This is a genomic window from Paractinoplanes globisporus DSM 43857 (assembly GCF_000379645.1).
GTDB lineage: Bacteria > Actinomycetota > Actinomycetes > Mycobacteriales > Micromonosporaceae > Actinoplanes > Actinoplanes globisporus.
On sequence record NZ_KB903294.1, the window covers coordinates 286,932 to 343,624 of the forward strand.

The 56,693-nt window shown below is 70.5% G+C and carries 48 protein-coding genes, 1 pseudogene and 1 riboswitch (2 of these 50 cut by a window edge); of the genes and pseudogenes, 22 read left to right on the forward strand and 27 right to left on the reverse strand.

Translation table 11 applies throughout. The features are described from left to right. Positions 1–1,214 carry the 5' portion of an O-antigen ligase family protein gene (locus A3CQ_RS0101225; RefSeq protein WP_026205177.1) on the reverse strand. Its footprint begins 178 nt before the window's first position, so only the first 1,214 of its 1,392 coding nucleotides appear in the window; its start codon is at positions 1,212–1,214; its stop codon lies off the left edge, out of view. A 323-nt stretch (positions 1,215–1,537) separates the two neighbouring features. On the opposite strand from A3CQ_RS0101225, the gene A3CQ_RS0101230 reads away from it, so the two are divergent. From A3CQ_RS0101230 to A3CQ_RS0101250, 5 genes are read left to right on the forward strand one after another with little or no spacing between them, the layout of a single operon-like run. Next, positions 1,538–2,212, forward strand: a complete 675-nt coding sequence (locus A3CQ_RS0101230) for a polysaccharide deacetylase family protein (protein WP_157295143.1) — start codon at positions 1,538–1,540, stop codon at positions 2,210–2,212. Positions 2,213–2,251: 39 nt separating this feature from the next. Further along, positions 2,252–3,211: a glycosyltransferase family 2 protein gene (locus tag A3CQ_RS0101235; protein WP_040431481.1), complete on the forward strand. Its 960-nt coding sequence runs from the start codon at positions 2,252–2,254 to the stop codon at positions 3,209–3,211. Beyond that, complete coding sequence (locus A3CQ_RS0101240) at positions 3,208–4,272, forward strand: GNAT family N-acetyltransferase (protein ID WP_245576966.1); 1,065 nt, start codon at positions 3,208–3,210, stop codon at positions 4,270–4,272. Before A3CQ_RS0101235 ends, A3CQ_RS0101240 begins: the two co-directional genes overlap by 4 nt. A gap of 12 nt (positions 4,273–4,284) precedes the next feature. After that, positions 4,285–5,601 carry a nucleotide sugar dehydrogenase gene (locus A3CQ_RS0101245; RefSeq protein WP_020509091.1) on the forward strand — a complete coding sequence of 439 codons (1,317 nt, stop codon included), beginning with the start codon at positions 4,285–4,287 and terminating at the stop codon, positions 5,599–5,601. Continuing rightward, positions 5,591–6,949, forward strand: coding sequence for a glycosyltransferase family 4 protein (locus A3CQ_RS0101250; protein ID WP_020509092.1), 1,359 nt, complete (start codon positions 5,591–5,593; stop codon positions 6,947–6,949). The genes A3CQ_RS0101245 and A3CQ_RS0101250 overlap by 11 nt, the downstream gene beginning before the upstream one ends. A gap of 354 nt (positions 6,950–7,303) precedes the next feature. Here the strand turns inward: A3CQ_RS0101250 and A3CQ_RS62470 are convergent. Further along, a pseudogene (locus tag A3CQ_RS62470) lies at positions 7,304–7,654 on the reverse strand (glycosyltransferase family 2 protein); the annotation flags it as partial. A gap of 62 nt (positions 7,655–7,716) precedes the next feature. On the opposite strand from A3CQ_RS62470, the gene A3CQ_RS0101260 reads away from it, so the two are divergent. After that, complete coding sequence (locus A3CQ_RS0101260; RefSeq protein WP_020509094.1) at positions 7,717–8,925, forward strand: acyltransferase family protein; 1,209 nt, start codon at positions 7,717–7,719, stop codon at positions 8,923–8,925. On the opposite strand, the gene A3CQ_RS0101265 is transcribed toward A3CQ_RS0101260, so the two are convergent. The 5 genes from A3CQ_RS0101265 to A3CQ_RS56950 form a co-directional block, all read right to left on the reverse strand. After that, positions 8,885–10,027, reverse strand: a complete 1,143-nt coding sequence (locus A3CQ_RS0101265) for an RNA polymerase sigma factor (protein ID WP_020509095.1) — start codon at positions 10,025–10,027, stop codon at positions 8,885–8,887. The genes A3CQ_RS0101260 and A3CQ_RS0101265 overlap by 41 nt on opposite strands. Next, positions 10,024–10,431 carry a YciI family protein gene (locus tag A3CQ_RS0101270; RefSeq protein ID WP_020509096.1) on the reverse strand — a complete coding sequence of 136 codons (408 nt, stop codon included), beginning with the start codon at positions 10,429–10,431 and terminating at the stop codon, positions 10,024–10,026. The genes A3CQ_RS0101265 and A3CQ_RS0101270 overlap by 4 nt, the downstream gene beginning before the upstream one ends. 92 nt (positions 10,432–10,523) lie before the next feature. Beyond that, entirely contained in the window at positions 10,524–11,648 is a 1,125-nt protein-coding gene (locus A3CQ_RS51010; RefSeq protein WP_020509097.1) for a hypothetical protein, read from the reverse strand. Between the two features lie 65 nt (positions 11,649–11,713). Further along, positions 11,714–13,474, reverse strand: coding sequence for an asparagine synthetase B family protein (locus tag A3CQ_RS0101280; protein ID WP_020509098.1), 1,761 nt, complete (start codon positions 13,472–13,474; stop codon positions 11,714–11,716). Between the two features lie 75 nt (positions 13,475–13,549). Beyond that, positions 13,550–14,422 carry a glycosyltransferase family 2 protein gene (locus tag A3CQ_RS56950; RefSeq protein ID WP_051115115.1) on the reverse strand — a complete coding sequence of 291 codons (873 nt, stop codon included), beginning with the start codon at positions 14,420–14,422 and terminating at the stop codon, positions 13,550–13,552. Positions 14,423–14,711: 289 nt separating this feature from the next. On the opposite strand from A3CQ_RS56950, the gene A3CQ_RS0101290 reads away from it, so the two are divergent. The 3 genes from A3CQ_RS0101290 to A3CQ_RS0101300 all read left to right on the forward strand — a co-directional run bounded on the left by A3CQ_RS0101290 (position 14,712) and on the right by A3CQ_RS0101300 (position 18,577). Further along, the gene (locus A3CQ_RS0101290; RefSeq protein ID WP_020509099.1) at positions 14,712–16,211 is read left to right on the forward strand and encodes an oligosaccharide flippase family protein; all 1,500 of its coding nucleotides are present in this window, start codon (positions 14,712–14,714) and stop codon (positions 16,209–16,211) included. Between the two features lie 212 nt (positions 16,212–16,423). Beyond that, entirely contained in the window at positions 16,424–17,374 is a 951-nt protein-coding gene (locus A3CQ_RS0101295) for a TIGR03621 family F420-dependent LLM class oxidoreductase (protein ID WP_020509100.1), read from the forward strand. 36 nt (positions 17,375–17,410) lie between these two features. After that, the gene (locus tag A3CQ_RS0101300; protein WP_020509101.1) at positions 17,411–18,577 is read left to right on the forward strand and encodes a class I SAM-dependent methyltransferase; all 1,167 of its coding nucleotides are present in this window, start codon (positions 17,411–17,413) and stop codon (positions 18,575–18,577) included. 56 nt (positions 18,578–18,633) lie between these two features. On the opposite strand, the gene A3CQ_RS0101305 is transcribed toward A3CQ_RS0101300, so the two are convergent. The 5 genes from A3CQ_RS0101305 to A3CQ_RS0101325 form a co-directional block, all read right to left on the reverse strand. Beyond that, positions 18,634–19,518 (reverse strand): phytanoyl-CoA dioxygenase family protein, encoded by an 885-nt coding sequence (locus A3CQ_RS0101305; RefSeq protein WP_020509102.1) that lies wholly within the window; start codon positions 19,516–19,518, stop codon positions 18,634–18,636. A 6-nt stretch (positions 19,519–19,524) separates the two neighbouring features. Further along, complete coding sequence (locus A3CQ_RS0101310) at positions 19,525–20,169, reverse strand: PIG-L deacetylase family protein (RefSeq protein ID WP_020509103.1); 645 nt, start codon at positions 20,167–20,169, stop codon at positions 19,525–19,527. Between the two features lie 4 nt (positions 20,170–20,173). Next, a complete protein-coding gene (locus tag A3CQ_RS0101315; RefSeq protein WP_026205178.1) occupies positions 20,174–21,022 on the reverse strand; it encodes a glycosyltransferase family protein in 849 nt (282 codons plus the stop codon). A gap of 2 nt (positions 21,023–21,024) precedes the next feature. Continuing rightward, complete coding sequence (locus A3CQ_RS0101320) at positions 21,025–22,254, reverse strand: class I SAM-dependent methyltransferase (protein ID WP_020509105.1); 1,230 nt, start codon at positions 22,252–22,254, stop codon at positions 21,025–21,027. Between the two features lie 205 nt (positions 22,255–22,459). Continuing rightward, complete coding sequence (locus tag A3CQ_RS0101325) at positions 22,460–23,485, reverse strand: hypothetical protein (RefSeq protein WP_020509106.1); 1,026 nt, start codon at positions 23,483–23,485, stop codon at positions 22,460–22,462. Positions 23,486–23,952: 467 nt separating this feature from the next. Here A3CQ_RS0101325 and A3CQ_RS0101330 point away from each other — a divergent pair, with 467 nt between their 5' ends. Both A3CQ_RS0101330 and A3CQ_RS0101335 read left to right on the forward strand, forming a co-directional pair. After that, on the forward strand, positions 23,953–24,654 hold the full coding sequence (locus tag A3CQ_RS0101330) for a hypothetical protein (RefSeq protein WP_020509107.1): 702 nt from the start codon (positions 23,953–23,955) through the stop codon (positions 24,652–24,654). A 5-nt stretch (positions 24,655–24,659) separates the two neighbouring features. Then, positions 24,660–25,061: a hypothetical protein gene (locus A3CQ_RS0101335; RefSeq protein ID WP_020509108.1), complete on the forward strand. Its 402-nt coding sequence runs from the start codon at positions 24,660–24,662 to the stop codon at positions 25,059–25,061. Here A3CQ_RS0101335 and A3CQ_RS0101340 read toward each other — a convergent pair. The 4 genes from A3CQ_RS0101340 to A3CQ_RS0101355 all read right to left on the reverse strand — a co-directional run bounded on the left by A3CQ_RS0101340 (position 25,050) and on the right by A3CQ_RS0101355 (position 32,925). Then, positions 25,050–27,569, reverse strand: a complete 2,520-nt coding sequence (locus A3CQ_RS0101340; RefSeq protein WP_020509109.1) for a tetratricopeptide repeat protein — start codon at positions 27,567–27,569, stop codon at positions 25,050–25,052. The genes A3CQ_RS0101335 and A3CQ_RS0101340 overlap by 12 nt on opposite strands. Before the next feature lie 216 nt (positions 27,570–27,785). Next, positions 27,786–31,295, reverse strand: coding sequence for a choice-of-anchor D domain-containing protein (locus A3CQ_RS0101345; protein WP_020509110.1), 3,510 nt, complete (start codon positions 31,293–31,295; stop codon positions 27,786–27,788). Positions 31,296–31,577: 282 nt separating this feature from the next. Next, positions 31,578–32,255, reverse strand: coding sequence for a VOC family protein (locus A3CQ_RS0101350; RefSeq protein ID WP_020509111.1), 678 nt, complete (start codon positions 32,253–32,255; stop codon positions 31,578–31,580). 34 nt (positions 32,256–32,289) lie between these two features. After that, positions 32,290–32,925, reverse strand: coding sequence for a TMEM175 family protein (locus A3CQ_RS0101355; RefSeq protein WP_020509112.1), 636 nt, complete (start codon positions 32,923–32,925; stop codon positions 32,290–32,292). A 52-nt stretch (positions 32,926–32,977) separates the two neighbouring features. On the opposite strand from A3CQ_RS0101355, the gene A3CQ_RS0101360 reads away from it, so the two are divergent. From A3CQ_RS0101360 to A3CQ_RS0101370, 3 genes are all read left to right on the forward strand, one after another. Beyond that, positions 32,978–33,874 carry an alpha/beta fold hydrolase gene (locus tag A3CQ_RS0101360; RefSeq protein ID WP_020509113.1) on the forward strand — a complete coding sequence of 299 codons (897 nt, stop codon included), beginning with the start codon at positions 32,978–32,980 and terminating at the stop codon, positions 33,872–33,874. Continuing rightward, entirely contained in the window at positions 33,871–35,334 is a 1,464-nt protein-coding gene (locus tag A3CQ_RS0101365; protein ID WP_020509114.1) for an MFS transporter, read from the forward strand. The genes A3CQ_RS0101360 and A3CQ_RS0101365 overlap by 4 nt, the downstream gene beginning before the upstream one ends. A gap of 81 nt (positions 35,335–35,415) precedes the next feature. Then, entirely contained in the window at positions 35,416–36,474 is a 1,059-nt protein-coding gene (locus A3CQ_RS0101370) for a Gfo/Idh/MocA family oxidoreductase (protein ID WP_040431227.1), read from the forward strand. Here A3CQ_RS0101370 and A3CQ_RS0101375 read toward each other — a convergent pair. Continuing rightward, complete coding sequence (locus tag A3CQ_RS0101375; protein WP_157295148.1) at positions 36,455–39,328, reverse strand: MGH1-like glycoside hydrolase domain-containing protein; 2,874 nt, start codon at positions 39,326–39,328, stop codon at positions 36,455–36,457. The two genes, A3CQ_RS0101370 and A3CQ_RS0101375, sit on opposite strands and share 20 nt — an antisense overlap. A 119-nt stretch (positions 39,329–39,447) precedes the next feature. Further along, positions 39,448–39,882, reverse strand: coding sequence for a MarR family winged helix-turn-helix transcriptional regulator (locus A3CQ_RS0101380; RefSeq protein WP_020509117.1), 435 nt, complete (start codon positions 39,880–39,882; stop codon positions 39,448–39,450). A 48-nt stretch (positions 39,883–39,930) separates the two neighbouring features. Between A3CQ_RS0101380 and A3CQ_RS0101385 the strand changes: the two genes are divergently transcribed. From A3CQ_RS0101385 to A3CQ_RS0101395, 3 genes are read left to right on the forward strand one after another with little or no spacing between them, the layout of a single operon-like run. Next, complete coding sequence (locus A3CQ_RS0101385; RefSeq protein ID WP_020509118.1) at positions 39,931–41,034, forward strand: substrate-binding domain-containing protein; 1,104 nt, start codon at positions 39,931–39,933, stop codon at positions 41,032–41,034. A gap of 53 nt (positions 41,035–41,087) precedes the next feature. Continuing rightward, positions 41,088–42,470: an APC family permease gene (locus A3CQ_RS0101390; RefSeq protein ID WP_020509119.1), complete on the forward strand. Its 1,383-nt coding sequence runs from the start codon at positions 41,088–41,090 to the stop codon at positions 42,468–42,470. After that, positions 42,467–43,453: an acetamidase/formamidase family protein gene (locus tag A3CQ_RS0101395; RefSeq protein WP_020509120.1), complete on the forward strand. Its 987-nt coding sequence runs from the start codon at positions 42,467–42,469 to the stop codon at positions 43,451–43,453. Before A3CQ_RS0101390 ends, A3CQ_RS0101395 begins: the two co-directional genes overlap by 4 nt. Here A3CQ_RS0101395 and A3CQ_RS0101400 read toward each other — a convergent pair. After that, entirely contained in the window at positions 43,450–44,574 is a 1,125-nt protein-coding gene (locus tag A3CQ_RS0101400) for an McrC family protein (protein WP_169516238.1), read from the reverse strand. The two genes, A3CQ_RS0101395 and A3CQ_RS0101400, sit on opposite strands and share 4 nt — an antisense overlap. A gap of 11 nt (positions 44,575–44,585) precedes the next feature. After that, a complete protein-coding gene (locus tag A3CQ_RS56955; RefSeq protein WP_020509122.1) occupies positions 44,586–46,064 on the reverse strand; it encodes an McrB family protein in 1,479 nt (492 codons plus the stop codon). 114 nt (positions 46,065–46,178) lie between these two features. Beyond that, positions 46,179–46,382: riboswitch (cobalamin riboswitch) on the forward strand. A 106-nt stretch (positions 46,383–46,488) separates the two neighbouring features. Here A3CQ_RS56955 and A3CQ_RS0101410 point away from each other — a divergent pair. The 4 genes from A3CQ_RS0101410 to A3CQ_RS0101425 all read left to right on the forward strand — a co-directional run bounded on the left by A3CQ_RS0101410 (position 46,489) and on the right by A3CQ_RS0101425 (position 50,991). Continuing rightward, the gene (locus tag A3CQ_RS0101410) at positions 46,489–48,798 is read left to right on the forward strand and encodes a ribonucleoside-diphosphate reductase subunit alpha (protein ID WP_020509123.1); all 2,310 of its coding nucleotides are present in this window, start codon (positions 46,489–46,491) and stop codon (positions 48,796–48,798) included. Then, the gene (locus A3CQ_RS0101415) at positions 48,798–49,793 is read left to right on the forward strand and encodes a ribonucleotide-diphosphate reductase subunit beta (RefSeq protein ID WP_020509124.1); all 996 of its coding nucleotides are present in this window, start codon (positions 48,798–48,800) and stop codon (positions 49,791–49,793) included. The genes A3CQ_RS0101410 and A3CQ_RS0101415 overlap by 1 nt, the downstream gene beginning before the upstream one ends. 186 nt (positions 49,794–49,979) lie before the next feature. Further along, a complete protein-coding gene (locus tag A3CQ_RS0101420; RefSeq protein WP_020509125.1) occupies positions 49,980–50,186 on the forward strand; it encodes a CbtB domain-containing protein in 207 nt (68 codons plus the stop codon). Between the two features lie 4 nt (positions 50,187–50,190). After that, entirely contained in the window at positions 50,191–50,991 is an 801-nt protein-coding gene (locus tag A3CQ_RS0101425) for a CbtA family protein (RefSeq protein WP_020509126.1), read from the forward strand. Here A3CQ_RS0101425 and A3CQ_RS0101430 read toward each other — a convergent pair. Genes A3CQ_RS0101430 through A3CQ_RS0101450 form a run of 5 tightly spaced genes read right to left on the reverse strand, consistent with a single transcriptional unit; the run spans position 50,981 to position 54,797 of the window. Further along, positions 50,981–51,739, reverse strand: a complete 759-nt coding sequence (locus A3CQ_RS0101430; RefSeq protein WP_020509127.1) for a (2Fe-2S)-binding protein — start codon at positions 51,737–51,739, stop codon at positions 50,981–50,983. The genes A3CQ_RS0101425 and A3CQ_RS0101430 overlap by 11 nt on opposite strands. 21 nt (positions 51,740–51,760) lie before the next feature. Further along, positions 51,761–52,666: an ABC-2 membrane transporter-related protein gene (locus A3CQ_RS0101435; protein WP_020509128.1), complete on the reverse strand. Its 906-nt coding sequence runs from the start codon at positions 52,664–52,666 to the stop codon at positions 51,761–51,763. Next, a complete protein-coding gene (locus A3CQ_RS0101440; RefSeq protein WP_026205182.1) occupies positions 52,663–53,541 on the reverse strand; it encodes an ABC transporter ATP-binding protein in 879 nt (292 codons plus the stop codon). Before A3CQ_RS0101440 ends, A3CQ_RS0101435 begins: the two co-directional genes overlap by 4 nt. Beyond that, positions 53,519–53,941, reverse strand: a complete 423-nt coding sequence (locus A3CQ_RS0101445) for a GntR family transcriptional regulator (RefSeq protein WP_051115152.1) — start codon at positions 53,939–53,941, stop codon at positions 53,519–53,521. The genes A3CQ_RS0101440 and A3CQ_RS0101445 overlap by 23 nt, the downstream gene beginning before the upstream one ends. Before the next feature lie 34 nt (positions 53,942–53,975). Then, the gene (locus A3CQ_RS0101450) at positions 53,976–54,797 is read right to left on the reverse strand and encodes a class I SAM-dependent methyltransferase (protein ID WP_020509131.1); all 822 of its coding nucleotides are present in this window, start codon (positions 54,795–54,797) and stop codon (positions 53,976–53,978) included. Between the two features lie 92 nt (positions 54,798–54,889). Between A3CQ_RS0101450 and A3CQ_RS0101455 the strand changes: the two genes are divergently transcribed. After that, complete coding sequence (locus tag A3CQ_RS0101455) at positions 54,890–55,312, forward strand: TIGR03618 family F420-dependent PPOX class oxidoreductase (RefSeq protein ID WP_020509132.1); 423 nt, start codon at positions 54,890–54,892, stop codon at positions 55,310–55,312. Here the strand turns inward: A3CQ_RS0101455 and A3CQ_RS0101460 are convergent. After that, entirely contained in the window at positions 55,300–56,058 is a 759-nt protein-coding gene (locus A3CQ_RS0101460) for an SDR family oxidoreductase (RefSeq protein ID WP_020509133.1), read from the reverse strand. The two genes, A3CQ_RS0101455 and A3CQ_RS0101460, sit on opposite strands and share 13 nt — an antisense overlap. Positions 56,059–56,122: 64 nt before the next feature. Then, positions 56,123–56,693: the 3' portion of a LacI family DNA-binding transcriptional regulator gene (locus A3CQ_RS0101465; RefSeq protein WP_020509134.1), read on the reverse strand. 419 nt of this gene lie beyond the right edge of the window; the window shows 571 of its 990 coding nt (coding positions 420–990); its start codon lies off the right edge, out of view; its stop codon occupies positions 56,123–56,125.

Sequence of the window (56,693 nt, forward strand, 5' to 3'; positions counted from 1 at the left end):
ATCAGCGCGGCGCACAGGTGCTTGACCTCGCGGTCGGGCGAGCGCCGCATCGCCAGCCAGGCGACGCTGATGGCGGTGACGTGCAGCGCCAGGTAGGCCGCCGCGCCCACGAAGCCGTTGCTCAGCAACGTCTCCAGCCACTGGTTGTCCATGATCTGGTACTGCGGTGACACCCAGGTGCCGGTGCCGCGGCCCAGCCACGGTCTCTCGCCGATGTAGCGGAAGGCCAGCGGATATCGCTCGTAGCGGGCCGAGATCGACGAGTTGTTGGTCGGATTGTCGAAAAGGTGCAGCAGCGTGTGCGTGAGGCCGCCGTTGCCGGCCGCGGCGCCGGCGATCAGGATCGCGATTCCGACGCCGATGTTGTAGCGCATCCGCCAGGTCCAGAGCGGGATCAGCGCGAGGAACATGATGACCTCGGCGATGATGCCGGTACGGGAGATCGTCGAGGCGATGCCGGCGGCGATGATGACCGCGGCCGCGATCGCCATCCAGCGGCGCTTCGGTTTCCGGCTGAAGATCGCGAAGTGGATGGCGAACGGCAGGACCAGCGCGAGGTACGCCGCCATCTCGATGTAGTGCGACGTCGTGCTGGCGACCCGGACCCCGCTGCCGCGGTCCTCCAGGACCGGCACCCAGCCCTTCTCCTGCAGGCCGGGCAGCAGGAGGTAGTTGCTGAGGTCGCGCTGCAGCACGTATTCCACGAGACCGAAGGCGGCGACGAAGGTGGCCGAGACGACCAGTACCTTGAGCAGGGTCCGTAGCTTCAGCCAGTTGGGCAGCCCGTCGGCCGCGGTGAGCACGGCCCCGCCGAAGGTGCAGAAATACAACATGGTACGGTCGGCGGCATTTGCTTCCATCGATGTCAGACCGCGGAGGAATCCGACCGCGTAACCGATCAGCAGAACGCCGAAGAACGCGAAGAACGCCCATCGGATCGGCTGCGGGCCCAGCATCACCACACCGGGGTGGAATCGTGTGACCACCCACCACAGGAACAGCAGGAAACCGACGACCAGCGCGGGACGGCCGACATCGGTGGCGCCGGGCAGCACCTCGCGGGCCGGGATGAACGCCAGCAACAGGAACATGAAGCTCAGCAGCACGGCGGCATCGATGTACGTCGGCCGCCTGCGTGTGGCGTACGTCCGCTCGTACAGCAGCGATGGTTCCAGGTCGGCCGGGTCAGCCAGCCCGATCGTGCTCGTCGTCACGCTCACTCACACCCTGTCACGGAACCCACGCGCCGGGCACGGGCGCCGGACTCCTCTTGAAGCACCGAAGCATTGGACCACGCGGAAGTCGGCCCGGACCACCGTAACCGCAGCCATGACCGAGCGACGAATGCGTCCTAGATATGACCGGTCGGCTGAGTCGGAATGCCGACACGCGGCTAAACCACGGCCGACCAGCGTAGCGACGAAGAGGCACTTGGTTCGGCCGATCTACCGATATGCCGGTCTACGGCAGCGCCTGAGGATTGCTGGGCCAGCGACCCGAATCGAACGAAACGACTTGAACGGCGGGAACTCTGTTGGTGAACAATCCACCATCGACCGTCACTCTCACCGTGCACGGCATCGGCACGCCGATCCGGGCCCTTGAGCCGGGTGAGGATGATGTCTGGATCTCGGTCCGGCAGCTCGAGGACGTCCTCGACGCCGTGTCCGGCCGCACCGACGTGCGCATCACGTTCGACGACGCCAACGCGTCGGACCTCGAGATCGGCCTGCCGCACCTGCTCAAGCGCGGCCTGACCGCCCAGTTCTTCCTGCCCGCGGGCCTGCTCGGGCAGCCGGGACGGCTCACCGACGACGGTGTGCGCGAGCTGCTCGCCGCCGGCATGACCCTCGGCTCGCACGGCTGGGCGCACTGCGACTGGCGGCAACTCACGCCCGAGCAGGTGCCCGACGAGATGACCAAGGCGAGCCGGGTGCTCGCCGACTTCGCCGGGCGGCCCGTCACCGAGGTCTCGGCCCCCTTCGGGTCGTACGACCGGCATGTTCTGCGGCGGCTGCGCGAGGCCGGCGCCACCCGGGTCTACACCAGCGACACCGGTCGCGCCCCGTCCGAGGCGTGGCTGCACGCGCGGACGAGCCTGCGCAGCACCATCGACATCGCCTGGATCGACCAGGTGCTCGACGGCAGGCCGTCCCTGCCCCGCCGCGCCCGCAACGTCGCGGCCCGTACCGTCAAGCGTTTCCGTGGCTGAGCAACGCCCAGGGCTGATCTACGAGGAGCTCACGTGACCATGCCCGAACCCGGTGACCGTCCGGACGACGGGGTCGCCCGCGTCGCGGCCATCGTCGTCACCTTCAACAGCGGCGAGGTGCTGGACGGCTGCCTGCGCTCGCTGGCCGCGCAGACCGGGGTCGACCTGACCACGGTCGTCGTCGCCGACAACGCGTCGCGGGACGACTCCGTCGCGATCGCCGAGGCCGCGCAGGACGTTCCGGTCCGCGTGGTGGAGCTCGGCCGCAACGCCGGCTACGCCGCCGCGATCAACGCCGCCGTCGCCACGCTGGAACTGCGCAAGCTCGACGCCGTGCTGGTGCTGAACCCGGACTGCCGGCTGCGGCCGGACGCCCTGCGGGTGCTCGCGGCCGCGCTGCGGCAGCCCGGCCGGGCCTTCTCGGCGCCGAAACTGCTCAACCCCGACGGCTCGCTGCAGCCGACGCTGCGCCGCACCCCGACGGTCGGCCGCGCGCTGGCCGAGGCGATCATCGGCGGCGACCGGGCGGGCCGGATAGGCAACCTGGGCGAGCTGATCTACGACCCGCAGTCGCACGACACCCCCGGCCCGGTGGCCTGGGTGACCGGCGCGGCCCTGCTGATGTCCTCGGCCGCGATGCGCGAGCTGGGCTCGTGGGACGAGTCGTTCATGCTGTACAGCGAGGAGACCGAGTACTGCCAGCGGGCCACCGACCGCGGCTGGACGGTCTGGTACGAGCCGGCCGCGGTCGTCGAGCACATCGGCGGCGAGTCCGCGGTCAACCCGGCGCTCTACACGCTGATGATGGTCAACAAGGTGGTGCTGTTCCGGCGGCGCCGGGGCGCCGTGGCCGGGTCGGCCTACCACGGCGCCGTGCTGCTCGGCGAGGGCATCCGCGCCGCCGCCGGCCGCCGGGTGTCCCGGGCGGCCTTCCCCACCCTGATGCGCCCGTCGCGCCGGGAGGCCTTGATCGCCTCACTCACCGGGGAGCGCCCGTGACCCGCATAGCCTCTTTGCGTACCGTCGCCTTCGACGCGCTCACCGGCGCCGAGCTCGACGCCTGGCACCGGCTGCGGGCGTCCAACCCCGCGCTGGACAGCCCGTACTTCCATCCCGGCTTCGCCGAGGCCGTGCACGCCGGCAAGCCGGTCGAGGTCGCCGTCGGCCGCGACGAGCGGGACGAGGTCGCCGCGCTGCTGCCGATGCACCGCGAGGGCGGGGTGCTGCGCCCGGTCGGCTGGCCCGGCGCCGACTTCCAGGGCCCGATCCTCGCCCCGGGCACGTCCTTCCCCGCGGCGCGACTGCTCACCGGCGGGGCGAAACGGTTCGCGTTCGACCACCTGCTCGAGCCGAACGACGACTTCGCGCCCTGGTTCGAGTCGAGCCGGCCGTCGCCGTACGTGGACACCACCGGCGGGCTCGAGGGATACCTGGCCCGCGCGTCGAAGAGCGGCAAGGACAACATGGGCCAGGCCCGCCGCCGCACGAACAAGGCGGAGAAACAGCTGGGCCCGATCCGCTTCGCCGCCGACGTCGTGGACGAGAAGTCGCTCGCGGCCGTGGTGGAGCTCAAACGCGGGCAGTACGCCGCGACCGGCGCCGTCGACTACTTCGCCCGGCCCGAGCGGGTCGAGCTGCTGACCCGCCTGCTGCACACTCGCGGCACCGAGTTCGCCGGCATTCTGTCCACAGTGCACGCCGGCGACAACCTGCTGGCCGCGCACTTCGGCATGCGGTCGGGCGGGGTGCTGCACTGGTGGTTCCCGGTCTACGATCCGCAGTTCTCGGCGCTCGCGCCGGGCTGGATCCTGCTGCGGGAACTGGTCGGCGCCGCGCCCGAGCTGGGGATCGAACGGATCGACTTCGGCCGCGGCGACGACGAGTACAAGAGGCGGGCCAAGACCGGCGAGGTCATGGTCGCCCAGGGTGTGGTCACCCGCAACAGCGCGTACCGGGTGGTGCGACGCGCACGCAATTCCATGATGACCGCGGCGAAGCAGTCGGCGCTCGCGCCTCAGCTCCGTCGTCTGGCGCGCCGCCTGCGCGCGTACAACCGCTAGGGGGATAAGTCCATGAGGATCAGCGTTTTCGGGCTGGGTTACGTCGGCAGCGTCTCCGCCGCGTGCCTGGCCGAGCGTGGGCACGAGGTGGTCGGGGTCGACGTGAACCCGACCAAGGTCGAGCTGCTGTCACGCGGCCAGGCGCCGGTCGTCGAGGAACGCATCGGCGAGCTCACCGCCGAGGTGGTTGCCTCCGGCGCTCTGCGCGCGACCACCGACGTCGCCGAGGCGATCCGGGCCACGGAGATCTCGCTGATCTGCGTGGGCACGCCGAGCGCGGCCAACGGCAGCCTCTCCACCGCGTACCTCGAGCGGGTCGCCGAGGAGATCGGCGCCGTGCTGGCCGGCCTCGACCGGTGGCACACGGTCGTGTTCCGCAGCACGATGCTGCCGGGCACCTGCACCGACCTGCTCATCCCGATCCTCGAGAAGGAGTCCGGCAAGACGGCCGGCGTCGAGTTCGGCGTCGCCGTCAACCCGGAGTTCCTGCGCGAGGGCTCGAGCGTCAAGGACTTCTTCGACCCGCCCAAGACGGTCATCGGCGAGCTCGACTCGCGCAGCGCCGACGCGGTGGCCGCGATGTACGTGGGCCTGCCCGGCGACGTGTTCCGGGTGCCGATCGCGGTGGCCGAGATGGCCAAGTACGCGGACAACTGCTTCCACGGCCTGAAGATCGCCTTTGCCAACGAGCTCGGCGCGATCTCCCGGGCGCTCGGCGTCGACTCGCACAAGATGATCGAGGTCTTCCTCGCCGACACGAAGCTGAACATCAGTCCCGCGTACCTCAAGCCCGGTTTTGCCTTTGGTGGTTCCTGCCTGCCGAAGGACCTTCGCGGACTGGTGTACGCCGCGCGGCGGGCCGACGTCGCCGTCCCGCTGCTGTCGCACGTGCTTCCCTCGAACGAGGAGCACCTCAAGCGCGCGATCGAGCTGGTCACGGCGACCGGCAAGCGCAAGATCGGCCTGTTCGGGCTCTCGTTCAAGCCGGGCACCGACGACCTGCGCGAGAGCCCGCTGGTCGAGCTGGCCGAGCGGCTGCTCGGCAAGGGCTACGACCTGAAGATCTACGACTCCAACGTCGCGCTGTCGCGCCTCGTGGGCGCCAACCGTGAGCACATCGAGGGCCGGCTGCCGCACCTGAGCGACCTGCTCACCAACGACGTCGCCGAGGTCTTCGCGCACGCCGAGGTGTGCGTCGTGGGCAGCACCGAGCCAGCCGTGCTCGAGGCGCTGGCCGAGCCGGGCGACCGGGACGTCGTCGACCTCGTCCGCCTCCCCGACGCCGAGGCGCGCCGGGCCACGCAGGGATACCAGGGCCTTGGCTGGTAACGGCAAGCACGCGCTGATCCTGGTCGAGAACCTCTCGGTCCCGTTCGACCGCCGCGTCTGGCAGGAGAGCCTGGCGCTGCGGGAGGCGGGCTGGGAGGTGAGCGTCATCTGCCCGCGCGGCACCAAGCGCGACACGGAGGCGTACGCGGAGATCCAGGGTGTTCGGATCTACCGCTACCCGCTGAAGGCCGCGGTCGGCGGACCGCTGGGCTACCTGCAGGAGTACGGCACCGCGCTGTGGCACAGCTACCGCCTGGCCCGCAAGGTGGGCAAGGTCGACGTGGTGCACGCCTGCAACCCGCCGGACCTGTTCTTCCTGCTGGGCAAGCGGTTCAAGCGGCGCGGCGCGCGGTTCATCTTCGACCAGCACGACCTGGTCCCCGAGCTGTACCTCTCCCGGTTCGAGCGGGGCAAGGACGCGCTGTACCGCGCGGTGTGCTGGCTGGAGCGGCAGACGTACCGCACGGCCGACGTCGTCATCGCCACCAACGAGAGCTACCGCGCGGCCGCGCTCAGCCGCGGCGGCAAGCGGCCCGAGGAGGTGTTCGTCGTGCGCAGCGCGCCCGCGGTCGAGCGCTTCCGCGAGGTTCCGGTCGACCCGACCATCCGCCGGGACAAGCCGTACGTGCTGTGCTACCTGGGCGTGATGGGCCCGCAGGACGGCGTCGACTACGCGCTGCGCTCGCTGGCGAAACTCCGGGACGAGCAGGGCCGTACCGACTGGCACGCGGTCTTCGTGGGCGGCGGCGACACGTTCGACCAGATGGTCGCGCTCGCCGGCGAGCTGGGCCTCGCCGACCAGGTCGAGTTCACCGGCCGGGTGTCGGACGAGGACCTCGTGCGCTACCTGTCGGCGGCGGACGTGTGCCTCTCCCCCGACCCGCTCAACCCGCTCAACGACGTGTCGACCATGAACAAGGTCATGGAGTACATGGCGATGGGCAAACCGATCGTCTCCTTCGAGCTGAGGGAGGCGCGGGTGTCGGCGGGCGAGGCCGCGGTGTACGCGCCGGCCAACGACGAGTCGCAGTTCGCCAAGCTGATCGTGGCGCTGCTCGACGACCCCGAGGCACGCCGCCGGATGGGCGAGATCGGCCGAGAGCGGGTCTTCGGGCCGCTGTCGTGGGAGCACTCGGCCCGATCGCTCGTGGCGGCGTACGCGGCCGCCGTCGGCGGCGCCTCAGTTCCCCGGCAGCGTGACGCGGGTGCTGGAGTCGCTCGCCCAGACGTCACCGCGGCGGTTCCGCAGCCGCGTCAGAGCCCGGTCGAGGACAAGCACGGTCAGGTAGCAGCCGGAGTCGACGACGCCGACGCGGCGGTCGCGGACCAGCCGGCCGAGGGCGCCTAGCGTGAGCCGGCTCTCCGAGCCGGTGTGGCCGAGCTCGACGAGCTGCCGGTTGCCGCGCCGGACCCGCACCCGCCGGTTGAGGTACGACCGGACGGTGCGGGCCGGCCGGACCACCGATTGGGCGGTACGCACGACGACCCGCTCGTGGGGGGCGAAGCTGGCATGAACCAGACCGTCGTCGGAGATGATGTCCGGCATCGGGAACACCCGGTCGTGACCGGCCTCGGTGAGCACGTAGACGCCGACGCCGGCCAGGGCGCGATGCGGCCCGATGAGCTCGTTGTGCACCTTGTGCACCCGGGAGACCACCGGCCCGGCGCCGGTGAGGTCGAGCCGGGGCACGGGGGCGCAGGCCAGCACGCCCGGCTGGTCGCACGCGGCCACCAGCTCGCGCACCGAGGCCGCGTCCAGCTGGACGTCCGCGTCGAGGTACACGCGGGGGAACGTGGCGCACTCGGCGTCGCCCAGGCGCAGCGCGTTCGGTTTGCCGCCCACCTCGGTGTCGAGCACCTTGACGCCGGGCACGGTGCCCGCCGCGGCGGCGGTGCCGTCGTGGCAGGCGTTCGCCACCACGATGACGTCGAACTCGCCCGGCGCGCTGCCCTCGAGCAGCCGGCGCAGGTTGCCCGCGATGACTGCTTCCTCGTTGTGGGCCGGGATGACGATGCTGACTGCTGGCTCGCTCACGCCGGTCAGGATAGCCACACCTCGCGTACCTTCCCGCTGGCCAATCGGTCAGTGCTGACGCATGAACACCGGAGGGACCGATGAGCGTCGAGTCAACCGCGCAGCGGCGCGTCACCGGGCTGGACGGCATCCGCGGCCTCGCCGCGCTGTTCGTGGTCGTGCACCACACGTACCTCGAGTCGTTCCCGGGCTACCCGGTCAACACCGGCCCGTCGTGGCTCGCCTGGCTGCTGTACGGGCATCTGGCCGTCGTCGTGTTCATCGCCCTCTCCGGCTTCTCGCTGGCGGTCGCGCCCGCCCGCCGGAACTGGCAGCTCGGCGGCAAGGCCCGTTTCGCGCACCGCCGGGCCTGGCGGATCCTCCCGCCGTACTGGGCCGCCCTGGTCTTCAGCTGCATCATCGCCTGGACCATCGTGCCGCAGCCGGGCTCGCCCGCGCCGGACGGCAAGGCGGTCGTCGTCTACGGCCTGCTGGTACAGGACATCTTCGGCTCTTCGGTGCCGAACGGCGCGTTCTGGTCGATCGCCGTCGAGGCCCAGCTGTATCTGGTCTTCCCGCTCATGCTGCTGTTGGTGCGCCGGATCAGCGGCGCGTTCATGGTGGCCGCGGTGACCGCCGTGGTCGTCGGCGTCGGGCTGCTCGCGCCCCACCTGCACCCGGTCGACATGCTGATGCGGCTCAACCCGCAGATGGCGGTCCTGTTCGCGCTGGGCCTGGCCACCGCCGGGGTGCTACGGGCGAGCGACCGGGTGCACCGGCTGCCCTGGCAGTGGTTCACGGTGGCCGCCACGGTGCCGGTGGTGATCCTCTGCATCGCCGAGGGCACCGGCTGGTGGGAACGCGAGCACTTCTGGGCCGACCTGGCCTGGGCCCCGGCCATCGGGCTGCTGCTGGCGGCCGTGGCGACCGGGCGGGCGCGCTCGCTCAAGTGGGTGCTGGACACGGCTCCGGTCCGCAAGCTGGGCTCGTTCTCGTACAGCCTCTACCTGATCCACGCGCCGATCGTCGTGGCGATCAGCGAGAAGGTCGTGGGCCCGCGGATGGACCCGGGGCTGCCGCGGTTCCTGGTGACCCTGGTGATCGCCGTTCCGCTGTCGGTGTTCACGGCCCGCTGGTTCGCGGCGCTCTTCGAGATCCCGTTCCAGCGGTACCGCAGCTGGTCGGCGCTGCGTGCGGCGGCCCGTGCCCGGTTCCGGCCCGCGGATGCGGTTGCGCCGACGTCGCCGGCGCCGTCGCCGGCGCCAGTCATCAATGCGCCAACTGCCGCACCCGTGCTGCCTCGCGAGTGAGGTGGTCGCGCTCCGGCACGCTAGTGGCGGCGCGCGACGCCTCGGCGTACAGGCCGGCGGCCTGCTCCAGGTCGCCGGCCCTTTCATGGAGGTACGCCGACACCGCGGCATAGCGGGGAATGTCGGGGCTCACCTCGGCCAGCGCCTTCAGGCCGGCCCGCGCGCCGTCGGCCTCACCGACGGCCACGGCCCGGTTGAGCCGCACCACGGGACTGCCGGTCAGCGTCAGCAGCTCGTCATACCATTCGACGATCTGCACCCAGTCGGTCTCGGCGGCGCTGAGCGCGTCGGCGTGCAGGGCGGCGATCGCGGCCTGCGCTTGATACTCCCCGAGCCGGTCGCGGGCCAGCGCGGCCTGCAGGATCGCCACCCCCTCGGCGATCAGGCCCGTGTCCCACCGTGACCGATCCTGATCGGCGAGCGGCACGAGGCGGCCGCCCGGTCCGGTCCGGGACGCGCGGCGGGCGTGGTGCAGCAGCATGAGCGCGAGCAGCCCGGCGACCTCGGGCTCGTCGGTGAGGGCGGCGAGCTGGCGGGTGATCCGGATCGCCTCGGCCGCCAGGTCGACATCCCCGCCGTACCCCTCGTTGAAGACCAGGTAGAGCACCCGCAGCACGGTCCCGAGATCGCCCGGCTGGTCGAGTGACTGGCCCTCGATCCGCTTCTTGGCCCGGCTGATGCGCTGGGCCATGGTCGCCTCGGGGACGAGGTACGCCGTGGCGATCTGCCGCGTGGTGAGGCCGCCGACGGCGCGCAGCGTGAGGGCGGCGGCCGAGGCCGGCGGCAGGGTGGGGTGCGCGCAGAGGAAGTACAGCCGCAGCGTGTCGTCGGTGGCGGGCACCGGACCGGCGGGCGGTTGAATCTCCACCGCCAGTTCCCGTCCGCGGCGCGAGGCCTCGGACCGGGCGGCGTCGAGGAACCGGCGCCACGCGACCGCGACGAGCCACGCCTTCGGGTCGCGGGGCGGGTCGTCCGGCCAGGCCTCCAGCGCGCGGATCAGCGCCTCCTGCACGGCGTCCTCGGCCGACGCGAAATCCGCTCCGCGCCGGACGAGGACGGCGATCACCGCGGGCACGACCTCCCGCAGCAGTGGTTCGTTCACTCGGTCACCGTGGGCGGCATGGCGAGGAACGGGCGCACCTCGAGCCACTCGTGGATCGGTTCCCCGCCGGGCCCGGGCGCGGCCGACAGCTCCCCCGCGAGCTCGAGGGCCCGGTCCCACGACTCCACGTCGATGACCATCCAGCCGGCGATGAGGTCCTTGGTCTCGGCGAACGGGCCGTCGGTCACCGGCGGCCGGCCCTCGCCGTCGTACCGGACGAAGGTGCCCTCGGGCGACACGGCCTGACCGTCGACGTACTCCCCGGTCTTCTCGAGGCGGGCCGCGAAGTCGACCATGAACTGGATGTGCGCGTCGACCTCGGCCGGCGTCCACTCGTCGATCGGCGCCAGGTCGGCGACCGGGGCCGGACCGCCGCGGTAGTGCTTCAGCAGCAGGTATTTCATGGTGGTTCTCCCTCGTCGTCGCGCGGGCCGTGGTGGCCGCTCGTACCCCAGGGACGGAGCGGCCAGCCCGTTCTCGACAAACCTCCGGGAAACTACATCGCGGGTTTGACCGTCCCGCCGCCCTCCCAGACGTTGTTGCTCCAGACGTTCCCGCTGCCGTTCACGTCGAAGCTGCTGACCGGGCCGTAGGCGCCGCACTTGCCGTTCTTGCCGCGCTCGAAGACGTTGTTCCGGAAGACGACCTTGTTGGCGTTCGGATAGGGCTTGCTCTGGGCCGAGCCACCGTAGAAGCAGTACGAGATCCCGGAGTTGTTGGCGCCGAGGAAGTTGTTCTCGATCACGACGTCGGAGATCACCGCGAAGTCGCCGAGGAGATTGAGGTCGCCGGTGCAGCCCTCGCCGACGGAGTTCACCGGCGGCGAGCAGATGATGTAGTTGTGCCGGATCTGGATGTTGTGGCCGCCGTTGGAGAGGAAGCCGCCGAGGTGCCACGGCGCGTTGTCCGGCAGGTACTGACCGTGGAGGTATGAATCCTGCACGATGCACGTCGACGAGTGCTCGCCGCACTGCGCGCTGGTGACGCCGCCGTGGATGTTGCTGCGCAGCACGGTCATGTTGCCGTAGCTGACCGCCGCGCGCTGCTGGGTGCCGGCATCGACCTCGGAGTCCTCGAGGAGCAGCGACCACTTGTCGGAGCCGGGCCGGTCGGTGTCGAGGAAGACCAGTCCGTTGATCTTGCTGCGCTTGACCGTCACGTTCGCCGCCAGGATGGTGAGATCACAGTTCAGCGTCTTGGAGTCGATGACGGTGTTGGCCTTCTGAACGGTGCAGGGGCCGGTGTAGTTGGTCAGCTTGGTGCCGGCCGGGACGCCGACGTTGTGCGCGCCGGGCCAGCCGGCGATGGTCCGGCCGACCGCACCCTCCGGTTTCGCCGCGGCCTTCGAGGAGGCCTTGGCGCTCGGCTTGACACTGACCGACGCACTCGCGCTGGGGCGAGGAGCAGCGCTGGTGGCGGCGGGCCCGGTCGCGGAGTCCGCCGTCTGCGGGGTGGCTGAGGCGTCCGGCAGCGCCTCGGCGTCCGAGGTGCGGTTGATGGCCATGTAGCCACCGATCAGCAGGACCGCGAGGGCGGCGACCGCGACCAGTGGCAGCCAGATCCGGTTCGACCGCGGGGACGACGGCGGCGCGGGATCGAATCCCGTTGTCGGAGCCGTCACCTTTGATCACCGGGCTTGAATGGGCGCATGAGGACAAAACTCCAGTCAGGAGATCATTTGTACGTCTAGGCGGGCGCTCCGGCGGCCAGCAGGTTGACCAGGAACGCCACGGTGGTCGGCGCGGGCGTCCGAGTGCCGTCGAAGACACCGTCGAGCCACGCCTTATCGAGGATCGCGTGATCGTACAAGCCCTTCGCGGCCGACGGCTCGGCCCGCCAGTGCCGCAGCACCAGCTCGGCCATGCCGGTGGCGCCCAGCTGCGGGTTCCGGCCACGGGTCAGGCGCTGGCGCACCTTCCGGGTCGCCTTGCGGGCGGTGACCGTGGCCAGCGACACCCGGGTCGCGAGGTTCCGCTGTCCGAGCCGGGCCGGGATGAGCCCGGAGTCGAGCGGAATGCGGGCCAGCTCGGGGTCGAGCCGGCTCATCAGCCGGCCCAGAAGAAGCGAGTCGCGCTTGTCGGCCGGGGCCACCGCCAGGGCGAGCTCGATGAAGCGCCGGTCGAACATCGGGTTGACCGCGAGCCGCCGGACCGCCGCGACGCTGCCGTGCGCGGCCGACCAGCGGTGCATGCGGTGGTAGAGGTAGAACTGGTCGGTCGAGCGCAGCCAGTCGCCGGGAACGAACAGGTCGGCCAGCGCGGTGATTGTGCCCTCGCGCGCCTCCGCCAGGTACGCGGGGTCGAGGGCGGCCTCCTCCACGGCCTCGTTCGCGGTGATCCGCCACTGGGCCAGCCGCCGCACCAGGCGGGCCGAGGTCTCGGCGCCGGTCGGCTGTCCGGCGTAGTAGAAGCCGCGGGCCACCTCGCCGCCCAGGCCGGAGAGCCGGCTGCCCTGGTCGAGGTGGGCCTCGGTGAGCAGCAGCGGGGCGAGGGCCATCGGGCTGGCCAGGCACTCCAGCGCCCGGGCCGCGAGCAGCGACACCTCGTGCGCCTCGGCCGGGGTCGGGTGCTGGTCGTCCAGCCGGCGCACATCGTGCCGCATGTCGTACCGCTCGCAGAGCCGCGCGGCGATCACCACGTCGGGGTGGCTGGGCTCGCCCAGGGTGAGCGCGCGGCGGCCGGACCGCAGTTTCTCCGGGATCGCGCCGAGCAGGATGCGCGAGTCGTGGCCGCCGGTCAGCTGCAGCACCGAGTCGGGGTGGGTCTCGAGGTACGCCGTCTGCCAGCGCACCAGGATGTCGGCCATCTCGGCGACCGCATCGTCCACATCGGGCACCGGACCGTCCTGCGAGACCGGCTCGGCGTACTGCCGGAAATCGGCCTTGCCACCGGCCAGCGTGGCGATGGTGGCGGGCGGCAGCGACCGGACGCCCTCGAAGATGGTGCGGTCGCCGACCTGCCAGCCGATCATCGCCTGGGCGGCCAGACCGGCCTGGTCGAGGCCGCCGCCGGCGAGCACGGAGAGCGCACGGGCGCTGGTGGAGACGGCGGCGATCCCGTCGCCCTGCCAGAAGAACAGCTGGCGGTACCCGAGCCAGTCGTTGGCCAGGACGACCGGCGCGCCGGGCCGCTCGCGGTGCGCGGCGGCGAACGGCGGCAGCAGCGACGTGAGCGCGTCGCCGGCCGCGATGAGCGCCGGGATGTCGGCGGTCGAGAGCTCGTCCTCCCGCGTACGCAGAAGCTTGCTCAGCCGGACGGTGAAGCCGGCGCCGGGCTCGCCGAGGATGTCGAGGTCGTCGCCACCGGCGAACGCGACCCAGCCGTCGGGAGACTCGTCGACGCGGTCGACCGCCGTCTCCCCGTCGGCCAGGCACGAAAGGACGGCGGCGGACGGGCGCGGGGATCGCGTGGCACGGGGCGCGACCGAAACCGCGAGGAACGCTCTCATGTCACCACAAGGTAGTGAAGGGGGTGGGTCGGCCCCATCGGTCGGTCGGGCACCCGACCGTGACGCATCGGCCCGTCACCGGGCCGGTGTCGCCATCCGCGCCAGCTTGACGCTGCGGCGGCGGATGATCTTCCATTGCCGGGTCAGATACCACTGCCGGGCCGCCGCGAGCGCCTGGCGCCGCTGGTCGTCGTCGAGACCGGCCTGGCGTACCCAGGCGGACGTCTCGCGCAGCTGCAGGGCGTTGCGCATCCGCCACTGCCAGGCCGGGACCTCCAGCATGCGGCCCAGCTTGCCCACCGAGTCGTCGGGCCAGTTCCGGTGGGCCAGGACGTCGCTCACGTGCCCCCAGGGGCCGGCCAGGGCCAGCTTGCCCGCGAAGATCTCGTCCTCGTGCAGCATGTTCCGGCGCGGGATGGCGGCGACGATCTCCCGCCGCATCATGCCGTAGAGCGGGTCGACCATCAGGTGGCCGCCGTTGAGCAGCCGCATCAGCTCGATGAACCGCTCGGCCGGGTCGTCCGAGGCCAGCGCCGTGCTCTCGTACGGCGCAGTGACGACCTCGCCCTCGTCGGTCTCGTACGAGATGCCCGTCGTCACCAGCACCAGGCGGGGGTCGTCGTCGAGCGCGGCGGCGGTGCGGGCGGCCAGCTCGGGGTGCACCCGGTCGTCGTCGCCGATCCAGCGGAAGTAGGCGCCGGTCGCGGTGCCCATGACGAACCGGAAGTTGTTGAGGAGGCCGATGTTCTCCGGCTGCCGGTGGTAATGGATCCGGTCGTCTTCCTTCGCCAGTGTGCGGCAGACGTCCTCGGTGTCGTCGGTCGAGCCGTTGTCGGAGATGACCAGCTCGAGGTCGGTGTGGGTCTGCGCCATGACCGACCGGACCACCTCGGTCACCCGGGAACCCGCGTTGCGGACCGGCAGGCCGATGGAGACCAGCTTCGACATCGGGATTTCCTTCCTGGGGCGGGCGGCGACGCCACTGGGCGCACCCTATCGCACGGGTCGGGCACCCCGGCCGCCGCGAGGGCACAGCCCATGCTGATTAAAACAATAGGGGCATCGGCAACCACCGTCGGGCCGGTAATTGCACCCGAAGTATTGAGGGCATGCCCCGGTTCGGCTCGGACCATCATTCCCAGGAATGATCCTGTGAACAATCCGTCAGTTGCGACTACGCTGCGGGGCCATGCGTAAGGATTTCCCGCGTTCTGCTCGACGATAACTGCGAGGGACCGTGACCGAGGCCGCCACCGAGGTAGCAGTTGAGGAACCCGAGTCGATCGGGCGCAAGGCCGCCCAGGGAGTCGGCTGGGGCCTGCTGGGAAACGTCCTGACCAGGGTCGGCTCGTTCGCCACCAGCCTGGCGCTGGCCCGGCTGCTGGTCCCGCACGACTTCGGGGTGTACGCGGTCGCCCTGGCCGCGATGCAGTTCGCGATCCACATCAACGACGTCGGCCTGATCCCGGCCACCATCCAGTGGCGGGGCAAGCTCGAGGAGATGGCGCCGACCGCGGCCACGCTGGCCGCGTCGTTCAGCTTCGTGGTCTACGGCGCCGCGTGGTTCCTCGCGCCGTGGTTCGCCGACTTCTCCGGCGTGCCCGAGGCGACCTGGGTCATCCGGCTGTACACCGCGACCATCCTGATCGACGGCATCACGGCGGTGCGCAGCGCCTACCTGCTGCGGACCTTCCAGCAGCGCCGGTACGTGATGGCGAACGCGACCGGCGTGGTGGTCAACGCCGTCGTCGCGATCAGCATGTCGCTGGCCGGCGCCGGCGCGATGGCCCTGGCCGGCGGGCAGCTGGCGAGCTCGGTGGCCACCGGCGTCCTGGTGTTCGTCTGGGCACGGCTGCCCCTCAAGATCGGGGTCAACTGGGCGATCGCCCGCAAGCTCCTCGTGTTCGGGGTCCCGCTGACCGTCAGCCTCGCGGTGGAGTCCGTGCTCGAGCAGGCCGACAAGGTCGTCGTCGGCCGGGTCATGGGGGCCGGCGTGCTGGGCTTCTACCTGCTCGCGGTCAGCATCTCGAGCTGGACTCCCGGCATCATCGGCAGCGCCGTGCGGTTCGTGTCGCTGCCCGGTTTCGCCCGGCTCTCCGAGCACGGCGACGAGAAGCTCTCCAAGGGCGTCACCAGCAGCTTGTCCCTTTTGTTCCTGGCGGTGATGCCGATCGCGGTGCTGCTCGCGGCCCTGGCTCATCCGCTTATTTCCTTTTTGTACGGATCGACGTGGTTGCCGGCCGCGGAGCCCCTGCGCTTCCTGATGATCCTCATGGTCGTCCGGATGGTGACCGGGCTCTGCATGGACATCATGATGAGCACGGGCGCCACCCGCTGGACGCTGGTGGTCAACGCGGGCTGGCTCGTGATGGCCATCCCCGCGCTGTGGTTCGCGACCAAGGCGGACGGCGCGGAGGGCGCCGCGGTCGCGCAGGCCATCGTCGGTGTGCTGGTCGCGGTGCCGCTGGCCGCGGTCGCGCTGCACCGGGTCGGCGTCCGGATCGCGCCGCTCGGCCGGCGGATGATCCGCCCGCTGCTGGCCGGGGCGGTGGCCGCGGTCGTGGCCGCCCTGCTGAGCCAGGCCGTCTCCGGCGCGGGCGCGTTCGTCCAACTCGCCATCGGCGGAACGGGCGGCATGCTTGTCTACCTGTTCCTCGCGATTCCCCGCAATGATCTGCGAGTCTGGATCGCGGCGCTGAAGCGGCATCGTTCGCAGGCCGGCACCGTCGCCGGATAACGCGCGGGAAATAGGTAGATAACTTCTCAGTCAACTCGGTTCCACAATCGATCACCCGAATTGATCGACTGACGGCCATATCTTGTCCCCGATACGGCGTGACCGGAGTCCGGCCGTATACTTAGATCGGTATCGAAGAATGCGGCGCGACATGCGCTTTTGCCCCTTTTCGCGGGACCGGAAGCGATCTCCCACGAGAAACTGGAGGCGTGATGGCGAACGCGTTTCGCTTCAGCACGAACATGCCCGCCCTCACCGGCCCGATGTCGCAGTGGCGCGACCAGCTGCGGCGGATCGAGGACCTCGGGTACTGGTCGGTGGCCGTCTCGGACCACTTCACCGCGGGCTGGAAGATGGAGCCGCTGGTGGCCATGACGGCCGCCCTCGAGGCGACCACCACGCTGCGGGTCATGCCACTGGTCCTGGGCAACGACTACCGCCATCCGGTCCTGCTGCACAAGTCGCTGGCCACCCTCGACGTGCTCTCCGAGGGCCGTGTCGAGATCGGCCTCGGCGCCGGCTGGATGGAGAGCGACTACCTCGCGGCGAACATGCCGTACGACCCGGCGCCGGTGCGGATCGAGCGGCTGGGCGAGTCGGTCGAGGTCATCAAGGGCCTTTTCAACCCCGAGCCATTCTCGTACGTCGGGAAGCACTACCAGATCACCGAGCTCGACGGCCTGCCCAAGCCGGTGCAGCAGCCCCACCCGCAGATCCTGATCGGGGGCGGCAGTCGGCGGGTGCTCGAGCTGGCCGGCCGGTCGGCCGACATCATCGGCATCAACCCCGTGATGCGCCGCGACCGCGCGGACGGCCTGGCCCTGCTCGACCTGACCTCGGACGGCGTGGCCAAGAAGGTCGCGATCGCCCGGACGGCCGCGCTGGCCGCCGGCCGCGATCCGGACACCCTGCGCTATCACACGTCAATCCGGTCGATGGACATCACCGACGTCCCCGATTCCCGGCGCTGGGTGTCCAGCATGGCGACCGATGTGACCGATCCGGCGGTTCTGGCGGACTCCCCGGCGGTGCTGCACGGAACCGTGGCATCCTGCGTGGAACAGCTGCGACGCCGCCGGGACGAGTTCGGCCTCGACTACTTCCACATGGGGGGCGATCCCGTGGCCGCCGCGCCGATCGTCGCCCGGCTCGCCGGTTCCTGACTGTTTCTCTTGAGGGGGAAGAAGACCTTGTCTCGTATGTGTGACGCGTGCGGCGAAGCCACCCTGGTGGCGTTCGCCGATCTCGGCGACATCCCGGTGCTGTGCGGCGTGCACTGGGCCGACGCCGGGGCCGCGGCGGCCAGTCCGGTCGGCCGGATGACGCTCGGGTACTGCCCGAACTGCGCGTACGTCCGGAACCTCGCCTTCGACCCGGCGGTCATGGTCTACGACACGACCATGGACACCAACCTGCACCACTCGGCCGCGTTCCAGGCCTTCTCGGCCGAGCTGGTGAAGCACCTGGCCGGCCGCTTCCAGCTCGGCGGCAAGCGGGTGCTGGACATCGGCTGCGGTCAGGGCGAGTTCCTGCGGGAGCTGTGCCACATCTCCGGCAGCACCGGCATCGGCTACGACGCGATGTACGCCGGACCGGAGGGCGCCGACCCGTCCGGTGCGGAGTTCCACAGTGGATATGCGCCGCGCGGCTCGGCCCTCCCCGAGTTCGACGTGTTCACCTCGCGGCACTGGTTCGAGCACATCACCGACCCGTACGAGTTCCTGAAGGATCTGCGCGAGCAGGCCGGCGACCGGGAGGTGTACGGGTACATCGAGGTTCCGGACGCCGTCTACGACATGTCGACGGCCGGCTGGGAGGTCATCTACCCGCACGTGTCCTACTTCGACGCGTACTCGCTGGTGCGGATCGTCGAGCGGGCCGGCTGGCGGATCGAGGACACCGGCACGCTGTTCGGCGGCATGTTCCGCTTCATCGAGGTCTCGGCGAACGCCGGCGACCGGCCGCGCCTCGGCGACCAGCCGATTCCCGGCCCGGCCGAGCGGGAACGCCAGCTGGCGGCGGTCAAGGGGTTCCAGGAGCGCAACGCCTCGGAGCAGAAGCGCTGGCGGGACCGGATCGCCGAGCTCGTCGAGCAGGGCGCCAACCCGGTGTTGTGGGGCGCGGGCTCGCGGGGCGTGCAGTTCCTGACGTTCGCCGACGCCGACCAGCGACTGGCCGCGGTCGTCGACGTGAACCCGCGCAAGTGGGGCCGCTACCTGCCGGTGACCGCGCACCGGGTGGACTCGCCTTCGTCGCTCACGGCCCTGAAGCCCTCGGCGGTGATCATCACGAACCCCTCGTACCAGAAGGAGATCGCCTTGGCGCTGCGCGAGCTGGGAGTCGAGGCCGAGCTGCTGATCGCCTGACCCGTGCACGACAAAGGAGGCCGAGCCAAGCTCGGCCTCCTTCGCTTTGTCGTCGGTCAGATCGGCGCGGTGTCGTACTCGCCGATCAGCTCCTCCGGCAGGCGCTCGAGGTCGGTCGCCCGCATGAAGTCACCGAGGTTGGTGCCGGTGCAGTCCGAGTCGACGTTCGCGGCGCCGCTGTGCGCCTCGACGTCCTTCCGGTTGACCACCCGGAAGTCGATCGAGAAGCGGGTCCGGCCGGACGTGTTCGGCACGGTGGTGTGCAGCTGCGCGCCCGAGAAGATGAGGATGCCGCCGGGCGGGGTGATGACCCGGATGTCGGGCTCCCGCTCGATCTCCTGCTCGGCCTCGGGCTGCTTACGGGTCTCCATGTCGACCTGCTTCGCCGCCGCGCTGCGGCCGAACTGAACCCACTGCGCGTAGTTGTAGTCGCGCGAGCTGTTGCGCACCCCCTCCGCGAAATACCGCGGGTGGAACGCCATCGCATTGTCCTCCGCGACGTCGTACACCGGGATCCAGTAGTTGATCTGGGAGAACGGCGCCGAGAACCAGGTGTCGCGGTGCGACTCGAACTGCAGGGTCAGGCCGGCGTTGAGGTACTCGCTGGTCATCGACCGCAGCCGCGGCACGTCGAGGTACGCCTGGGTGAGATCGATGTCCAGGTCGGCCAGGATCCCGCCGACGAGCTCCTTGCTCCGCGGGTGGTTGATGAACGTCGGCTTCAGGTCGGCCAGGACGTCCACGTACGCCTGCTTCTCCATGTGATGCTGGGCGTCCGGCGGGAAGTGCGGCGCGAGGGCCTTCTCCGCCATCTCGCGGGCGAAGGCGACGAGCTGGAGCGAGTGCGGCGTCGGCGAGTAGACGAACAGGTCGCCGCCGAACAGCTTCTTGCGCCTCTCCTCGTCCGACATGGTCGAGTCGTAGTACAGAACGGTCACCATCGCTCCTTACGGGACAAACGTCAAGGTTGCTTTGCTGCAGTCGAAGGCCTCGGCGTACCGCGAGCGGCACTCCATGCCCCGCAGCCGCGCCAGCCCCAGGAAGACCTCGTCGTCCCACCAGTCCCGGGCCTTCTGGGACGGGAACGACTCGTGCAGCAACTCAACCTTGCGCCGGGCGACGTCGTCGGGCAGCGGGATGTAGGTGTTGCGGCGCGAGAGGTCGCCGTCCCACTTGGGAATCTCGTAGTGCAGGACGAGCTGGTCGCGGAAGACGGTGGGCGTCTGCTCGGCGAGCAGCCGATGGTCCTGATGAGCGTCGTTCGGCGCCGGGCAGATCACCAGGTCGGGCTGGAGAACGCCGACGGCGCCGTGCAGGATCTCCTTCACGTCGTTCCAGTACGCGGGCAGCCGGCCGTCCGGCAGCTCGTGCAGGGCGAAGGTGATCTCGGCTCCGGGCAGGAACCGGGCCGCGGCCGCGCGGGCCTCGGCCTGCCGGTCCGGCGACCCCGTGCAGAGCACATAGTGGACGCGGAGGCCGGGCGAGGCCGCGGCCAGCGACAGAAGCAGTCCGCCGGCCGCGATCTCGATGTCGTCGGGGTGGGCACCCACCGCGACCAGGGACCGGACTCCGGTCAAGGTGAGGCCGAGCACCGAACTAGCTCGCCAGCACCTGGTCGGAGCCGGCCGTCACGTCCGGCACGGTCAGCGGCGACTTGCCGTTGTGGTGCGGGTCCCAGAGCATCCACGGGCTCTGTCCACGGTGGTACATGTCCTCCAGCTCGGCGCGGTCCTTGAAGGTGTCCGCGGCCCGCCAGAATCCGGTGTAGCGCTGGGCGAGAAGCCGGCGCTGCGGGATCAGCCGGTCGAAGGCGTGCGGCACCATGTCCTCGCCCGGGCGCAGCTCGTCGAAGATGCCCGGGCGCATGACGAAGTAACCGCCGTTCTCGTACTGCATCAGGTCGGTCACCGCCCGGACGCCCGTGACCTCGCCGTTCTCCGCGATCTCGACCACGTGGTGGGTGGAGACCGGCGGGACGGCCAGCATGCTGGCCACCGCGTCCGGCGACTGCTGGAACCGCTCGACGAGCTTGTCCAGCGGTGCGTCGGTCAGCGTGTCGGCGTAGTTGGCGAGGAACATCTCCTCGTCCTCCACCAGGTGGCGGACCCGCATGAGCCGCTCGCCGATCGACGAGCTGAGGCCGGTGTCGATGAATGAGATGTTCCAGTCGTCGATGTCGGTGCTGTGCAGCTCGATGTTGCGGCCGCCGCCCACCATCGTGAAGTCGTTCGACTGGGTCTCGTCGTAGTGGATGAAGTAGTCCTTGACCGCGGCGGCGCCGTAGCCCAGGCACAGGATGAAGTCCTTGTGGCCGAAGTGCGCGTAGTAGCGCATCACGTGCCACAGCAGCGGACGGTCACCGATCATGTTCATCGGCTTGGGCGCGCTGGTCGGCCCCTCGCGCATGCGCATGCCGAGGCCCCCGCAGAACAGGACCACCTTCATGGTCACACCACCTCGAGCGTCGGAATGGGGAACACGAGCTTGCCGCCCCACTCGCGCACGTAGGCCAGCTGCTCGCTGATCTCGGTGCGCAGGTTCCACGGCAGGACGAGGACGTAGTCGGGCCGGGTCTCGGCGATCCGGTCCGGGTGGTGGATCGGGATGTGCGTGCCGGGAAGGAACCAGCCCTGCTTGTGCGGGCTGCGGTCGACCGTGTACGCGAGCAGGTCGGACCGGATGCCGCAGTGGTTCAGCAGCGTGTTTCCCTTGCCCGGGGCGCCGTAGCCGACCACGGTCTTGCCCTCGGCCCGAGCGGCCAGCAGGAACGAGAGCAGGTCGCGCTTGATGCCGAACACCGCCTCGGCGAAGCCGGCGTGGCCCTCGAGCGTGTGCAGGCCGGCGGCCTCCTCGGCGGCCAGGACCGCCTTCACGTTCGGCGAGGGCTCGCCCGCGGCGTCGGCCGGCCGGGCGTACACCCGCAGGGAGCCGCCGTGCGTGCCCAGCTCGTCGACGTCGACCACGGTCAGCCCGCCGGTGGCCAGCGCGCGGGACGCGGTGAGCAGCGAGAGGTACTGGTAGTGCTCGTGGTAGATGGTGTCGTACTGGTTGCGCTCGATCAGCCGCAGCAGGTGCGGGAACTCCAGCGTCACGATGCCGGTCGGCTTCACCAGGGCGGCCAGGCCGGCGGTGAAGTCGACGATGTCGGGCACGTGGGCGTACACGTTGTTGCCGGCGACCAGGTCGGCCTGACCGTACTTGGCGGCCACGGCCGCGCCGGTCGCGGCGCCCAGGAACTCGACCTCGGTGCGGACGCCCTTTTCCCGGGCGACCTCGGCGATGTTGCCCGCGGGCTCGACGCCGACCACCGGGATGCCGGCGGCAACGAAGTGCTGCAGGAGGTAACCGTCGTTGCTGGCGACCTCGGCGACCAGCGAGTCGGGGCCGAGGCCCAGCCGCTCGGTCATGTCGACGGCGTAGCGCCGAGCGTGCTCCACCCACGAGGTGGAGTAGGACGAGAAGTACAAGTAGTCGGAGAAGATGTCTTCCCCGGCCACGTAGGCAGCCAGCTGAACGAGCAGGCAGTTGGAGCAGATCCGCACGTGCAGCGGATAGAACGTCTCAGGTCCGTCGGTCTTGTCGGCCGGGACATAGCTCTCGCACAACGGCGACATGCCCAGGTCGACAAAAGTCTCGGTCAGGTTCGCTCCGCACAGTCGGCAGGCAACCGCGGTCATCAGGCTCCCTCATCTCACGAGTCGCCGCCCAAGGTAGTGGGCGAAGCGACCCCGTGACCGCGGCTGCAAACAACCCGACAGGGCTGGTCGCGGCCGCGATCCGACACCAGAAAACGCTTACGCCGCAAGGCGCTGACCCAGAATATGGGCGGGCCTGGTACCGGTCTGTCGGGCGTTCAGTCAGTGGGAGCAGACCGACGAACGGTCACTTCGACTTACCACCGTTCTCCCCGCCCACCCACTTGGGCTGCAAGACGACCCGAACGTCCGAGGACTCGTTCACGGAGTTGCTGCTGGGGTCGGCGGGCGCGGCCTTGCGGTCGTCGCCGTTGACGGCTCCCTGCCCGTTTGTCGGGTTCTGGGCGTTCGCAGAGCGGTACGTACCGGCCGAGGAGGGACGGCTCTGCTTGGGAGCCGGCTTTTCCACTGGCGGGTTGCGCTTGATGATGATGGCGGTGCGCTCGACGGACTCCGGCACAGGATCGCGCCGGGCCGGGATGTCCCGCGGGCCGACCTTGCTGCCCATCACGTTGATGAGGCGGGTCTCGTCCTCCACGCGGGGCGAGGACGTCTTGTCCTTGCCGTTGAGACCGGCCGACGGGGTGCCCTCGAGGCCCTCGGCGTCTTCCAGCTCCTTGCGCTTGCGGGCGCGGCGGCGCATGAGGGCGTCGAAGCCGACCGTGCCGCCTGCGGTCAGCACGAGACCGGCCGCGGCCACGGCGAGGATCGCCCGCTTCACCTTGCTGTTCGACGGCAGCAGGTTGGAGCCGCGGTCGAGTCGCTGGGTGGCGATGATGTCGGAGTCGGTCGCCCCGGAGGAGCGCTGCAGCGACTCGGCCGACGACCGCATCCGGTTGATGATGAGGTCGGTGGTCTCGCGCGCGTCCTCGCCCGTCTTGCCGACGACCTCGACCGTGACGATCGGGTTCGGGTACGTCAGGGTCAGGGTGAAGTTGTCGGTGTGGTCGCTCGCTTTCAGCGAGTCGAGGAAGCCCTGGTCCTGCGTCGCGTAGATGACCGCCTGGCCCAGGGTGTTGAGGCCGAGCTGGTTCCACGGATTACGCAGGGCGGCGCTGGCGGGGTTGTCGGTCGACGACACCTTGGCCGGCACAAACTGGACGTAAGACGTCATTTTGTAGTCCGGCTTGGCGGTCATCGCGACAAAGACCGTCGCGCCGATCGTGAAGAGCAGCAACGGAAGAGCGATCTTCCACCGGCGAAAGATGAGCACAGTGAGGTCCCAAAAGTCCAATTTACTTCTCTCTTCCGGGATCGGTTCACCTTGCCGGGACGGCTGCTGTTGGACTCAGATGCTAGCCACCGTCGTACGAGGATCCATCGGCCACCGGTATCGAGAATACGACCCGATTCTGGGTGCGTAAGCCCCGTGACGTACCGAGAAGTGATCATTGCGGCCAGCCGGGATGATCGGCACGGGTGCGCGGGCACACAACTGAGGCCGTACGGGTGAGTCAGGGGTGGCCCGAGTGGCCACGACCTGGGCCGTAGCGCCGTGATCCCGTTCCGGCGGCCCCCACCCTGACCTGGCCACTGTCCGAAATCCGACACGCAACGCACACGCTCCGCGACCGGGCCGCTACCCGGTCCGAAGTGGACGCTATGCCTACGTTCTGTGCTTGACAGTAATACCTATCGTGATGGCCCGATGTCATACCGCAACGGACGAGACGGTCGGCGATGTCCCCACCCCGATCACATCACGGCAGCGGCGATCCGCCGCCCCATCACCGCCCGCGCTCCCACGGTGGCGGCGGCTCCGGCAGCATCCGCCAAGCGGAGGAGGCGGCGGCCCACGTCCTCAGCACCGGCCGCTCCACCGCCAACGGCGGCGCCGGCCCCTCCCCCGCCGCCTCGGGCGCCCGGCCGAGCGCCGACGACGTTCTGGTCAGCAGTTGGGAGGACAACTATGCGAAGCTCAGCGACCCCTCGAAGTTCAACGTCGAGGCCAACGACCAGGCATACAGCGGCTTTGACGCACACACCGAGGCGAACCACGGGCCTCAGGTTCCGCTGCAGCGAGCGCCAGACGTGAAGACCATCGAAGGCCGCATCTACGGCGACGACGGATGGGACCGGCCGATGAACGGGTCGTTGCGGTGGACCGACCCATCAACCATGAACCGAACCATCAACGACTACGTCAGCCGGAACTGGGAGCAGATCCGCAGCGACCTTGCTGTGGGGAACAAGCATCGTGCCGTGTTCGACGCCGGGCGCCGCGTCGGTGAGGGCTACGTCAACAAAGGCATGGGCGGGGCGGGTCCTCGCGAGGCGCAGTACGTGACCACCAGCGTCGTCCGCATCCTCATTGATGTCGTTCCAGGCTCCGATCCGCCGGTGCCGTTCATCGTGACCGCGTTCCCGTCGGCACTAGGGTGAATTTCATGGACTACTCGCGCTTGCCTGAGCCGCTGCGCAAGCGGGTCGAAGAGCTCGCGGCGGAGCCGCCACTCGACACCGTCCGGCTCTTCCTGGGCACCGAGTTCGGCGATTCCGACAGCTTCGCGCAGGTCCGCGGGCGCTTCGAGCGGCAGGCGCAGTACAACATCCGGTCCCATCAGCGGGACCTGTGGGCCCTGGAGGCCGTCATCGCCAATCCACCGGCGGAGCCCGGTGCGCTCTCCCACATCGTCGCTTGGGACGCCAACTGGGTGCTTGATGACGCCTCCGATGCCGCAGCTCTGGAGTTTCTCCGCGAGATCGCCCAGCTGCTCCGAGAGGTGATCGACGCGGCGCCGGCGACTGCCGAGCGCTGGGATGAATGGCCGCCCCGGTCAGTCAAGTAGGGAACGCAGCCGCTCCCCCTCCGGGTCGCCGAGTTCTGTGTAAAGGGAGATGGCCTTCAGGTAGTGCTCTCGGTCGCTCAGGGCCTGTCCGAGCCCGGCGTGGGCTCGGGCCTGCTGGTCTCGGTCGCCGATCTCGGTGGCTATCGACAGGGCCCGGGTGTGGTCGGCGACAGCGTCGGTGAAATGGCCCGCGGCGGTGGACGCCTCGCCCAGGCCGTTGTGGGCCCACGCCTCGCCCTCCTGGTCGCCGGCCTCGTGCAGGATCGTCAGGGCCTGGCGATGGAGGTCGAGCGCGTCCGGGAGGCGGCCGGTGCGGGTGGCCAGCATGCCCAGGCAGTCCAGCGTGAAGCCCTCGCTCGTGCGGTTGCCCAGGCGCCGGCACATCGCCAGGCCGGCGGAGAGGTGATCCGCGGCGGCCTTGTGGCGGCCCAGGCGGATTTCCGCGTACCCCAGGTTGCTCATGATTTCGGCGGCCTGGGCGGCGTCGCCGGTCTCCTCGCACAGGGCCAGGGCCTGCTCGTGGTGGGCGACCGACTCCGCGTAGCGGCCGAGCGTCACCTCGACCATGCCGAGGCTGGTGAGCGCCCGCGCCTCGCCGGTCCGGTTGCCGGCCTCGCGGTGCCGGTCGAGCGCCTGCCGGAAGTGGGCGTCGGCGGCCGCATACTCGCCTAGGCGGATCTCGACGTGGCCGAGGTTGGTGAGGCTGGGCGCCTCGAGGATGGGGTCGCCGTGGCGGGCGAACAGGCGCAGCGCCTGCCGCAGGTGGCCGGCGCTCTCCGCGTAGCGCCCGAGCCGGGTGTAGGTCGCGCCGAGCAGGCTGAGCGCGCGGGCCTCGGCCGCGATGTCCCCCACGTCCTGCGCGGCCGACCGGGCGTGCCCGTGCACGGCCAGCGCCTCCGCGTGGTGGCCGCCGTTGAGGTAGCGGAACAGCACCAGCGACAGCCGGATCGCGTGGGTGGGCCAGCCGTCGGCCGCGGAGACCGCCACCAGCGTCGCCCGCTCCGCGTCGAGCCAGGCCAGCGCCGCGTCGGGGTCGTCGAAGACCGGCGCGGGCCACGACGGCGGCTCGATCGTCGGGCGGCGTTGCTTCTCGGCCGGGTGCAGGACGTCCATCGCCGCGGCGCTCACCGCCAGGTAATGGTCGAACAGCCGGCTCAGTGCGGCCCGGCGCGACCGTGGGCTGTCCTCGTCGCTGGCCCGGCCGGACGTGAATGCCCGGACGAGGTCGTGGAAGACGTACCGCCCCGGACGGGTCTGCTGAAGGAGATGGTCGGCCGCGAGGTGGACAAGATGCCCCCGCGCCTCCGAGGCCGGAATGCCCGCGAGCGCTGCCGAGGCGTACACGTCGATGTCTTGTCCGGGGTGAAGCGCGAGCAGACGCAGCAGCCGGCGCCGCTCCGGGGGTAGATGAAGGTAGGACAGACTGAGCGCCACGCTGACGCCGGAGTCGAGGCGACGCTCCCGGTGCCGCTCGTCGAGGCGGTCGGCGTGATCGGCCACGGTCCATCCCGGTGTGGTGCGGATGTGCCCCGCGACCAGCCCGAGCGCGAGCGGCAGATGCCCGCAGCGGCGCGCCACCCGGCCGAGCGCGTCCGGGTCCTCGCCGAGCGGCACCCCGGGCGCGACCCGGGCGAGGAACTCCACCGACTCGTCCGCGCTGAAGGCCTCGACCGCCAGGTGGCGCGCGCCGGGCAGGGCGAGGCAACGGCGGCTCGTGACCAGCGTGAGGGCGTCGGAGAGCAGCGGCTCGACCTGGCCCTCCTCGAAGGCGTTGTCCAGCACGACCAGGGCGCGCAGGCCGGCCAGTCGCGAGCGGTAGAGCCGGCTGCGTCCGCCCAGGTCGTGCGGCACCTGCCGGCCAGGGACGCCGAGCAGGCGCAGGAAGCTGTCGAGCACCGCGCCGGGGTCGGCCGGCGGCTGGGCCGGGTCGGGGTGGAAGCCGCGCAGGTTGACGAAGAGCACCCGATCGAACGGCTCCTTCGCGGCGAGCAGATGCCCCGCGTGGATGGCAAGCCGGGTCTTGCCGACGCCGGCCATGCCCTCGATCGCCGTCAGCGGGGCCGGGTCGCGCACGAGATCGTCGATCTGCGGGGCGCGGCCGGTGAACTCGGGCAGGTCGTCGGGGAGCGAATCCTGCGCGCGGATCTGCGCGGCCGCCTGGGACTCGCCGCTGATCACACGCAGCGCCTGCCGCCATTGCGCCACATAACCCGGTTCGGGGTGCAGGGCCTCGACGACGGCGATCATGAGGTCGGCGTTGACCCGGTGGCGCCCGGTCTTGAAGCAGTCGACCACGGTCCCGCGCCTCGCGAGCTCGGCCGCGGGCCTTCCCGCATTGGTCCAGGCCGCGTTGATCCGTCTGGTGATTATTTCGTACGACGGTTGGCCCGCCCAGGCCTTGAGTGAGCGCAGCCGTTGGACCAATTCGTCGAGGCCGGCCGCCGACGCGGGGTCGGGCAACCCGCCGAAGGCCGCCGGCGCGACCGCTGCGGGATCGTTTGGATTCACGCCGCGGGCGCCGGTGATGCGGCAAGGTGAATTGTCAGCCGACTCTCCAGCACATCGATGGACGTTACCGTACGGCGGCGCGTGGTCGGGGTGCCGGCACGGGGGTGGCACCCGACGCGCCACCAGGGGGCAGGCGACCCGGAGCCAGGACGAGCCCCGGGTCGCCGCCTTATTACCTGACGGTCTGCCTTTTGTGCGTGACGATCGGTCAGACCCTCAGCTGTTCCAGACCTGGAAGCTGGAGATCTGTCCGGCCGGCCACCCCGTGTTGCCGGTGATGTTCAGCCGGAAGTAGCGCTGGGTCGTCGCGGTGAAGGTGATGGTCACGTTGTTACTGGCCGACGGGTTGAACGCATAGCCCGCGGACGCCTTGACCGTGGACCAGTTCGAGCCGTCGGTGCTGCCCAGGACGGACAGCGTCTCGGTGCGTGCGCCCCAGGTGGCGGGGAGCTGGAGGACGACCCTCGACGCGCTCTGCGCCGAGCCGAGGTCGACCTGCACCCACTGCGGGAAGGCGTTGTTGGCGCTCTCCCAGTACGTGTTCTGGTCGGCGTCGGTGACGTTCCCGGACGGGTAGACGTCGTTGTGGCTGGACTCGCTGGTCGGCCTGCCTGCGGCCAGGTTGGTGCTGGTCGTGCCCGCGCCGGTGCCGGTCAGGGCCACCGCCGTGCTCGCTCCGCCGCCCGAGACGGTGAGCGTGCCGGTCCGCGTGCCCGATGCGGTGGGCCGGAAGGTCACGGTGGCGGTGCAGGACGCACCGGCCGCCAGCGACGTGCCGCAGGTGTTGGACTGCGCGTAGTCACCGGTGACGCTCGCCGTCAGCGACGTGGCCGCGGCGTTGCCACTGTTGGTGATCGTGACCTGCTGCCCGGCACTGGTCGTGTTCAGCGCCTGGGTGCCGAAGGTGAGCGACGCCGGACTGGCCGACAGCGCCGGGGCGGGAGTCGTGCCGCCGCCGCTCGGGTAGACCTCGAGCTCGGAGACCTGACCGGCCGGCCAGCCCGAGTTCGCGGTGATGTTGACCCGCAGGTAGCGGGCCGAGGTGCCGGGCACGGTGATGCTCGCCGTGTTGCCGGACGCCGGGTTGAAGGTGTAGGTGGCCGAGCCGACCGCGGTGCCGAAGCTGGAGCCGTCGGTGCTGGTCAGCACGGAGAGGGTCTGGGTGCGGGTCGCCCACGCCGTGGACGGCGGCAGCTTGAGGGTCACCTTCCCGATCGCGTACGCGGCGCCCAGGTCGACCTGGAGCCACTGCGGGAACGCGCCGTTCACGCTCTCCCAGTAGGTGTTCGCGTCGCCGTCGGTTGCCGTCGACGCGGCCTGGGTGGCGTTGACCTGCGAGCTCGCGGTGGCCGGGCGGCCGGCCGCGACGTTCGTCGTGCTGCCGATACCGCTGCCGGTGAGGGCGATCGTGACCGGGCTGTTGTTGGCGTTGCCGGCGAGCGTGACGCTGCCCGTCCGCGTACCGGAGGAGGTGGGTTTGAAGGTCACGGTGACGGTGCAGGAAGCACCCACCGTGAGGGATGCGCAGTTGTTGGTCTGCGCGAAGTCACCGCTCGCGGTGACGCCCGAGATCGTCGCGGTCGTGGTGCCGGTGTTGCTGACCGAGACCGTCTGCGCGGCGCTGGTCGCGCCGACGATCGTGCCGGCGAAGGTCAGGCTCGACGGGCTGGCCGACAGGATCGGGCCGGGAGCGACGCCGGTGCCGGAGAGCGGGATCGTGTTGGTGATGCCGGACGCCGTCACCGTGAGATTTCCGGAGCGCGCGCCGGCTGCGGTGGGTGCGAACCGGACGCTCACCGTGCACGAGCCGCCGGCCGCGATGGATGTACCGCACGTGTTCGTCTGGTTGAAGTCGCCGGTGATGGAGATCCCGGAGACGGGCGCGGACGCGGTGCCCGAGTTGGTCACGGTGACCGTCTGGGCGGCGCTGGTCGAGCCGGTCGCGACCGAGCCGAAGCCGAGCGTCGTCGGGCTGATCGAGATCAGCGAGCCGTTGTCCGGCAGGTACGGCGGGAAGGCCGGGTTGGTCACCTGGGTGCAGGCGCTCGACCCGAAGATCCCGGAGTTGCCGCCACCGTCGGTGAGCGTGAAGCCGACGCCGCAGTTGTAGACCGCCGCCGGGCCCTGGGTGCCGGTCGCGGTGCTGTTGCTGATCGTCGCCGCGCCGCCCACCTGCTCCTGCACGACGTACGACCCGGTGTTCTGGATCGTCGCGTTGTTGATCTTCACGTTGGAGATCTGCGAGCCGGAGACGAACTGGATGGCCTCGAACGGGCTCTGCTGGATGAGGATGTTGTCGACGTTGGTGAGCCCGGTCATCGCCCCGTCGCGGGCGTCGAACCAGAGCGCGCCGACGCCGAACTGCCAGTTCGGGTCGAGGCTGCCGGACCGGATGATCGTGTTACGCAGCACGTCCGTACGCCCGAGGGTCGTCGAGGCGAAACGCTGCGCGACGTGGATGCCGCCACCCTGGGTGAGGCCCGAGTCGATCACACGGTTGTCGGTGACGAAGTTGTCGTGACCGCCGTAGATGGCGATGCCGTTGGCGAGGATCGGGTACTGCACCGTGTTGTGGTCGAACGAGTCGTTCGCGTCGGCCACCGAGTCGGCCCAGGTCGCCAGGCCGTCGTCGCCGGTGTTGCGGATGTCCGAGTTGGTGACCTTGGAGTTGGTCACGCCCTTGTGGAAGTTGACGCCGTCGGCCGTGACGTTGCGGATCCGCATGCCGGAGAAGACGAGGTTGTCCATCGGGCCGTCCATCCAGGCGCCGACCTTGTCGTGCTCGATCCACAACCGGTCGACGGTGGAGTTGCTCATCGCGCCGCCGATGCCGTTGACCTGCGCGCCGTCGTTGCGCTCCTGCACGTCACCGAAGATCGCGAAGTCGGCGAGGTGGACGTTGGTGCTCGCGTTCGGCGCGTCGTTGCCGTAGAAGCCGGGGGTCGCGCCGACGACGGTCGAGCGCCACATGCCGGCGCCCTTGATCGTCACGTTGTTCACCGCAAGGTGCCCAGGAATCCTATAAGTGCCCTCGGGGATCCACACCGTGCCGCCCGCGCCCGCGGACTGGATCGCCGAGTTGAACGCCGCGGTCGAGTCGGCCGCGCCGGTCGCGTCGGCGCCCTTGCTGGTCACGCTGACCGAGCCGGCCGGCTGGCTGAGCGCGCCCGCCACGCTCTCGAAGTCGGCGAAGTCGATCGTGGTGTTGGTGGTGGCGGTCAGCCGGAACTTCGTGCCCTGCGGGTACGTCGTCGGGAAGAGCCGGTGCGTCTCGTCGTAGAAGTGGTGCGGGTTGCTGCCCGGCGAGTTGGTGAACGGGTAGCCGCCGTAGAACCAGCTGTAGGCGTTGGTGAGGGTGAACGCCGTCGACCCGGCCCCGTTGATCGAGAAGTTGATCGGTGTCGTGTAGACGGAGCCGCCGGACGAGTCCGGGATGCTGTACCGGAACACGATCGAGTTGGTGGCCACCGGCGTGGTGAACTCGACGTACTGCCCGGCGCCGAGCGTGACCGCCTTGCGGTAGGAGGCCTCGGCCGGGAGCGTGTTGTAGGCCGCCGAGGGCCCGATGATCGTGCCGTTGGTCGTGGCGTTCTCGGCCTGCACCTCGACGTAGGGCAGGGTCGCGCCCACGCCTCCGGTGGCGGCGGCGAGGGCCGGGCTCCCGTACAGCAGGGAACCGATCAGCGCGGCGCCGACAAGCCCGGCGCCAAGCCTTCGTCTGGTCATCTGTGTTGCTCACTTTCGACGGACGACGGGGGATGTCGCCCATGCCGAGGACCGCCCTGGCAGAGGGGGCGCCAGACCGGAACGCATGGAGCGGGAATGCTGAGGAACTAGGGGGACCGTAACGTCCGCGACACAGTCACGCAATATCGAGACAGTTCTTTGCAAACTTTGAACCCCGCGCGGGAAAAGCCCGCCGGTTGCGGCGGCAGGACTCGCGCGGGCGCATCCACCGAGGCCAGAGGGCACGGCGGCGCCAGCGAAGGGCGTAAATGGCTGAGATCGCTACTCCGGGTCGCGGCCCTGCCAGGTGGTGACGCAGGCTTCGTTGCCTTCGGCATCGGCCAGGATCCAGAAGGCCGGGGCACGGGAATCGGAGACCAGGTGGCCGCCGGCGGCGACGGCGCCCGCGATGCGCCGCTCCGCCGCGTCGTGCGGGACGCACAGGTCGAAGTGGATGCGGTTGCGCTGCGGACGCGGCTCGTCCATCCGCTGGAACCAGATCGCCGGGCCCTCGCCGGCCGGGTCGACGATCGCGTCCTCCGGGCCGTCCGAGCCGGGCTCGTCGGCGTACGCGAGCAGGGCCTTCCAGAAGGGACGGATCGCGGCGATGTCGAGCGCGTCGATGGCGATCTCGAGGAGCTGGACGCCCGCAACCGGGAGGGTGTGCAGGCCGAGATCGCGCACGGCGGCCGAGATGCTGCCGGCCAGGCTGGTGTCGCGGGCGGTCACCGCGGCCAGCCCGAGCGTCTGCAGGGACAGAACGACCCGGTCGGCCCGCAGATCGGCGCGCAGGTGCGCGTCGGCGTCGTCGCCGCAGACCGCTACCGCACGAGCCGCCACCTCCGCGGACTCGGCCATCGACCGGGTCGGGACCGCGGTGCGCAGCGTGCCGAGCAGGAAACGCCACCCATCGTCCCCGACCGCCTCCGAGGCCTCGCGTCGGCTCAGCACCTCATCCATGCCGCGGATCCTCCCACGACCGCGGGCGCCGGTCTTACGAGCCGGTGCGGGTCCAGCGGGACCTGACGGTGGCCTGGAGGGGGCCGCTCAGGAACATCAGGAGGAAGGCCCAGAAGTTGATGGTGTCGGCGAAGGCCGCGCCGATGACGGTGGCCACCAGCTCGATGCCGAAGGCGGCCGCCGAGCCCAGGACCTGGTCGCGGCTCACCGGCACGCCGTCGTCGCTGAGTTCCGGGTGGCGGTGGCCGTACCAGCCGAGCATCAGCAGAGACCCGCTGGCCAGGCACAGCGCGCCGCCGTAGAGGGCGACGGTGCCGGCCGACGGGCGGTACGCGGTGATCAGCGCGGTCGGGATCGGCAGGAGCACGATGGCGAACGTCCAGATCAGGCTCCACCGAACGATCCACGTGTGCAGGCGGGTGATGTGCCGGAAGAGCTGATGGTGCGCCCACCAGAGCCGGAAGATCACGGCGAAGCTGAGCGCGAACGCACCGAACTGGCCGACGTGGTCGCGTACGAACTCTCCGAAATTCTCCTCCCCCGAGACCTCGGAGACGCTCTCCATGAGCGGCAGGATGAGCAGGGTGATCGCGATGGCGGCCACGGCGTCGGTGAACATCACGAGCCGCTCCGCCGAGAGGATCGGCCGATCCGAGGTGGTCTCACTCACCGCGACATTATGCGGCTGTCACAGACGCCGGGCTTGCCCGGTCTGACGTGGCATGACGAACCTTCCGATCCGGCGTGTCACGACCGACCTGCTCGAGGTGGCCTACCACGAGGCCGGCCCCGCCGACGGGCGGCCGGTCATCCTTCTTCATGGTTTCCCGTACGACATCCACAGCTACATGGAGGTGGCGCCGCTGCTGGCCGCGGACGGTTACCGGGTGATCGTGCCGTACCTGCGCGGGCACGGGGCGACCCGTTTCCTCGACGCCGGCACGCCGCGGTCGGGTCAGCAGGCCGCCCTCGGCGCCGACGTGATCGGCCTGCTGGACGCCCTGGCGATCCCCCGCGCGATCCTCGCCGGGTACGACTGGGGTGGCCGCGCGGCCTGCGTCGCGGCGGCCCTGCACCCGGAGCGGGTCGCCGGCCTGGTCTCGGTCAACGGCTACCTCGTGCAGGACATCGCCGCCTCGAACCGGCCGCTGGCGCCCGAGCTCGAGGCCGGCTTCTGGTACTTCTTCTACTTCCTCACCGACCGCGGCCGGGCCGGGCTCGACGCGAACCGGCGCGGGATCGCCGAGGTGATCTGGCGGCGCAACTCGCCGAAGTGGCCGTTCGGCGAGGCCGAGCTCGACCGGGCCGCCCGGGCGTTCGAGAACCCCGACTACGTCGACGTGGTGATCCACTCGTACCGGCATCGGCTCGGCCGTGCCTTCGGCGATCCGGCCTACTCGGCGGCGGAGGCCGAGCTGGCCAAGGCGCCGCCGATCCGGGTACCCGCCGTCACCCTCGACGGCACGGCCGACGGGAACTTCCCGGCCACCGACGGCACCGGCTACGCCGCTCACTTCACCGGCCGGCACCGCCACCACCAGGTGACGGACGCCGGGCACAACCTCCCGCAGGAGGCGCCGGGGGCGTTCGCCGACGCGATTCGCGAGGTGTCGCGATGACCGCCACAACCGCCGCGCCCGCGTCCTCGCCGGAGTTGCAGAGCCGCAGCGCACAGGGCCGCTGGGTGCTGGCCGCCTGCGTGGGCGGCGCGGTGATCACCCAGATCGACGCGAACGCGGTCGGCATCGCCCTGCCCGCGATCGGCCGCGATTTCCACACCGACCTGGCCCCGCTGCAGTGGGTGTTCACGGCGTACACGCTGACCCTGGCCGGCCTGCTGCTGGTGGCCGGCGCGCTCGGCGACCGGTACGGCCGCCGCCGGATCTTCACGATCGGCGTAGTCTGGTTCGCCCTCGCCTCGCTGCTCAGCTGCTTCGCGCCGACCCCGGGCACGCTGATCGGGGCGCGGGCGCTGGAGGGCGTCGGCGCCGCGCTGCTCACCCCGGGCAGCCTCGCCATCCTGGAGGCCGCGTTCGCGCCGGGCGCCCGGGCCTGGGCGATCGGCGCCTGGTCGGGCCTGAGCGGAGTGGCCGGCGCGGTCGGCCCGTTCCTCGGCGGCTGGCTCGTCCAGGCCGCATCCTGGCGATGGATCTTCGCGATCAACCTGCCGATCGCGATCGGCGTCGTCCTCGTGACCCGCCGGCACGTCCCCGAGTCGCGCGATCCGGCCGCCACCGGGCGGGTCGACCTGACCGGAGGCGCCCTGGTCACGCTCGGCCTGGTCGGGCTCACCTACGGCCTCATCCGGGGTGCCGACGGCCGGCCGATGATCGTCGTGGGCGGCGTCCTGCTCGCGGCCTTCGTCGCCTGGGAGCGCCGCACCCGCATGCCGATCCTGCCTCTGCACCTGTTCGCGTCGACCAGGTTCACGGCCACCAACCTGGTGACCTTCGCGGTCTACGCCGCGCTGGGCGGGGCGCTCTTTCTGCTGCCGATCGCGCTGCAGCAGGTCGCGGGATACTCGCCGCTGGCGGCCGGGCTCGCGCTGCTGCCGGTCACCGCGATGATGCTGCTGCTGTCGTCGCGCTCGGGCGCGCTGGCCGCCCGGATCGGCCCGCGCCTGCAGATGAGCGCGGGCCCGGTCCTGGTCGGTGCCGGCTTGGCGCTGTTCGCCCGGATCGACGCGGCGGGTAGCTACCTCACCCACGTGCTCCCGGCGGTCACCGTGCTCGGCTTCGGCCTGGCCGTGACGGTCGCGCCGCTGACCGCGACCGTGCTGGCCGCCGTCCCGGCCCGGCACGCGGGCGTGGCCTCGGCGGTCAACAACGACGTGGCCCGGGCCGGCTCGCTCATCGCGGTCGCCGTGCTCCCGGCCGCCGCCGGCCTCACCGGCGCCGCGTACCTGGATCCGGGTCGTTTCTCGGCCGGATTCCACACGGCGGCGCTCATCTGCGCGATCCTCTGCGTGCTGGCGGGTGGCCTGGCCGCCGTCACCATCGGCAACGACCGTCCCCGGCGGCAGAAGCTGCACCCGCCGCACGGCGCGCTCGACGCACCGCCGCCGCGTGTCGCCGGATGATTGCCCGCGTCCCGTCGTTGCCGCAGGGCCTGGCCACGGCGCGCCTTGACGACGCCGAACGCCCCGGCGAGCCTCGTGCCTATGGAATGTTCCAGCATCGCTCTGATCGGATCGGGTCGGATGGGCTCTTTCCACGGCGAAACGCTGAGCCGCCGGCTCCCCCGGGCCCGGCTCGCCGCCGTCGCCGACCCCGCGCCCGGCGCGGCCGGGCGGCTCGCCGCGACCCTCGGTGCCACCGGGCAACCAGCCGGTCTGGGAGACGCGGTCCGCGCTTACACCGACGTGGCCGAGGTCTGGGCCGATCCCGAGATCGAGGCGGTGGTCATTGCCGCGCCGGCCCGGTTCCACGCCGAGCTGATCGTCGCGGCGGCTCGGGCCGGCAAGCACGTCTTCTGCGAGAAGCCGACCGCCCTGACGCTCGCCGACGCCGACCGCGCGATCGACGCCTGCCGCGCCTCCGGCGTGATCTTCCAGGTCGGCTTCAACCGCCGGTTCGCCCCCGACTGGTCCGCCGCCCGAGCGCTGATCGACGCCGGCCGGGTCGGCACCCCGCGGCTTCTGCGCTCGCTGACCCGCGACCCCGGCGGCTTCGATCCGGCCCGGGTCGCGCCGGACACGATCTTCAACGAGACCCTGATCCACGACTTCGACACGCTGTGCTTCCTCAACCCGGGCGCGACGGCCGTCGAGGTCCACGCCTTCGCCGACGCCCTGGTCGAGCCGGGCTGGCGCGACCGTGGCCTGCTCGACACCGCCGTGGTCACCGTCCGCTTCGACAACGGCGCGATCGGCATCGCCGAGGCCTGCTTCGAGGCGAGCTACGGGTACGACGTCCGGGGCGAGGTGCTCGGCTCGGGCGGCATGGCGACCATGGGCGGCGGCCGGCGCACGGGCATGGCCTTCTCCGGCCCCGAGGGCCGCCTGGTCGAGACCGTCCGCGGCGATCAGGAGCTGTTCGCCGGCGCCTACACCGCCGAGCTGGAAGCCTTCGCCGATGCGGTCCGCACCGGCACCGAGCCGCCGGTCACCGGCGAGGACGCCCGAGCCGCCCTCGCCATCGCCCTCGCCGCCGCCGAGTCGGTGCGCACGAGAAGCCCCGCAGCGGTGTCGGCTAGGAGTCTCACTGAGCCAGCACCGTGAACCGGTCCACGGAGAGCGTCCCGGAATCCAGCCGCAGGCCCACGGCCGGCGACCACGACGCCAGCGTCGCCGGCGGCACGGCGGCCGTGACGGGGGCGGTGTGCAGCAGCGTCCACGAACCGTCGTGCTCGATCCAGGTCGTGAGCTTGCCCCAGCGGGAGAGCACGGCGAACCGGTCGCCCGGCGTCCACTTCACCGCCGCGCAGCAGCCGCCCGTCGCCTCGGGATGGCTTGCGCCGCTGGTCTGAACGTCTGCTCCCGACGTGCCGAAATGGTTGTTGTACCAGACCATTGCGTTGTCGTGGTCGCCGCCGGAGAGGCCGAGGAACAGGCTGTCCTCGGGCGCCGCGCCGGAGAACGACGCGGGCGAGACGACGACGGCGGTCCCGGAGACCGGGGCGGCCAGCACGGCGAAGGCGCGACTGTCCGCGGAGGCGGTCAGCACTCCGCCGCTCACGGCCAGGCGCGGCGACGGCTCGGCCGCGGGGTGGTCGACGCGGTAGGAGGCCAGCCGGTCGGTGGTGAAATCGTCATTCCATACGACGGTCGGATAGTCAGCGGGATCGAACTGGTAGCTCGTCGGCAGCAGCGCACTGTTCACCCCGCGGGGCGTGCGCACGAGCGCCCGGATCGGCAGGCCCGCGCTCGGATCCGCGTCGGCCGGCACGGTCACCTGCCAGGTATTAGCGGCGATCGCTCGAAATGTCCATCCACGAGGGACGGACAGAGTCGCGGCGGCCGTGGTGCCGGTGACGCGGGTGTGAACGGTGACGGCCCGCCCCGGGTCGACTGCGAGCGACGGTTCCACAAAGGACACCGACACGCGCGGATCCGGTTGCCGCCACGACTGCAGGGCCGTGATGCCGACCGCACCGCCGTCGTTGCGCGAAGCCACGATCCGGAGCCGATCGGTGGTGACCGGAGGATCGACGAGGATCCGGCTGACGGTGCGTCTCCAAGGCGCGGCCGGGTCGCGGGTCTGGCCGGGCACATCACGCCAAGTCCCGTCGGGGTCCATCATCTGCAGCGCAAACGCGTCGGGCGTGCGCACCCCGCCCCCGTCGTCGTAGAAGTCCACCCGCACGTCGGAGACCATGGTCGCCGCGCCGAAATCCACCGCCAGCCAGTCGCTGGAATGCGGCGACCCATAACTGGTCCAGCGCGTCGACGGCACGTCCAGATGGAAGTCCTGCCCGTCGATGGCGTTCGCCGCGCTGTCCCCGTGCCACGTGTAGGACGCGCTCGCCGTCGGATACCCCGTCTCGCCCACGTTCGCCGCGTCGTCGACCAGCTCCGGCCGCGCCACGACCACCGCCGGCGGCATCGCGACCGTCACATCCCCCGGTGTCGCGCGACGCACCTTCTCGACACCGTCGACCAAAACCCGGAAACCCACCCCCTTCCCGTACGCCGTTCCGTCGCGATCCCAATAGACGGCCAGATCGTGCCCGTGGTATGCGACGTTCTCGACGGCGAAACGGGACCAGGCAGCCGGCGCCAGCGGGGCGATGCGCACCGTGTCGTTCGCCTGCGGCCGGATGCCGAGCAGACCCGAGAGCACCAGGTCCACATAGGTCGAATGGTTGTAGTCCTCGCTGTGCCCCGCGCTGTCGTAGATCCAGCGGTCCTCGTCCGGATGGTGGGCCTCGGCCACGTACGGCTGCCCGCCCTTGCGCTGTGTCACCGCGTACGTGTGAAGGAGATTGGTGTAATCGTCAGCGCTCGCATAGGACTGCGCAGGATAGTCGAGCAACTGGTTGGCGAGCGCCGCCAGCGTCTGGCTGGTCGCGAACGGCCAGCTCGGCCCGTCCCACCGGCAGCACCCGGCGAGCGCGTCGTGCATGAACCACGGGCTGCGCCGCTCGGTGGTGGTAGGACCATAAGACGCGCTGAACCCCTGAGGATCGGTCAATTGCTGCCAGGCGACGGCGTCCGAGGCCGGCGGCAGGTGGAAGTACCAGGGAATGAACCCGATCTCCTCGCGATCAGCGATCTTCTGGCCGGCCCGCGTGACGTGCTTGTAGAACGAACCGTCCCAGAGCGCCTTCTCCGTCGCCGTCCGCAGCTTCGTGGCCTCGCCGTCGTAGCGGGCCGCCGCGCTCCCGTCGCCGGCCTTGCGCTCCAGCAGTGCGAGCGCGCGGGCATCGCCGTACTGGTAGGCGTTGATGGTCGGCCGATACCCGTCGCCGCCGTGATACGGGTCGTCGCTCTGGTACGAGCTCGCCGTGAACTCCATGGCATCCCACACCGGCGTCTGCCAGTAGAGGCCCTTCGCCGCGTCGAAGTTGGTGGCCTTCCACCCCTCGTACTGCTTCCGGAGCGCCGGCAGGCGATCGGTGAGGAACCGCCAGTCGCCGCTGACCTCGGCCCGCGCGACGGCGGCGTCCACGGCCCAGAACGAGTACTGGTGCGCCCAGTCGGTGGTGTTCCTGTTGAGATCCTCGGTGGCCGGCTTGGGGCCCGAGCCCGAGCCGGTGAGCCAGTAGTCGAGATAGTCGTCCAGGTAGCGCTGGTCGTGCAGCCAGCGCCCCTCGTACAGGTGGTGCCCGGCGGCCGCGTCGATGCCGCCGTACGGCGCCGAGTACCCGACCGGCCCGAGGAACTCGGAGACGATCCACCCGTCGGCGGGGCCGGTGTACTTGAGCGCCTCCTTGAAGGTGCGCCAGCGGTAGTAGTACGTGTCCCGGATCGCGGTGTCCGGCACGTCGACGAACGGGATGTTCTCCTCGTACCACGCCTGGTCGGGAACGTCGCCGAGCAAGGCCGCGTGGTCGAGCAGCCGAACGCTCTGAACCGGACTGCCGCACAGTGTCGCCGCGACCAGGGCAACAACCATTCCCACTCGTACGAACATCGCCGCACACCTCCTGAACGGATCCAAACATCGGGATCCATCGACGTCAACGAGCGACGAGGACGTCTGCCCCGCAGGCCGTCAAGAGATGCGCGTCTATCGCCGGGAGGTGTCCGGGATCAGGGGCGCCGGAACGCGGCCGCGAGCGCCTCGAGCTCGCGCATCAGCCGCTCGGTGCGGCCGGCGCCGAAGGCCGCCTCGACCTCGGCGTGGTGCTCGGCCGCCCGCCGGTCGAGTCGTGCCACCAGGTCGCGGCCGAGGTCGGAGAGGTAGACGGCGACCCGGCGGCGGTCGGCGGTGTCCTGCCGGCGGTAGACGACCGCGAGATCGACCAGGCGGTCGACCGCCTTGGTCAGCGTCGGGTGCGGCATCAGCACGGCCTCGGCCAGGTCGGTCATCGAGTGGCCGTGCCCGTCGGAGAGCGCCCGCAGGATCCGCCATTGCTCGACGCTGACGCCCTCGGCCGCGAGCCCGGCGGCGAGCTGGCGGTTCAGCTCGCGCTCGGCCTCGCTCAGCAGGTATGACAGGTGGGCCCGCAATCCCGTCTCGGCCAACCCGTCACCCCCCTGTTCCGCACGCCTGACAGCGAAGATACTCGGCGGATGCGTGACGACGTCGTTCTCGTCACCGATCCGCTGGAGGCCCGGCTCCTCGCGCCGGAGCCGGAACAGGCGGTCCGGATCGGTGTCGTGGTGCCCACCTCGGGCACGCTCGGCCTGCTCGCACCCTCCGCGCTGAACTGCGCCACGCTCGCCGCCGCCGAGCTCAACGCGGCCGGCGGCATCCTCGGCCGGCCGGTCGAGCTGGTCCTGATCGACGGCGGCCGCCCGCCGACCGCGGTCGCCGCCCAGGTGTGCGGGCTGGCCCGGGCCGGCGCGCTGACTGCCCTGGTCGGCACGCACGCGAGCGACGTGCGGGTCGCCATCGCGTACGCGATCGGCGGCTCTCTCCCGTACGTCTACACGCCGCCGTACGAGGGCGGCGAGCGCACGCCCGGCGTCTTCCTCCTCGGCGAGACCCCGCGGCGCCAACTGCGGCCGGCGATCGATCGACTGATCCCGCGGGCCCGCCGCTGGCTGCTGCTCGGCAACGACTACATCTGGCCGCGCCGGGTGCACGCGGCGGCCCGGCTGCAGCTGACCCGGGCCGGGGCAACGGTGGTCGGCGAGCGCTACGTGCCCCGCGGCGGCGCCGACCCGGGCGAGCTGGTCGACCTGGTGGCCGCCGCGCGGGTGGACGCCGTGCTGCTCAGCCTGGTCGGCAGCGACCTGGTGGCGTTCAACCGGGCGTTCGCGCGGTCGCCGCTGGCCGGCCGGGTCGCCCGGGTGTGCGGCGCGCTCGAGGAGAACGGCCTGCTCGGCGCCGGCGGCGACGGCACCGGCGAGCTGTACGCCTCGATGGGCTACTTCGCCGCGCTGGCCACCGACGCGGCACTGGCCTTCGGCGCCCGGTACACCGCCCGCTTCGGACCGGACGCCCCGGTGCTCAACGCGCACGGGCAGGGCGCCTACGACGGCGTACGGCTGCTGGCTGCTCTTGCCGCACGGGCCGGAAGCCTGGCCGCTCCGGCGGTCGACGAAGTCGCCGACGGCACCCGGGTCGACGGCGGGCGAGGTCCGTTCGTGCTGCGCGACCGGCACGCGGTTCAGCCCGTCTACCTGGCCCGGGCCAACGGTCTCGACCTCGAGGTCATCGACGGCGACTAAAACCTTCCGGGAGAAACCTTTTCTGATTCAAGCTTTTGGATTAGCGTGCGCGCATGGCGGACATCGAGCAGTTCGGGTACCGGCAGGAGCTCAGCCGCTCGCTGAGCTTCACCGACCTGTTGATCTACGGTTTGATCTTCATGGTGCCGATCGCGCCGTTCGGCATCTTCGGCAGCGTCTACTCCGGCTCCGGCGGGATGGTCGCCCTCGCGTACGTGATCGGCATGGTGGCGATGATGTTCACCGCGCTCTCGTACGCGCAGATGGTCAAGGCCTTCCCCATGGCCGGCTCGGTCTACAGCTACGCCGGGCGCGGCATCGCGCCGCCGGTCGGCTTCCTGGCCGGCTGGGTGATCCTGCTCGACTACGTGCTGGTGCCCGGCCTGCTCTATCTGGTCGCGAGCGTGGCCATGCACTCGCTCGTGCCCGGGATTCCGGTCTGGCTGTGGCTGGTCGCGTTCGTCCTGCTCAACACGGCCGTGAACTATCTCGGCATCCAGATGACCGCCCGGGTCAACAAGCTGATGCTGGTGGCCGAGCTGATCGTCCTGGCGATCTTCCTGGTCGTCGGCCTGTGGGCGCTGTTCTCCGGGAAGGTCAGCGTCGAGAACGCCTGGCATCCGCTGTTCAACGCGGACACGTTCGAGTGGTCGGTGGTGTTCGGGGCGGTCTCGATCGCGGTCCTCAGCTTCCTCGGCTTCGACGGCATCTCGATGCTGGCCGAGGAGAGCCGCGAGGACGCCCGCCAGATCGGCCGGGCCATGGTCGGCGCGCTGCTGCTGGCCGGCACCCTGTTCATCGTGCAGACGTGGGTGGCGGCCCTGCTCGTACCGGATGCTCCGGGTCTGCTGGCCAACGGCGACCCCGAGGGCACCGCGTTCTACGACGCGGCCCGCGCGGCCGGCGGCGGCTGGCTCGCCACGCTCACCGCGCTCGCCACGGCGATCGCCTGGGGCTTCGCGAACTCGCTGGTCGCGCAGGCGGCGACCAGCCGTCTGCTGTACGCGATGGCCCGCGACCGGCAGATGCCCCGCTTCCTCAGCAAGATCAACGAAAAGCACAAGGTCCCGGCGAATGCGACCCTGCTGGTCGCCGCCGTCTCCCTGGCCCTCGGCCTCTACATGGCTTCGCGCGACGACGGTATCTCGCTGCTCTCCACGCTGGTCAACTTCGGCGCGATGACCGCTTTCCTGGCGCTGCACGTCGCCGTGGTGGTCCACTACGTGGTGCGGCAGCACAGCCGCGACTGGGTGCGGCACCTCGCCGTACCGGTGATCGGCTTCCTGATCCTGCTCTTCGTGGTGATCAACGCGAACATCGCCGCCCAGACGCTCGGCTTCATCTGGCTGGGCATCGGCGTGATCGTGCTGATCTCCTTCTACGTCAGCGGCCGTCGCCCCACCCTCGCGGGCCTCGAGGAGGAACAGCACGCATGATCAGCTATCGCCCCGACCCGTCCGAGCTGGCCTACACCTTCGGCGGCCGCGAGCCGGTCCGCAGCGTCAAGCCCGGCACGGTCGTCGAGCTCTACACCGAGGACTGCTTCGGCGGCCGCGTCCGGGACGTGACCGACCTGCCGTCGGTGGTCTGCGAGTTCCCGTTCCTCAACCCGGTGACCGGCCCGTTCCACGTCGAGGGCGCCGAGCCCGGCGACACCCTGGCCGTGCACTTCGTCTCGATCACCCCGGCGCGGGAATGGGCGATCTCCTCGACTTTCCCCCACTTCGGCGCCCTGACCGGCACCCACACGACCGCGACTTTGCAGCCACCGCTCGACGAGGTGGTCTGGCGCTACGACGTGGACGTCGACGCCGGCGTCGTGCGCTACCACGCCCGGCGAGGCGACTACAGCGTCGAGCTTCCCTTGAATCCCATGCACGGTACGGCGGGAGTGGCGCCCGCCGCGTTCGAGAGCCGGATGACGATCGTCCCCGACGTCCACGGCGGCAACATGGACACTCCCGAGCTGGTGGCCGGTGTAACCGCGTACTTCGGCGTCAACGTGCCCGGGGCCCTCTTCGCCCTCGGCGACGGCCATTGCCGCCAGGGCGACGGCGAGGTCTGCGGCACCGGCATCGAGTCCGCCATGAACACGGTGGTCATCCTCGACGTCATCAAGGGCGTCGCCACCCCCACCCCCCGCTTCGAAACCGACGACGCCCTGATGTCGGCCGGCTCGGCGCGCCCGCTCGAGGACGCGTACCGCATGAGCCAGCACGACCTGGTCACCTGGACCACCGAGCTGACCGGCCTCGACACCCTGGACGCCTACCAACTGATCAGCCAGGCCGGAACAGCGCCGGTCGGCAACGTCTGCGACCCGAACTACACGATGCTCGCCAAAATCGAGAAGCAGTACCTCCGCGGCACCTCCGCCTACGACGGCATCCACGCGAGGCTGCGCGAGATCGCCCGCTAACCCTCCTCCAGGCTCGGCATGAGCCCGAGCACCCATACCGTCCGGGATCCGACGGTGACGGCCGGGCGGGCCGACGCGACCGGATACACCAGCGTGCACTCGGTGAGGCCGAGCCGTTCGCAGTAGGTGACCATCTGGTAGACGTCGGCCCGGTCGGGCGCGTGGTCCGGCCATTTGTACTTGGCGTCGTACAGCGCGACGAGCCGATCGCCGTCCCAGACGGTCGCGTCCGCCTCCGCGGACTGCCCGTCGTTCGTCAGCCGGAACTTGTGCGGGGCCTTTATCTCCGACCCCGGCCATTGCTGCCGGAGCCATCGCTCCACGTAGTTCTCCCAGACCTTCGGCATGTGGAACAGCAGCGATCCGCCGGCCAGCCCCGCCGACGTTGGCGCCATCGACTGCGACCGCAGAATGACCTCGGCCAGCGCGAGCGCCTCCCGATAGTGCGCCGTCAGGTTCGTCAGGCGGATCCGCCCGATGTCGTCGGCCCGCCATGACTCGCGCGAGACGCGGCGGACGGCGGGCCCGAGCGCCGCCAGCCGCGTCGCGGCCTCGCGGGCGAGCGGCACCCGCGTGAGCACGTCCAGCGCCGCCGCGAGCGCCCGGTTCTCCTGGATGTCGACCGTGAGCCGCCGCGCGACCGTGGCCAGCCGGTCCGGCCGTGCGGCCAGCCGCCCGATGTGATGGGCGACGTCGATCCGGCCGGGATATGGCGGCCGTTCATGGCGCACCGGTTCGTACCCCTTGGCCAGCCCTCGGCCGACCAGATGCTCGACCTCCCCGGCGTACGCGAGAGCGATGACGTCGATCAGGAAGTGCCGCGCGCCGGCATCCGCGGGCAGGGTCCCGGTCAGCACCGGGCGGCGGCCGGACCGCCAGATGAGCTCCACGACGTCCCCGAACGGAAACCGGCTGCGGAAGTCGATCCACCGTCCGGACGGCAGGCCGAGCCGGCCCACGAACGGTCCCGGCGTCACCGCGAAGACCCCCGGCTCGTGGGTGGGCGTGATGCTCTGCAGCACCCGGGCCTCCTGGCTGTCACGGGAGCCGGCCCGCACCAGGTCGAGGAGGTAGTCGAGCTCGCCCGCCGCCAGCCGGAGCGTCGCCGGACGGTACTCCACGACCTCCACGGTCAGGCTTCCTCGGACAACATCTTGGTGACCTTCGCGTCCAGGTCGTTCAGCCGCGACCGGTGCTCGAACCAGTACTCGCTCAGGTACGGATACAGCTCGTACCGCCAGATCCGATACAGCCCGGCCGCCGTGGCGTCGTCGCCCATCCAGTACGAATGCCCGGGCGCGAAGTCGCGGTTGTCCACCTCCCGCTGCACGAGGTCGAAGAACTCCAGCACCAGGTCGGCCGACTCCCCGCCGCCCAGATGCGCGCTCAGCACGTCCCGGCTCGGGCGCATCTCGAGGGCGTGGAACCGGCGGCGCAGGGCGAAGTCAACGAGGGCGAGGCTTCGGTCCGCCGTGTTCATGGTCGCCAGCACGACCACGTTCTCGGGGACGAAGAACCGCTCCTGCGAGTACGGCAGCAGCACCGACTTCCGGACGCGGTACTCGAGCAGCATCATCAGCTCGCCGAGCACCGCGCCCAGCTCGGCCCGGTTGATCTCGTCGATGATGAAGACGTGCGTCGCGGTGGAGTTCTTCGCGTCCTCGCAGAACCGTTTGAAGATGCCCGGCCGCACCTCGTAGCCGATCGTGCCGCCCGGGTTCGACACCGGTCGCAGGCCCTCGATGAAGTCCTCGTAGGAGAACGACGGGTGGAACTGCACCGTCTCGACTTTTCCGTCGGGTCCGGCCAGGTGCAGGCCGATCTCCTCGGCGACGAAGGTCTTCCCGGTTCCCGGCGGGCCGTACAGCAGCGCTTGTTTCTTGCTGCCCTGAAATAGCGCGACCCATTCCTCGAGCTGTTCGAGCGGCAGATGCGTCCGCTCCGCCACCTCAGCCAAGGGGCGGGGCATTGGCGGCGGGTCAAAATCGTCCACGGGTTGCGGTCGGCCGATCTCCGCAAGCACGGCGTCGATTTCCTGCGGCGCCAGCCCGAAGTCGGCCGCGAAACGCTGCGCCGCCTCGCAATAGCGCAGATAGCGCTCGACTCCGCCCCCACGGCCGCGCGACTCGTCGAGCCGGCCAAGCGTGGCCAGGCCCTGATGCGTGATCTGGAGCCAGATGGCGAATCGGTCGGGGTCGCGCAGATACATCAGCATCGTCGGGTAGGACCGCCCGGCACCGGGGAACGCCGAGACGTTCTTCAGGATCTCGTCGACGTACGACAGCGACTCGTCGATCGGCCGCCGCCACAGCCGCTCGGTCCACTGATTGAACTGGTCGAGGGGATCGATGACCCGGCTCATCGTGGCCCCCACGAAGGCCGGGGTGAAGCGGTTGTGCTTCATGGCGCCGCCCCACTCGCCGGTGTTGAACAGCCGGCCCAACTCCAGCGCCTGATCCGCGGTCATCGTGCCGGCGAACTCGTCCAGCAACTCCCGCGCCTGCTGCTCGGCGCGGCGCCTCGACTCGACCAGCGACGCCGGTTCGTAGGAGTCGCGCCACCAGTCGACGAAACGCCGTAGATCGCTCAGCGGAGGGCGCGTGTCGGTCACGGTGATTCCTTCCGGGACGGCGGACCGACCGAGGATGGCATACGTGAAGTGATCTCGGTGACCCGACACGCCGACACGACATCTAGTGTTGCGCTCACTCCCCCGTACCCATATATGGTGTCTCTCGCAGCTGGTTCGGCGCTCCGATGAGGAACGTCGAGGCAAGAGGGAACCCGGTGTGAATCCGGGACTGCCCCGCAGCGGTGAGTGGGAACGAAAGCCGTCACGAGCACTGGGCCCGGGCCTGGGAAGCGACGGCCGGTAGGTCGGTGCAACGCGCCCACGAGTCCGAAGACCTGCCAGCGCGCCGCTTGCCGTCCGGCAAGCGGCGGTTCGAGGCCGCGCGGGACGGCCGACGCCACCATGCCGGCCCAAAACCGGTGGCGTCCCCGCGTGCCCTCATCACCTCGAGGGGGGACACGAGATGCAGGTTCGTAAGCGCAACGGCGACCTGGAAGCGGTCGACGTCAACAAGATTGTGCGGGCGGTCGAGCGGTGGGTCGCCGACCTGGACGAGGTCGATCCGCTGCGGGTCGCCACCAAGACGATCAGCGGGCTGTACGACGGCGCCACCACCGCCGAGCTCGACAAACTCTCCATCCAGACCGCGGCCGAGCTGATCGGCGAGGAGCCGCAGTACTCGAAGCTCGGCGCCCGCCTGCTCGCCGCGTACGTGGACAAGGAGGTCCGCGGCCAGGGCATCGCGAGCTTCAGCCAGTCGATCCGGTACGCCCACCAGCAGGGCCTGATCGGCGACGCGACCGCGGAGTTCGTGGCCCGCAACGCCCGCAAGCTCGACGACGCCATCGACCAGGAGGCCGACAAGCGGTTCGAGTACTTCGGCCTGCGCACGGTCGCCGACCGCTACCTGCTGCGCCACCCCCAGCTGCGGCTGGTCGTCGAGACGCCGCAGTACTGGCTGCTCCGAGTGGCGTGCGGCCTCGCCGAGACGCCGGCCGAGGCGATCGGCTTCTACCGGCTCATGTCGAGCCTCGCCTATCTGCCCAGCTCACCGACGCTGTTCAACTCGGGCACCCGGCACACTCAGATGTCCTCCTGCTTCCTGGTCGACTCGCCGCGGGACGAGCTCGACTCGATCTACGAGCGGTACCACCAGGTCGCGAAGCTGTCGAAGTTCTCCGGCGGCATCGGCATCTCCTGGACCCGGATCCGCGGCCGGGGCGCGCTCATCCGCGGCACGAACGGGCAGTCCAACGGCATCGTCCCGTTCCTCAAGACGCTCGACGCCGGGGTGGCCGCGGTCAACCAGGGCGGCCGTCGCAAGGGCGCGGCCTGCGTCTACCTCGAACCGTGGCACCCGGACGTCGAGGAGTTCCTCGAGTTGCGCGACAACACCGGCGAGGACTCCCGGCGTACGCATAATTTGAATCTCGCGAATTGGATTCCGGACGAGTTCATGCGCCGGGTCGAGGCCGACGAGGACTGGTCGCTCATCGATCCCTCCGACGCGCCCGAGCTGCCCGACCTGTTCGGCGAGGCGTTCGACCAGGCCTACAAGAACGCCGAGAAAAAGGCCGTCAAGACCATCAAGGCCCGGGATTTGTACGGCCGGATGATGCGCACCCTGGCGCAGACCGGAAACGGCTGGATGACGTTCAAGGACGCGTCCAACCGGTTGTCCAATCAGACCGGCGAGCCGGGGAACACGATTCACCTCTCCAATCTGTGCACCGAGATCCTCGAGGTGAACAGCGACGAGGAGACGGCCGTCTGCAACCTGGGTTCGATCAACCTGGGCGCCCATGTCAGCGCGGACGGCGTCGATTGGGAGAAGCTGCGCGAGACGGTGCGCACGGCGGTCGTCTTCCTCGACCGGGTCATCGACATCAACTACTACCCCTCGGCCCAGGCCGCCGCCTCGAACCCGAAATGGCGCCCGGTCGGGCTCGGCCTCATGGGCCTGCAGGACGCGTTCTTCACGCTGCGCCTGCCGTTCGACTCCGAGGCCGCGAAGGACCTGTCGACCCGGGTACAGGAGGAAATCTTCCTCACCGCGCTCGAGACCAGCGCCGCCCTCGCCGAGCAATTCGGACCGCATCCGGCATTTCCGGAGACCCGCGCCGCGAAGGGCGGGCTGCATCCGGAACTGTGGGGGGCTACCCCGGTCCAAACCGAGCGCTGGAGCGTATTGAAGAAGCGAGTCGCGGAAAAGGGCCTGCGCAATTCGCTGCTGGTCGCGATCGCCCCGACCGCGACCATCGCGTCGATCGCCGGCTGCTACGAATGCATCGAGCCGCAGGTGTCCAACCTGTTCAAGCGCGAGACGATGTCCGGCGAGTTTCTTCAGATCAATACCTTTCTTGTACGCGAGCTGAAGGCGCGCGGCCTCTGGACCAGCGCGATCCGGGAGCAGATCAAGCGGGCCGAGGGTTCCGTGCAGGGCATCACCGGCCTGCCGGACGACGTGCGCGAACTGTTCCGCACGGCGTGGGAGCTGCCGCAGCGCGCTCTGATCGACCTGGCCGCCGACCGCGCGCCCTACATCGACCAGTCCCAATCGCTGAACCTGTTCCTGAGCGCGCCCACCATCGGCCGCCTCTCGTCGATGTACCTGCACGCCTGGAAGTCCGGCCTGAAGACGACGTATTACCTGCGCTCCCGGCCCGCCACGCGCATTCAGCAGGCCACCGTTTCGATCGAGCCGGTCTCGTCCGACGCGGAAGCGCTCGCCTGCTCCCTGGAGAACCCCGAGTCCTGTGAGGCCTGCCAGTAATGCTGCTCGATCCCGGAATGGACCTGTCCCTGCGGCCGATGAAGTACCCGCACTTCTTCGACCGGTTCAAGGACGCCATCAAGAACACGTGGACGGTGGAGGAGGTCGACCTGCACTCCGACCTGGCCGACCTCTCGAAGCTCTCCCCGGCCGAACAGCATCTGGTCTCGCGGCTGGTCGCCTTCTTCGCGACCGGCGACACGATCGTCGCCAACAACCTCGTGCTCAACCTCTACCAGCACGTGAACTCGCCGGAGGGCCGCCTTTACCTTTCCCGGCAACTGTTCGAGGAGGCCGTGCACGTCCAGTTCTATCTGAACCTGCTCGACACGTACGTGCCGGACGAGAAGGAGCGGGCGGCGGCGTTCGCGGCCGTCGAGAACATCCCGTCGATCGCCCGCAAGGCGGAATTCTGCTTCCGGTGGATCGACTCGGTCTTCGAACTGCGTGCGCTCAAGACCCGGGACGACCGGCGGGCGTTCCTGCTCAACGTGATCTGTTTCGCGGCATGCATCGAGGGCCTGTTCTTCTACGGCGCCTTCGCGTACGTCTACTTCCTGCGCTCCCGCGGCCTGCTCAACGGCCTCGCCAGCGGCACGAACTGGGTCTTTCGCGACGAGTCCATGCACATGGCGTTCGCCTTCGACGTGGTCGAGCAGGTCCGGCGGGAGGAGCCCGGCCTGTTCGACGCCGAGATGGAGAAGCAGGTCCGGGACATGCTGACCGAGGCCGTCGACTGCGAGGTCCAGTTCGCCGAGGACCTCCTCGAGCAGGGCGTCTCCGGCATGTCCCCGGCCGACATGCGCGAGTACCTGCAGCATGTGGCCGACCGCCGGCTGACCGTGCTGGGCATGGAGCCGATCTACGGCAGCACCAACCCGTTCGCGTTCATGGAGTTGCAGGACGTGCAGGAGCTGTCGAACTTCTTCGAGCGCCGCGTCTCGGCGTACCAGGTCGGTGTCTCCGGAAGCGTGAGCTTCGACGAAGATTTCTGACCGCGTTGACGCGCTTCCTCACATCGCCCTAGGGTCAACCGTTGAGGCGGTGTGAGGAAGCTGGGAACTAGCCAGCACGGTCGCGCCACTGTGAGCCGGGTCCCCCCGGGAAGTCAGATACTCACCCGCCTCCCGCCCCAACCGCACGAGGGACGCACGATCCCCAAGGAGGCATTCGTGAGCTCTATGCCGCACCCCACCACCGCGGCCACGCCGCTGGTCATTCCCGGTTCCAAGGCCGTGCTCTGGCTGGTCGGCACCGCCCTGCTCGCCATCGCGGTGTACTACTTCGTCGGCGTCGACCAGGGCGCCTGGTCGGTGTTCGGCAACGACACCCACATCCACGAGCTCGTGCACGACGGCCGGCACTTCCTCGGCTTCCCCTGTCACTGACGGCATGGAAAAGCAGATCATCTGGCGCGGCATCCTGGCCGGCGCCATCGGTGGCGTGTTCGCGTTCGTGTTCGCACGGATCTTCGCGGAGCCCCAGATCCAGCGGGCCATCGACTACGAGGAGGGCCGTGACCACGCGCAATCGGCCCTCGACCAGGCGACCGGCCTCGCCGCCGCGCACGAGCACGCCGACCCGTTCTCGCGGGCCGTCCAGGGCAACATCGGCCTCGGCATCGGGCTGATCCTGTTCGGCGTCGCGATGGGCGCGCTGTTCGCGGTCGCGTACGCCCTCTGTCTGGGTCGCACCGGCCGGGTGCGCCCCCGCACGCTGGCCCTGCTCGTGGCCGGCGGGGGTTTTCTCGGCATCTATCTCGTGCCGTTCCTGAAGTACCCGGCGAACCCGCCGGCGATCGGCCACGAGGACACGATCCGCGAGCGCGGCACGTTCTTCCTGCTCATGGTGACCGCGTCGGTGCTGTTCCTGGTGCTGACCGGGTGGCTCGGCCGGCGGCTGCAGCCGCGTTTCGGCACGTGGAACGCGGCGCTGATCGCCGGCGGCGTGTTCGTGGCCGCGACCGCGATCGTCATGCTGGCGCTGCCGTCGTTCAGCGAGACTCCGGACGCCCTGACCGACACGACCGGGCGGATCGTCTTCTCCGGCTTCCCGGCGGACGTGCTGTCCCACTTCCGCCTCTACTCGGTGGGCGCGCAGCTGATCCTCTGGGGCGCGATCGGGCTGGTCTTCGCGCCGATGGCCGAGCGGCTGCTGTCTCCGGGGAAGCCGGCGGCCGCGGTCAGCGTCTGAGCACCGCCTGCCAGTGCCGGCGCCGGACGTCGTCCGGCGTCAGCACGCAGTCGCCGCATTTCCCGCCGCCGGGGATCCGGTAGTAGAGGCAGCAGTTGCCGCGCACGAGGAACCACCGGTCCCGCCGTGGATCGGGCCGTTCGAGCCTCGCCGTTCCGGCCAGCGGCGCCCGCTTCAGCAGCTCCTCGACGACGGCCGCGGCTCGGGCCGCGTGTTCCGGCGACGCGTCGGCGATCATCCCGGCCGCCCCGCCCAGCGCGGACGCCACGTTCCCCCACAGCAGGTGCTCCGGCAGCCGGAAGCGCCGGCCGATCACCCCCAGCATCGGGGCGACCGTCGGCATGCCGCCGATCGCCGCCGCCACCTCCGCGGCATCGAGGCCCGCGACGTCGGTCACGCTCATTTCCGCGTACGCGATGGGAAGTGGCCCACCCGGAGCCTCGCGCCAGCGCAGCCACCCGGCGTCGGGCAGAGGCAATGCGCCGGCCACCGCGACCGCTCCGAGCAGCGGCGACACCAGGCGCGACGCCCACCCGAGGAACGTGATCGAGGCGACCTCACGCTCACCGACCTCGTCCGCGCTCAGTCCGGTCATGGCGATGAGCGTCTGCCGGGCGACGCCGACCCGCTCGGCGACCACGCCGGCGTCGTAGAGGTCGGTCAGCGGCCGCCATCCGTCGGTGTCGCCGTCCCACGGCTCCCAGGCGAAGTAAGGGCCCAGCTTCGCAGTGGCTTCCAGGACCCGCACGACGTTCACCCTACGTGCGGGTCAGGCCAGGCGGCGGACCCGGCGCACCGCGAGCCACACCAGCAGCGCGGCGAGCGCCACGAAGATCCCCAGCTCGATCCACTGGAACGCCCAGAACCGGTCGCCCGGCTGGATCAGCTGGTGGTTGTAGGCGCCCGGGCCCATCTCGGTGTCGCCCGCGCACGCGCCCGTCGCCGGACAGCGGAAGGTGCCGTTCGTGACGAAGGTGCCGTCCGCGCGCCGTACCTCCTTGGCCAGGACCCACGCCCCGTCGAGCTCGCCGGTCGGCTTGCCGGTCGCGCCGCGCACCAGCTGGTCGGCGGCGACCGGCGTCATGTAGTGCGGGCGGGCGAACAGGGCCACGGCCGCCCGGACCCCGACGAAGCCGGTGAGGGTGAGCGCCATCGCGGGCAGCACCTTGGGCACCATCGTGCCCGCGACGACGCCGAGCGCCACCGCGAAGATCGTGTAGCCGACCGGGGCCACGCCCTGCATGTCGAAGAAGATCTCGGCGAACCGGGTCTGCCGGACGTCGATCTGGCCGAGCGGCTGGTACCACCAGGCCAGGCCCAGGCCGTAGACCAGCGCGAACACCACCACCGCGCCACCGAGCAGGCCGACCTTGGCCAGCGCCCAGTGCCGGCGGGTGATGCCCTGGGTCCAGATCATGCGATGGGTGCCGTGCTCGATCTCGCGGGCGATCAGCGGCGCGCCCCAGAACAGGCCGATCAGCAGCGGCACGACCAGCAGGAGGATGCTGAGCAGCGCGAGCGAGCCGTAGGTGTCGGCGAATCGGCCGGGGTCGAGCGTCCGCTGGTCGTGCCGCATCGACAGGCCGGTCGGCACGACGAAGACCGCCAGGGCCGCGAGGCCGAGCACGGTGAACAGCGCCTGCCGGCGATGCTGGCGCCAGGTCAGCCAGATCATGCCGGCACTCCCCACTCCGCGTGGTTGGTCGCGCCCTCGGCCTCGCCCAGGTAGCCCAGGATCAGCTCCTCCAGGGTCAGCTCGTGGACCGTCCACGCGGGATCGAAGATCGGCACGTCCGTACGGACCAGGACCGTGGACTGGCGGTCGGTGTGCCGCTCCCGGATCACCGTTCCGTCCGCCGTGAGGTGGCGCGGCCCGACGAGCTGCCGGTGACCGGCCACGATGTCGTCGACGTCGCCGGAGAGCCGCACCCGGCCGCCCTGCAGCACGAGCAGGTAGTCGCAGGAGCGTTCCAGGTCGGCGAGGATGTGCGAGGAGAGCAGGACGGTCGTGCCCGACTCGGCGACGTTGCCCATCAGCGCGGCCAGGAACTCGCGCCGGGCCAGCGGGTCGAGGCTGGCGACCGGCTCGTCGAGCAGCAGCAGCCGGGGCCGTTTCGCCAGCGCCAGAGCGAGGGCGACCTGCGCGCGCTGGCCGCCGGAGAGCTTGCCGACCGGCTTGCGGGGCGGGATGCCGAGCTGGGCCAGGCGGGTGCGGGCGAGAGTCGCGTCCCAGCGGCGGTTGACCTTGCCGCCCATGCGCACCAGCTCGTCGGCGGTGAAGTCGCGATAGACCGGGGTGTCCTGCGCGACGAACCCGATCTCGGCGAGCGTCGTCGTGTTCTCGTACGGGTGCTCGCCGAAGACCCGCACCTGACCGGCGTCGGGCCGCAGCAGGCCGACCGCGAGGTGCAGCAGCGTGCTCTTGCCGGCGCCGTTCGGCCCGACGAGCGCGGCGACCCGGCCGGCCGGCAGCCGCAGCGTGCAGTCGCGCAGGGCCCACCGGCCCGCATAGCGTTTGCCGAGGCCGTCAGCCTCGAGCACGTGCTCCATCGCGCGTCCCCTCCCCGCTCGTGCCGCGCTCGGCGCGCCTCGTGGTGTCGATCAACGCCGTGACCTCATCGTCGTCGAGGCCCGCGGCGTGCGCCCGGCCCAGCCAGCCGACGAGCTCGGCGCGCAGCTCGGCCTGGCCGGCGAGCGATGCCCCGGCCAGCGTGGCGGTGACGAAGGTGCCGACCCCGGGCCGTCCCTCGACAAGACCCTCGATCTCCAGTTCGCGGTACGCCTTGAGCACCGTGTTCGGATTGATCGCGAGCGACAGGGCGACCTCGCGCACCCGCGGCAGCTTGTCGCCCGGCACCAGCAGCCCGACTCGCAAGGCCTGTTTGACCTGCTGCACGAGCTGCAGATAGGTGTTTGCCGTGGACCGCCCGTCCAGCACGAACTCGATCACCGCCACCCCTTTCTTGCCCCGTTGTACTACGACACTAGGACAATAGGACGGCATCCGTGACCATGGCAAGCCTCGACGGGCGCAACGCATCGGTCCGGCACCCCAGGGTCTCGTCCTGGCCCCGGCTGCGTACCCGGCCGAAGCCGTGCCGGCCGAGCAGATCGGCCATCTCCTCCGGCGTGTAGAAGCCGATCCAGGGCTCACCCTGGCCGGCGGTGTGCGCCGAGACCGCGTCGACGTAGGCCTGGCCGGTCTCGTCCCGCTCGGCCGCCGGCAGCATGTGATCGAGGATCAGGCGGGTGCCGGGCGCGAGGGCGGCGAGCTGGGTGAGGGTGCGTGCGGCCGCCTCCGGGGTGAGATACATGCTCACGCCGAGCCAGCTCACCACCGCCGGGCGGGCGAGGTCGAAGCCGGCGTCGCGCAGGGGCCCGAGCAGCTCGCCGGTCTCCAGGTCGACGGGCACGTAGCCGACCGGGCGCTCCGGCTCCTCTTTCAGGGCGGCGACTCGCTCCCGCTTGTCGGCCTGACTTGCCGGATGATCCACTTCGAAGACATCTATCGCGCGTCGCGATCGGTAGGCGAACGAGTCGAGGCCGGCGCCGAGGATCACGTACTGGCCGGACTCGCCGATCAGCTCCTCGGTCAGCCGGGACCGGACCGTCACCTGGGCTCGGGCGCCGGCGAGCACGAGGTGGTCGCCGTGCAGCCGGTGGTAGGCGATCAGCTCGTCGGCCCGGTCGCCCAGCAGCCGCTCGGCCAGGGTGTCGGCGAAGACGTACGGCTGGTGGTCGACGATGAGGTGGGCGGCCCGGGCGGCGGCCGCGGTCAATGCGCTGGCACTGGCTTGGTTCTGCATGCCGCCGAGGCTACGAGCGTGTTGCGCAAATCATACCATACTGGACGGAATTAATCCAGTACCGCCCGGGTCGTTCGCACTAGGCTTTCCGGGTGGCAACCACACTCGCCGAGGCCTGGGAGCTCAGCCGCTCCGATCGAGGCCTCGCCATAGTCTCCACCCTCCGCGCCGACCAGACCATCCAGACCTCGCTGGTCAACACCGGCGTCGTCGGGGATCAGCTCGCCTTCGTCACGTACGGGCCGGTGAAGCTGGCCAACCTGCGCGCGCGCCCGCAGATCGCCGTGGCCTTCCGCGACGGCTGGCGGTGGGCGGCCGTCGAGGGGCGCGCCGAGCTGGCCGGCCCCGACGACCCGCGTCCCGGGCTGGACGCCGAGGGCCTGCGACTGCTGCTCCGCGAGATCTTCACCGCGGCCGGCGGCACCCACGACAACTGGGACGAGTACGACCGCACCATGCGCGACCAGCGCCGGGCGGCCGTGCTCATCACGCCCACCCGCGTCTACGGCAGCTGACCGCTTTCCGGGAGCTTCGCGAGCCAGTCCTCGAAACGGACGGTGCCCCGCGGCCCCGGCCCGGTAGGGAGGAGGCCGCCGGTGGCCATCCTCCATCCCGCGACCGAGGGCCACGGCACGCTCGCCACGAGCTTGCGCGGGCCGTGGACCTTGGCCGCCCGGCGTACGGCCGCGGCCATCTTCATGACCTCGGGCCCGGCCAGCTCCGGGACCCGCCCCGCCGCCGGCTTCTCGGCCACCCGGAGCAGTTCGGCCGCCACGTCGGCCGCCGCCACCGGCTGGGCGCGCATCCACGGCACCACGGCCAGCGGCCCCGGGTAGAGCGTCAGTGACTGAAGGGTGAGCTCGAAGAACTGGGTGGCCCGGAGCACGGTCGCCGGCACCGGCCCGGCCAGCACCAGCTCCTCCTGCCTCAGCTTGCCCAGGTAGTAACCCCACCGGACCCGATCGATCCCGACGATCGACAGCAGCGCGTGGTGCCGAACCCCCGCGCGCTCCTCGGCCGCGAGCAGGTTCCGCGTGGTCTTCTCGAAGAATCTGATGGACTGACCTTTGCCGATGGTCTGAACGTTCGACACGTCGACCACGGTCTCGACGCCCCGCAGCGCCTCATCCAGTCCCGCGCCGGTGGTCAGATCGATCCCGTGCGATCGGGAGATCACCACTACGTCGTGGCCGGCCTCGCGCGCCCGCTCCACGACCGGCCTGCCCACCGTGCCGGTGCCCCCGGCCACCGCGATACGCATCGCGCCACCTCTCTTCTCGCTCGCCCTCGAGAGGGGTGACCGGATCGGGCCCGCGTTGTGACAGTCAGCCGCCGGCGGAGCTCTTTCGCACCCGCAGGTCGGCCGGGAACACGCAGCGCCAGTGCGGGGCGAGCTGCCGGTTCACCAACGCGCGGGTGGCGGCGGCCGCCATCTGCTCGACCGGCTGATGCACCGAGGACATCGGCGGCGTGGTGCACGAGGCGATGATGCTGTCGTCGAAGCCCACCACCGCCACGTCGTCCGGCATCCGCCGGCCCAGCTCGGCCAGCGCCTGCATCGCTCCCGTGGCCATCAGGTCACACCCGGCGAAGAGCGCGTCCACCGCCGGCTCCTCGGCTAGCAGGCGCACCGTCAGCTCGTAACCCGCCTCCCGCCGGAACTTGCCGACCGCGGAGATCTCCGGCAGTCCCAGGTCGCGCACGGCCCGCTGATACCCTTGCCGCCGCGCCACGGCGTCCGGATTGGCGTCCTGCCCGTGCAGCCCCGCGATCCGGCGCCGCCCGGTCTCGTACAAATGCACGACCGCGGCGAACGCCCCCTCGGCATTCTCCACGTCCACGAACGGCACCCCCGGCGCCGACGGCCCCAGCGTGACCACCCGCTCGCACCGCTCG

Bases quoted from the DNA above. Each gene is read 5' to 3' on its own strand.
- A3CQ_RS0101235 (WP_040431481.1), top strand. From the start codon at position 2,252: ATGCCCGAACCCGGTGACCGTCCGGACGACGGGGTCGCCCGCGTCGCG.
- A3CQ_RS0101245 (WP_020509091.1), top strand. From the start codon at position 4,285: ATGAGGATCAGCGTTTTCGGGCTGGGTTACGTCGGCAGCGTCTCCGCC.
- A3CQ_RS0101260 (WP_020509094.1), top strand. From the start codon at position 7,717: ATGAGCGTCGAGTCAACCGCGCAGCGGCGCGTCACCGGGCTGGACGGC.
- A3CQ_RS0101270 (WP_020509096.1), bottom strand. From the start codon at position 10,431: ATGAAATACCTGCTGCTGAAGCACTACCGCGGCGGTCCGGCCCCGGTC.
- A3CQ_RS0101280 (WP_020509098.1), bottom strand. From the start codon at position 13,474: ATGAGAGCGTTCCTCGCGGTTTCGGTCGCGCCCCGTGCCACGCGATCC.
- A3CQ_RS56950 (WP_051115115.1), bottom strand. From the start codon at position 14,422: ATGTCGAAGCTGGTCTCCATCGGCCTGCCGGTCCGCAACGCGGGTTCC.
- A3CQ_RS0101295 (WP_020509100.1), top strand. From the start codon at position 16,424: ATGGCGAACGCGTTTCGCTTCAGCACGAACATGCCCGCCCTCACCGGC.
- A3CQ_RS0101300 (WP_020509101.1), top strand. From the start codon at position 17,411: ATGTGTGACGCGTGCGGCGAAGCCACCCTGGTGGCGTTCGCCGATCTC.
- A3CQ_RS0101305 (WP_020509102.1), bottom strand. From the start codon at position 19,518: ATGGTGACCGTTCTGTACTACGACTCGACCATGTCGGACGAGGAGAGG.
- A3CQ_RS0101315 (WP_026205178.1), bottom strand. From the start codon at position 21,022: ATGAAGGTGGTCCTGTTCTGCGGGGGCCTCGGCATGCGCATGCGCGAG.
- A3CQ_RS0101320 (WP_020509105.1), bottom strand. From the start codon at position 22,254: ATGACCGCGGTTGCCTGCCGACTGTGCGGAGCGAACCTGACCGAGACT.
- A3CQ_RS0101330 (WP_020509107.1), top strand. From the start codon at position 23,953: ATGTCCCCACCCCGATCACATCACGGCAGCGGCGATCCGCCGCCCCAT.
- A3CQ_RS0101335 (WP_020509108.1), top strand. From the start codon at position 24,660: ATGGACTACTCGCGCTTGCCTGAGCCGCTGCGCAAGCGGGTCGAAGAG.
- A3CQ_RS0101345 (WP_020509110.1), bottom strand. From the start codon at position 31,295: ATGACCAGACGAAGGCTTGGCGCCGGGCTTGTCGGCGCCGCGCTGATC.
- A3CQ_RS0101350 (WP_020509111.1), bottom strand. From the start codon at position 32,255: ATGGATGAGGTGCTGAGCCGACGCGAGGCCTCGGAGGCGGTCGGGGAC.
- A3CQ_RS0101360 (WP_020509113.1), top strand. From the start codon at position 32,978: ATGACGAACCTTCCGATCCGGCGTGTCACGACCGACCTGCTCGAGGTG.
- A3CQ_RS0101365 (WP_020509114.1), top strand. From the start codon at position 33,871: ATGACCGCCACAACCGCCGCGCCCGCGTCCTCGCCGGAGTTGCAGAGC.
- A3CQ_RS0101370 (WP_040431227.1), top strand. From the start codon at position 35,416: ATGGAATGTTCCAGCATCGCTCTGATCGGATCGGGTCGGATGGGCTCT.
- A3CQ_RS0101375 (WP_157295148.1), bottom strand. From the start codon at position 39,328: ATGTTCGTACGAGTGGGAATGGTTGTTGCCCTGGTCGCGGCGACACTG.
- A3CQ_RS0101385 (WP_020509118.1), top strand. From the start codon at position 39,931: ATGCGTGACGACGTCGTTCTCGTCACCGATCCGCTGGAGGCCCGGCTC.
- A3CQ_RS0101390 (WP_020509119.1), top strand. From the start codon at position 41,088: ATGGCGGACATCGAGCAGTTCGGGTACCGGCAGGAGCTCAGCCGCTCG.
- A3CQ_RS0101395 (WP_020509120.1), top strand. From the start codon at position 42,467: ATGATCAGCTATCGCCCCGACCCGTCCGAGCTGGCCTACACCTTCGGC.
- A3CQ_RS0101410 (WP_020509123.1), top strand. From the start codon at position 46,489: ATGCAGGTTCGTAAGCGCAACGGCGACCTGGAAGCGGTCGACGTCAAC.
- A3CQ_RS0101415 (WP_020509124.1), top strand. From the start codon at position 48,798: ATGCTGCTCGATCCCGGAATGGACCTGTCCCTGCGGCCGATGAAGTAC.
- A3CQ_RS0101420 (WP_020509125.1), top strand. From the start codon at position 49,980: ATGCCGCACCCCACCACCGCGGCCACGCCGCTGGTCATTCCCGGTTCC.
- A3CQ_RS0101425 (WP_020509126.1), top strand. From the start codon at position 50,191: ATGGAAAAGCAGATCATCTGGCGCGGCATCCTGGCCGGCGCCATCGGT.
- A3CQ_RS0101435 (WP_020509128.1), bottom strand. From the start codon at position 52,666: ATGATCTGGCTGACCTGGCGCCAGCATCGCCGGCAGGCGCTGTTCACC.
- A3CQ_RS0101440 (WP_026205182.1), bottom strand. From the start codon at position 53,541: ATGGAGCACGTGCTCGAGGCTGACGGCCTCGGCAAACGCTATGCGGGC.
- A3CQ_RS0101450 (WP_020509131.1), bottom strand. From the start codon at position 54,797: ATGCAGAACCAAGCCAGTGCCAGCGCATTGACCGCGGCCGCCGCCCGG.
- A3CQ_RS0101460 (WP_020509133.1), bottom strand. From the start codon at position 56,058: ATGCGTATCGCGGTGGCCGGGGGCACCGGCACGGTGGGCAGGCCGGTC.